Annotated in this window: 57 protein-coding genes, 1 pseudogene and 1 riboswitch (1 of these 59 running past the window's edge); of the genes and pseudogenes, 17 read left to right on the top strand and 41 right to left on the bottom strand. The window is 36.7% G+C overall.

The window, feature by feature from the left end; all coding sequences use genetic code 11:
• From D8M04_RS18050 to D8M04_RS18030, 5 genes are all read right to left on the bottom strand, one after another.
• A protein-coding gene (locus D8M04_RS18050; RefSeq protein WP_121524807.1) for a dicarboxylate/amino acid:cation symporter crosses the window boundary here: on the bottom strand, positions 1-187 show its 5' portion. 1,043 nt of this gene lie to the left of the window's left edge; only the first 187 of its 1,230 coding nucleotides appear in the window; its start codon is at positions 185-187; its stop codon lies off the left edge, out of view.
• Between the two features lie 10 nt (positions 188-197).
• A complete protein-coding gene (locus D8M04_RS18045) occupies positions 198-1,415 on the bottom strand; it encodes a threonine synthase (RefSeq protein ID WP_121524806.1) in 1,218 nt (405 codons plus the stop codon).
• Between the two features lie 277 nt (positions 1,416-1,692).
• Positions 1,693-2,610 carry an aldo/keto reductase gene (locus tag D8M04_RS18040; RefSeq protein ID WP_121524805.1) on the bottom strand — a complete coding sequence of 306 codons (918 nt, stop codon included), beginning with the start codon at positions 2,608-2,610 and terminating at the stop codon, positions 1,693-1,695.
• Positions 2,611-2,822: 212 nt separating this feature from the next.
• On the bottom strand, positions 2,823-3,200 hold the full coding sequence (locus tag D8M04_RS18035) for a VOC family protein (RefSeq protein WP_121524804.1): 378 nt from the start codon (positions 3,198-3,200) through the stop codon (positions 2,823-2,825).
• A gap of 106 nt (positions 3,201-3,306) precedes the next feature.
• Positions 3,307-3,762 carry a hypothetical protein gene (locus tag D8M04_RS18030; protein ID WP_121524803.1) on the bottom strand — a complete coding sequence of 152 codons (456 nt, stop codon included), beginning with the start codon at positions 3,760-3,762 and terminating at the stop codon, positions 3,307-3,309.
• 298 nt (positions 3,763-4,060) lie between these two features.
• Between D8M04_RS18030 and D8M04_RS18025 the strand changes: the two genes are divergently transcribed.
• Both D8M04_RS18025 and D8M04_RS18020 read left to right on the top strand, forming a co-directional pair.
• A complete protein-coding gene (locus D8M04_RS18025) occupies positions 4,061-5,251 on the top strand; it encodes an SEC-C metal-binding domain-containing protein (protein WP_246001339.1) in 1,191 nt (396 codons plus the stop codon).
• 170 nt (positions 5,252-5,421) lie between these two features.
• A complete protein-coding gene (locus D8M04_RS18020; RefSeq protein ID WP_121524802.1) occupies positions 5,422-5,571 on the top strand; it encodes a YfhE family protein in 150 nt (49 codons plus the stop codon).
• A 196-nt stretch (positions 5,572-5,767) separates the two neighbouring features.
• On the opposite strand, the gene D8M04_RS18015 is transcribed toward D8M04_RS18020, so the two are convergent.
• The 4 genes from D8M04_RS18015 to D8M04_RS18000 form a co-directional block, all read right to left on the bottom strand.
• Positions 5,768-6,676, bottom strand: a complete 909-nt coding sequence (locus D8M04_RS18015; protein ID WP_121524801.1) for a fumarylacetoacetate hydrolase family protein — start codon at positions 6,674-6,676, stop codon at positions 5,768-5,770.
• 31 nt (positions 6,677-6,707) lie between these two features.
• The gene (locus tag D8M04_RS18010) at positions 6,708-7,799 is read right to left on the bottom strand and encodes an Ldh family oxidoreductase (RefSeq protein ID WP_121524800.1); all 1,092 of its coding nucleotides are present in this window, start codon (positions 7,797-7,799) and stop codon (positions 6,708-6,710) included.
• Entirely contained in the window at positions 7,799-9,076 is a 1,278-nt protein-coding gene (locus D8M04_RS20070; RefSeq protein ID WP_158595155.1) for an MFS transporter, read from the bottom strand. Before D8M04_RS20070 ends, D8M04_RS18010 begins: the two co-directional genes overlap by 1 nt.
• A 157-nt stretch (positions 9,077-9,233) precedes the next feature.
• Positions 9,234-9,875 (bottom strand): GntR family transcriptional regulator, encoded by a 642-nt coding sequence (locus D8M04_RS18000; RefSeq protein ID WP_121524799.1) that lies wholly within the window; start codon positions 9,873-9,875, stop codon positions 9,234-9,236.
• Between the two features lie 444 nt (positions 9,876-10,319).
• Positions 10,320-10,405: riboswitch (cyclic di-GMP riboswitch) on the top strand.
• 168 nt (positions 10,406-10,573) lie between these two features.
• Between D8M04_RS18000 and D8M04_RS17995 the strand changes: the two genes are divergently transcribed.
• From D8M04_RS17995 to D8M04_RS17980, 4 genes are all read left to right on the top strand, one after another.
• Positions 10,574-12,265 carry a methyl-accepting chemotaxis protein gene (locus D8M04_RS17995; protein WP_121524798.1) on the top strand — a complete coding sequence of 564 codons (1,692 nt, stop codon included), beginning with the start codon at positions 10,574-10,576 and terminating at the stop codon, positions 12,263-12,265.
• Between the two features lie 551 nt (positions 12,266-12,816).
• Positions 12,817-13,653 (top strand): glucose PTS transporter transcription antiterminator GlcT, encoded by an 837-nt coding sequence (gene glcT / locus D8M04_RS17990; protein WP_121524797.1) that lies wholly within the window; start codon positions 12,817-12,819, stop codon positions 13,651-13,653.
• Positions 13,654-13,896: 243 nt separating this feature from the next.
• Positions 13,897-15,906: a glucose-specific PTS transporter subunit IIBC gene (ptsG, locus tag D8M04_RS17985; protein WP_121524796.1), complete on the top strand. Its 2,010-nt coding sequence runs from the start codon at positions 13,897-13,899 to the stop codon at positions 15,904-15,906.
• Positions 15,907-15,978: 72 nt separating this feature from the next.
• On the top strand, positions 15,979-16,245 hold the full coding sequence (locus D8M04_RS17980; RefSeq protein WP_121524795.1) for a phosphocarrier protein HPr: 267 nt from the start codon (positions 15,979-15,981) through the stop codon (positions 16,243-16,245).
• A gap of 202 nt (positions 16,246-16,447) precedes the next feature.
• On the opposite strand, the gene nagB is transcribed toward D8M04_RS17980, so the two are convergent.
• The 10 genes from nagB to D8M04_RS17930 all read right to left on the bottom strand — a co-directional run bounded on the left by nagB (position 16,448) and on the right by D8M04_RS17930 (position 23,530).
• Positions 16,448-17,182, bottom strand: a complete 735-nt coding sequence (gene nagB / locus D8M04_RS17975) for a glucosamine-6-phosphate deaminase (RefSeq protein ID WP_187695466.1) — start codon at positions 17,180-17,182, stop codon at positions 16,448-16,450.
• Positions 17,183-17,339: 157 nt separating this feature from the next.
• Positions 17,340-17,990, bottom strand: a complete 651-nt coding sequence (locus tag D8M04_RS17970; RefSeq protein ID WP_121524832.1) for an HAD family hydrolase — start codon at positions 17,988-17,990, stop codon at positions 17,340-17,342.
• A gap of 249 nt (positions 17,991-18,239) precedes the next feature.
• Positions 18,240-18,419, bottom strand: a complete 180-nt coding sequence (locus D8M04_RS20750; protein WP_121524793.1) for a putative PEP-binding protein — start codon at positions 18,417-18,419, stop codon at positions 18,240-18,242.
• Between the two features lie 35 nt (positions 18,420-18,454).
• On the bottom strand, positions 18,455-19,135 hold the full coding sequence (locus D8M04_RS17960; RefSeq protein ID WP_121524792.1) for a transaldolase family protein: 681 nt from the start codon (positions 19,133-19,135) through the stop codon (positions 18,455-18,457).
• Positions 19,136-19,238: 103 nt separating this feature from the next.
• Positions 19,239-20,039 carry an SDR family oxidoreductase gene (locus D8M04_RS17955; RefSeq protein WP_121524791.1) on the bottom strand — a complete coding sequence of 267 codons (801 nt, stop codon included), beginning with the start codon at positions 20,037-20,039 and terminating at the stop codon, positions 19,239-19,241.
• Between the two features lie 88 nt (positions 20,040-20,127).
• On the bottom strand, positions 20,128-20,493 hold the full coding sequence (locus D8M04_RS17950; protein WP_121524790.1) for a PTS glucitol/sorbitol transporter subunit IIA: 366 nt from the start codon (positions 20,491-20,493) through the stop codon (positions 20,128-20,130).
• 19 nt (positions 20,494-20,512) lie between these two features.
• Positions 20,513-21,535 carry a PTS glucitol/sorbitol transporter subunit IIB gene (srlE, locus tag D8M04_RS17945; protein WP_121524789.1) on the bottom strand — a complete coding sequence of 341 codons (1,023 nt, stop codon included), beginning with the start codon at positions 21,533-21,535 and terminating at the stop codon, positions 20,513-20,515.
• A 1-nt stretch (position 21,536) separates the two neighbouring features.
• Positions 21,537-22,097, bottom strand: a complete 561-nt coding sequence (srlA, locus tag D8M04_RS17940; protein WP_121524788.1) for a PTS glucitol/sorbitol transporter subunit IIC — start codon at positions 22,095-22,097, stop codon at positions 21,537-21,539.
• Positions 22,098-22,118: 21 nt separating this feature from the next.
• Positions 22,119-22,550: a transcriptional regulator GutM gene (locus tag D8M04_RS17935; protein ID WP_121524787.1), complete on the bottom strand. Its 432-nt coding sequence runs from the start codon at positions 22,548-22,550 to the stop codon at positions 22,119-22,121.
• A 23-nt stretch (positions 22,551-22,573) separates the two neighbouring features.
• Positions 22,574-23,530: a sugar-binding transcriptional regulator gene (locus D8M04_RS17930; protein WP_121524786.1), complete on the bottom strand. Its 957-nt coding sequence runs from the start codon at positions 23,528-23,530 to the stop codon at positions 22,574-22,576.
• 631 nt (positions 23,531-24,161) lie between these two features.
• On the opposite strand from D8M04_RS17930, the gene D8M04_RS17925 reads away from it, so the two are divergent.
• Positions 24,162-25,328 carry a DcrB/PsbP domain-containing protein gene (locus D8M04_RS17925; RefSeq protein ID WP_121524785.1) on the top strand — a complete coding sequence of 389 codons (1,167 nt, stop codon included), beginning with the start codon at positions 24,162-24,164 and terminating at the stop codon, positions 25,326-25,328.
• A gap of 272 nt (positions 25,329-25,600) precedes the next feature.
• On the opposite strand, the gene D8M04_RS17920 is transcribed toward D8M04_RS17925, so the two are convergent.
• From D8M04_RS17920 to D8M04_RS17905, 4 genes are all read right to left on the bottom strand, one after another.
• Positions 25,601-26,464, bottom strand: a complete 864-nt coding sequence (locus tag D8M04_RS17920; RefSeq protein WP_121524784.1) for a glycerophosphodiester phosphodiesterase — start codon at positions 26,462-26,464, stop codon at positions 25,601-25,603.
• A 226-nt stretch (positions 26,465-26,690) separates the two neighbouring features.
• Positions 26,691-27,188 carry a hypothetical protein gene (locus tag D8M04_RS17915; RefSeq protein WP_121524783.1) on the bottom strand — a complete coding sequence of 166 codons (498 nt, stop codon included), beginning with the start codon at positions 27,186-27,188 and terminating at the stop codon, positions 26,691-26,693.
• Between the two features lie 353 nt (positions 27,189-27,541).
• Positions 27,542-28,486 (bottom strand): metallophosphoesterase, encoded by a 945-nt coding sequence (locus tag D8M04_RS17910; protein ID WP_121524782.1) that lies wholly within the window; start codon positions 28,484-28,486, stop codon positions 27,542-27,544.
• Positions 28,487-28,814: 328 nt separating this feature from the next.
• A complete protein-coding gene (locus D8M04_RS17905) occupies positions 28,815-29,759 on the bottom strand; it encodes a metallophosphoesterase (RefSeq protein ID WP_121524781.1) in 945 nt (314 codons plus the stop codon).
• Between the two features lie 400 nt (positions 29,760-30,159).
• On the opposite strand from D8M04_RS17905, the gene D8M04_RS17900 reads away from it, so the two are divergent.
• Together D8M04_RS17900 and nagE are read left to right on the top strand one after the other, a co-directional pair.
• Positions 30,160-30,888: an SIS domain-containing protein gene (locus D8M04_RS17900; RefSeq protein WP_121524780.1), complete on the top strand. Its 729-nt coding sequence runs from the start codon at positions 30,160-30,162 to the stop codon at positions 30,886-30,888.
• A gap of 182 nt (positions 30,889-31,070) precedes the next feature.
• Positions 31,071-32,528: an N-acetylglucosamine-specific PTS transporter subunit IIBC gene (nagE, locus tag D8M04_RS17895; protein ID WP_121524779.1), complete on the top strand. Its 1,458-nt coding sequence runs from the start codon at positions 31,071-31,073 to the stop codon at positions 32,526-32,528.
• A 62-nt stretch (positions 32,529-32,590) separates the two neighbouring features.
• On the opposite strand, the gene D8M04_RS17890 is transcribed toward nagE, so the two are convergent.
• Positions 32,591-33,325 (bottom strand): GntR family transcriptional regulator, encoded by a 735-nt coding sequence (locus tag D8M04_RS17890; protein ID WP_121524778.1) that lies wholly within the window; start codon positions 33,323-33,325, stop codon positions 32,591-32,593.
• Positions 33,326-33,459: 134 nt separating this feature from the next.
• Here D8M04_RS17890 and nagA point away from each other — a divergent pair, with 134 nt between their 5' ends.
• The 3 genes from nagA to D8M04_RS17875 all read left to right on the top strand — a co-directional run bounded on the left by nagA (position 33,460) and on the right by D8M04_RS17875 (position 36,979).
• Positions 33,460-34,632 carry an N-acetylglucosamine-6-phosphate deacetylase gene (gene nagA / locus D8M04_RS17885; RefSeq protein WP_121524777.1) on the top strand — a complete coding sequence of 391 codons (1,173 nt, stop codon included), beginning with the start codon at positions 33,460-33,462 and terminating at the stop codon, positions 34,630-34,632.
• Between the two features lie 443 nt (positions 34,633-35,075).
• Positions 35,076-36,596, top strand: a complete 1,521-nt coding sequence (gene exaC / locus D8M04_RS17880; RefSeq protein ID WP_121524776.1) for an acetaldehyde dehydrogenase ExaC — start codon at positions 35,076-35,078, stop codon at positions 36,594-36,596.
• Between the two features lie 20 nt (positions 36,597-36,616).
• Entirely contained in the window at positions 36,617-36,979 is a 363-nt protein-coding gene (locus D8M04_RS17875) for a DUF779 domain-containing protein (RefSeq protein ID WP_121524775.1), read from the top strand.
• Between the two features lie 429 nt (positions 36,980-37,408).
• Here the strand turns inward: D8M04_RS17875 and D8M04_RS20290 are convergent, their stop codons facing one another.
• From D8M04_RS20290 to D8M04_RS17835, 9 genes are all read right to left on the bottom strand, one after another.
• Positions 37,409-37,513: a putative holin-like toxin gene (locus tag D8M04_RS20290; RefSeq protein WP_222928601.1), complete on the bottom strand. Its 105-nt coding sequence runs from the start codon at positions 37,511-37,513 to the stop codon at positions 37,409-37,411.
• A 546-nt stretch (positions 37,514-38,059) separates the two neighbouring features.
• A complete protein-coding gene (locus D8M04_RS17870; protein ID WP_121524774.1) occupies positions 38,060-38,926 on the bottom strand; it encodes a sulfurtransferase in 867 nt (288 codons plus the stop codon).
• Positions 38,927-39,374: 448 nt separating this feature from the next.
• Positions 39,375-40,103 (bottom strand): CoA-transferase subunit beta, encoded by a 729-nt coding sequence (locus D8M04_RS17865; RefSeq protein WP_246001338.1) that lies wholly within the window; start codon positions 40,101-40,103, stop codon positions 39,375-39,377.
• Positions 40,097-40,876: a CoA transferase subunit A gene (locus D8M04_RS17860; RefSeq protein WP_121524773.1), complete on the bottom strand. Its 780-nt coding sequence runs from the start codon at positions 40,874-40,876 to the stop codon at positions 40,097-40,099. The genes D8M04_RS17865 and D8M04_RS17860 overlap by 7 nt, the downstream gene beginning before the upstream one ends.
• Before the next feature lie 700 nt (positions 40,877-41,576).
• Positions 41,577-42,281: an ABC transporter ATP-binding protein gene (locus tag D8M04_RS17855; protein ID WP_121524772.1), complete on the bottom strand. Its 705-nt coding sequence runs from the start codon at positions 42,279-42,281 to the stop codon at positions 41,577-41,579.
• Positions 42,274-43,062 (bottom strand): ABC transporter ATP-binding protein, encoded by a 789-nt coding sequence (locus tag D8M04_RS17850; protein WP_121524771.1) that lies wholly within the window; start codon positions 43,060-43,062, stop codon positions 42,274-42,276. The genes D8M04_RS17855 and D8M04_RS17850 overlap by 8 nt, the downstream gene beginning before the upstream one ends.
• Positions 43,052-44,011 (bottom strand): branched-chain amino acid ABC transporter permease, encoded by a 960-nt coding sequence (locus D8M04_RS17845; RefSeq protein ID WP_121524770.1) that lies wholly within the window; start codon positions 44,009-44,011, stop codon positions 43,052-43,054. The genes D8M04_RS17850 and D8M04_RS17845 overlap by 11 nt, the downstream gene beginning before the upstream one ends.
• A gap of 8 nt (positions 44,012-44,019) precedes the next feature.
• Positions 44,020-44,895 (bottom strand): branched-chain amino acid ABC transporter permease, encoded by an 876-nt coding sequence (locus D8M04_RS17840; protein ID WP_121524769.1) that lies wholly within the window; start codon positions 44,893-44,895, stop codon positions 44,020-44,022.
• Positions 44,896-45,022: 127 nt separating this feature from the next.
• Positions 45,023-46,204, bottom strand: coding sequence for an ABC transporter substrate-binding protein (locus tag D8M04_RS17835; protein ID WP_121524768.1), 1,182 nt, complete (start codon positions 46,202-46,204; stop codon positions 45,023-45,025).
• Between the two features lie 253 nt (positions 46,205-46,457).
• Between D8M04_RS17835 and D8M04_RS17830 the strand changes: the two genes are divergently transcribed.
• The 4 genes and pseudogenes from D8M04_RS17830 (at position 46,458) to D8M04_RS17815 (ending at position 49,266) form a co-directional block, all read left to right on the top strand.
• Positions 46,458-46,625: a hypothetical protein gene (locus D8M04_RS17830; protein ID WP_246001337.1), complete on the top strand. Its 168-nt coding sequence runs from the start codon at positions 46,458-46,460 to the stop codon at positions 46,623-46,625.
• Between the two features lie 86 nt (positions 46,626-46,711).
• Positions 46,712-47,083, top strand: a pseudogene (locus D8M04_RS17825) (EAL domain-containing protein); the annotation flags it as partial.
• Between the two features lie 408 nt (positions 47,084-47,491).
• The gene (locus tag D8M04_RS17820; RefSeq protein WP_121524767.1) at positions 47,492-48,304 is read left to right on the top strand and encodes an alpha/beta fold hydrolase; all 813 of its coding nucleotides are present in this window, start codon (positions 47,492-47,494) and stop codon (positions 48,302-48,304) included.
• Positions 48,305-48,336: 32 nt separating this feature from the next.
• Positions 48,337-49,266, top strand: coding sequence for a 3-hydroxyacyl-CoA dehydrogenase family protein (locus tag D8M04_RS17815; protein ID WP_121524766.1), 930 nt, complete (start codon positions 48,337-48,339; stop codon positions 49,264-49,266).
• A gap of 475 nt (positions 49,267-49,741) precedes the next feature.
• Here D8M04_RS17815 and D8M04_RS17810 read toward each other — a convergent pair whose 3' ends face one another.
• From D8M04_RS17810 to D8M04_RS17785, 6 genes are all read right to left on the bottom strand, one after another.
• A complete protein-coding gene (locus tag D8M04_RS17810; protein WP_158595153.1) occupies positions 49,742-50,335 on the bottom strand; it encodes a hypothetical protein in 594 nt (197 codons plus the stop codon).
• Positions 50,336-50,361: 26 nt separating this feature from the next.
• Positions 50,362-50,607 (bottom strand): helix-turn-helix domain-containing protein, encoded by a 246-nt coding sequence (locus D8M04_RS17805; RefSeq protein ID WP_158595152.1) that lies wholly within the window; start codon positions 50,605-50,607, stop codon positions 50,362-50,364.
• A gap of 161 nt (positions 50,608-50,768) precedes the next feature.
• Positions 50,769-51,101, bottom strand: a complete 333-nt coding sequence (locus D8M04_RS17800; RefSeq protein WP_121524763.1) for a hypothetical protein — start codon at positions 51,099-51,101, stop codon at positions 50,769-50,771.
• Between the two features lie 125 nt (positions 51,102-51,226).
• Positions 51,227-51,448, bottom strand: a complete 222-nt coding sequence (locus D8M04_RS17795; RefSeq protein ID WP_158595151.1) for a hypothetical protein — start codon at positions 51,446-51,448, stop codon at positions 51,227-51,229.
• 375 nt (positions 51,449-51,823) lie between these two features.
• Positions 51,824-52,591, bottom strand: coding sequence for a hypothetical protein (locus tag D8M04_RS17790; RefSeq protein ID WP_121524761.1), 768 nt, complete (start codon positions 52,589-52,591; stop codon positions 51,824-51,826).
• A gap of 104 nt (positions 52,592-52,695) precedes the next feature.
• A complete protein-coding gene (locus D8M04_RS17785) occupies positions 52,696-53,532 on the bottom strand; it encodes a hypothetical protein (protein WP_121524760.1) in 837 nt (278 codons plus the stop codon).
• Between the two features lie 279 nt (positions 53,533-53,811).
• Here D8M04_RS17785 and D8M04_RS17780 point away from each other — a divergent pair, with 279 nt between their 5' ends.
• On the top strand, positions 53,812-54,174 hold the full coding sequence (locus tag D8M04_RS17780; protein WP_121524759.1) for a hypothetical protein: 363 nt from the start codon (positions 53,812-53,814) through the stop codon (positions 54,172-54,174).
• Positions 54,175-54,576: 402 nt separating this feature from the next.
• Here the strand turns inward: D8M04_RS17780 and D8M04_RS17775 are convergent, their stop codons facing one another.
• Complete coding sequence (locus tag D8M04_RS17775; RefSeq protein ID WP_121524758.1) at positions 54,577-55,365, bottom strand: alpha/beta fold hydrolase; 789 nt, start codon at positions 55,363-55,365, stop codon at positions 54,577-54,579.
• 768 nt (positions 55,366-56,133) lie between these two features.
• Complete coding sequence (locus D8M04_RS17770; protein WP_121524757.1) at positions 56,134-57,429, bottom strand: IS110 family RNA-guided transposase; 1,296 nt, start codon at positions 57,427-57,429, stop codon at positions 56,134-56,136.
• Between the last annotated feature and the right edge of the window lie 242 nt (positions 57,430-57,671).

Below are 57,671 nucleotides of genomic sequence, written 5' to 3'. Positions count from 1 at the left end.
TGTTCAGACTCGTAATCCCAGTAATAAGTGAAGCCAATACTAAAGGTACAACGATAAACTGAATCAAACGTAAGAATAAATCACCTAGTGGCTGAACAATCTCCATTCTGGGCCCAAAGATAATCCCAAAAATGATAGCAAGAACGAAAGCTATAAATATTTGAGAAAGCATGTTCATCTTTTTCATGTATTCTCTCCTATCCGTTGATTGGCTGATTGGGCTGCAATAACGGGATGTTTTCGAGTGAAACACTGTCCGGATACTTTATGCCTTGCCCTGTATTTAAACAGATCACTTTATCACTTTCTTTAATCCAATTCTGTTGCCGCAGCATTTGTGCTGCGGCAACCGTAGCAGCTCCTTCTGGACAAATGAAATTGCCTTCTGTCATTGCAACTTCTTTTTGTACCTGTAAAAGGTCCTCATCTGAAACAGCAACACCACATCCATTTGTCTCATAGATCGCTTCCAAGACAAGAAAGTCGCCGATTGCCTTAGGTACATTAATTCCAAATGCAGCCGTTTCCGAGTTCTCCCAGAATTCTGACTCTCTCTTCCCTTCCTGCCATGCCTTAACGATAGGCGCACAGCCCTCAGCTTGTACGGCAACAAGTCTAGGCAGCTTATCTGCGGAAATCCAGCCTAACTCTTTTAATTCCAGCAAGGCTTTATAAATACCAATCAATCCGACCCCACCACCAGTCGGATATAGAATAACGTCAGGAACCTCCCAATTTAATTGTTCGACAATTTCATAGCCCATCGTCTTCTTACCTTCAATGCGATATGGCTCCTTTAACGTGGAAGCATCATAAATGCCTTCCTTTTCAATGAGCCCGCCAACAATTTTTCCAGCATCACTAATTAACCCGTCTACCAGATAAAGTTCAGCTCCCGCAACCGCTACTTCTTTTCTAGTAATCTTAGGTGCATCCTTTGGCATCACAATGGTAGCTTTAATGTCTGCTTTCGCTGAATAAAGGGCCCATGCCGATCCTGCATTTCCATTTGTAGGCATTGCCAATTGTTTTACGCCAATTTCCTTTGCCTTTGAAACTCCTACACTAGCACCTCTTGTTTTAAAAGTGCCGGTTGGAATCACGCCCTCATCCTTCAGATAAAGCTGAGGCACATCGATTTTCTTGCCCAGTTTTTCTAATGGGACAAGAGGTGTCATTCCTTCCCCTAAGGACACGATATTAGCTTGATCCTTCACTGGAAGCACTTCATGATATCTCCATAAACTATTTTCACGGCTTGCAATGTCTTCCTTTTGTACATTCGCTTTTACATCATGGAGACGATAACGAACCAGTAATGGCGATCCGCATTTACATAACTGATTTATTTCATTTTCGGAATACGTTTCATGACATTTCGGACATTCCAGATGAGAGATATAACTAAATTCCATAATAAAACCTCCGTAACGTTTGTATGTATGATTAAAATCAGAAAGGCATCGTATTACTAGATTTATTGAAACTACACTTGCAGCATGGAGTGATATTTTTCAATAGAAGGGTTGAAAAATATGCATTATTTTTATAGACCATTAAATTTAGTTATATATTAATTCCTTAATTCCTACCTGTCAACTAGTTTTTATGCAATTAACATAAATTTTAGAAAACCTTAATCGTTCACAAAGAAAGCCTGCATATAAGCAGGCTTAACTAATGGATATGGTATTAAGGCAGCTCATTACCCGCTGCTTTATAAATCTCATACCATTCTTCTCTCGTTAATTCAATTTCGGAAGCTTTTGCAATTCCTGCGAGACGTTCCGGATTCATGGTCCCTACAATGGTTTGAATTTTCGCGGGGTGACGTAAAATCCAAGCCACAGCGGCAGCTGATTTATTCACATTATATTTATCACCAATTTCTTGCAGCTTTGCGTTCACTTCAGGGAACTTCTCATTATCGATAAATACTCCTTCAAAGTTTCCGTGCTGGAACGGTGACCATGCTTGGATCGTCATATCATTCAAACGGGAGTATTCTAGAATACTGCCATCACGATTGATAGCACCCTCATGCTTCGTATTTACCTGTACTCCGGCATTAATCATTCCCGTATGCATGACACTGAATTGCAACTGATTGACAAGCAAATCCTGCTCCACATATTTTTTCAAAAGTTCTATCTGCAACGGACTTTGGTTACTAACACCAAAGTGACGTACTTTACCACTTTTCTTCAATTCCGTAAATGCTTCTGCCACTTCCTCTGGCTCCATCAGTGCATCCGGACGATGGAGAAGCAAGACATCAATGTATTCCGTTTTTAATCGATTAAGGCTGTCATCGACCGACTGGAGGATATGCTCTTTAGAAAAATCATAATACCCTTTTCGAATACCAGTTTTTGTTTGGATAACCATCTTCTCTCTAATCGTCGGATTCATCTCGATTGCTTCTGCAAAGATTTCCTCCGATTTTCCACCAGCATAAATATCGGCATGATCAAAGAAATCGACACCAAGCTCCATCGCATTATGTATCACGTCTGCTGCTTCGCTTTTTGATAATTTCCCCAACCGCATGCATCCTAGGGATATATTTGAAACTTCTAAGTCGCTTTTGCCTAGTTTGATCTTTTTCATGAAACCACCTCTTGTAATTGATACGTATATTGTACCATTATTTGAATTTTCTTTACAGGAAGTGTATTTTGAGTCATTTTCTAAATATGTAGCATATAAAAGTCAAGAGAGACCAGCAAGCTATATAAATAGAATTAAAAACAATTATAAATAAAGGGCGATACCTTTAATAAAAGTACCGCCCTAATTGTTCATTATACCTAATTAAATATTTACTTCTTTTCCATAACCGCAAAGTAATTATCTTCACTGTCTGCAAAATTAAAAACCCTGCCTGTAGGCATTTCGACCATTTCCCCAACTGTAACGTTTTTCATTTTTAACTCACTATACAATTGCTCCAATTTATCGGAGAAAAACATTAGAGAAGGTGTACCAAGATTTAATTCAGGCGACATTTTAGCTACGAATTCTTTATTGTGCAAAATAATACTCGTCTCCGAATTCTTAGTGGGGGCAATTTCAATCCATCTCATACCTTGACCATTTTCTTCTGCAATGACACTAAATCCTACTTTCTCTGTCCAGAACTTAACCGCTTCATCTTGGTTATTTACATATAGCATGATTTGACCTACTTTATTGATCAAAAGTTTCACCCCTGGTTATAATTTTTTAAATTATATCATTTATATTGCTATCCACCAAAGTTTCTTAAAATATTCTTTCCTTTCACTAATATGAAAAGAGCCGTACTCAGTTCCAAAATGTAATTTCTAATAACTCACGGTCTTCCAGAACTAGGTCATATGGATTTTTTATATCCAGCCAGTTAATACTCCTTTTTCTTGAAAGTGGTAAGTCTTCTTGACCATTCACAGAGGTAAAATACTCGACGATGTTACTGTTTTGGATAGCTTCTTCAATGTAGTTATAGAGAAGGGTTAAGCATTTTTCTTCCTCTTGAGTTTTTCTTAATACATTCTTTAAAGGAATTTGATTGGAATATGCTCCCACTTGATGTTTATATGAAAAATGTTGACTATAATTAAACCTTTGTTTTAACTCACGATCGTAATTATTCTCGAAATATAAATGTATAAAGTCCAATTCATTTCTAAACACATTTGGTTGTTCAGGAGATATGGGATTAAAGCCGAAAGAACCCTCTGGTAATCTCATCGGTGAAGCAATATAAATATACTGGGTCATTCATATTCTCCCCTTTAAATTTTATATACGGTATCCATTTCAGAATGTTTACAAGTAAGACTTAAAACAAGCACTTGCATAATATTACCTTATATGTAAGTTGCTTGTCATTTTTTATAGTAGGATTCGTAATCTCGTTATCACTTTCACTTGAAAACTTAGTACACTTACTACCAGTTTCTCCCCATGGTAAATACTTCTAATGGACTATGAAAAGATTTTTATAAATCTATTTGTTATACTAGATTAAGTGATTGGATCGGAATTCCAATAAATGTAAGATAAAGTGGTGAATGTTATGAATGAAAAAATCAACAAAGATTTAGAAAAAACGATGAGTAACGCGTTTAAAGCGTTATCGGAGAATAAAGAGAAGAAAGAAAAGCAGCAGAAAAAGTACTGGAGCGAAATAAAAATTCCTTTCACACTGCAGGAAGGACTAAGTAACTATACCAAAAGCGAGTTAGATGGTATAAGGAAAAGCTTAAAAGTTAAAAATGCAAGTCAGTTAAAAAAGGCTGATTTAATCGCATTGCTACATGATAAAATTTCCAATCATTTCGATATAGCTTTCTGGGATAACGAACGTTTCAAACTACTGATACATATCGCTGAAAGTGGTGGCCAAATTCCAGCACCGAATTTAGAAGATAAACAGATTGTCTATTTTCGTTCCAGCGGGTTGATATATACAGGGACTTTTGAAGGAAAACACATCTTGGCAGTACCTGATGATCTAATTCAACAAATTCTATCCTTGAAAAATAACCTTAATGCAAGAGCAATTATCAATAGAAACACAGAGTGGATCAATCTGACACAAGGCATATTATACTATTACGGAGCATTAAGCAGCACTCAATTGGCAGACATGCTGAAAAAACACACGAAAGATCATATTGATTCAGCAGATTTGGAAGCAGTGATGCAAGATGCCAGTGCCTATCGCAATCGAATAAGTATAAACGATGATTTCTACTCGAATATACGAGTATTGGATTCAAAAAAGGTGATACAAGAGCATCAGCGCAGAGAAAATGTAGCCTTTTATCCTTTTACCAAACAGCAGATCATCAATGCTGGAGAACCAGGTTTTGTGGATAGGAATCCAAGCTACCAGCAATTAATCGACTTTCTAACACAAAATTTCAATATGAATAAGTCGGAAGCCGATGAAATAGCAGAAGAATGCGTCATTGCCATCAAGAATGGGGATAGTGCCAATGACGTTCTTGCTTATTTATCCAATCTGCTAGAATTTGGTACGATGGAGATTATTCAGGCGTTAATGAGTAAGATAGTTGATTTGATGAGTCATACGAGAGGTTGGACCCTGAAAGGCTATACCTCTGCACAATTATCCGGAGAAACCAATAAGCAGATCCAGCCGATGCCAACTTCTACTACTAAAAAGAAAGTGAAAATAGGCAGAAATGAACCATGTCCTTGTGGAAGTGGGAAAAAGTATAAGAAGTGCTGCGGCAGGTAAGTTGGAGCGTGATTTGAACCACTAGAAGAGTTCTCATAGTTAATGAGAGCTCTTCTTTTATTTACATATAAATGTAACCCCCCTACAATTTCATCGTTGTTTAACCTTCCTAGCACAAGGGTATATAAGTATTATAACTATCTTTTATAGAATAGAAAGGATGGCTTTCATTGAGAGGAAATCAACAATATCAACCAACAAAAAATTTACAGCTTTCAGATGCACAGGAAGTACACTACACCAAGGAATTTAAAAAAGCTGATATTGCTGGAGGGTATCGTAAGTCCAAAGCAAGAGAGGCCAATAACCGAGATTCTTAATCTATTAAAATCTTATTACCCCTTTTAAAGAATGAGGAAAGGCATCTCAACTCTAATAATAGAGTTGAGGTGCCTTTCTTGCACTTAGCAACATTAAGTTAGTAAATCTAACGCTAGCTATAACTCAGTTCGAAATCTTTTCATTGTGGAGGTAACATCCAGTTAACCTGAGATAAATTCTAATATAAATAGTTTATTATTTTTCCAAAGCAACTTTATGTTTTGATCTCACTAGTTTATTAGACAAAGTCCCAATATTTTCAATGGTAACCACAATCTCATCCTCTGGAGTTAACCAATCCTGTTTTTCTTCAGGATAACCTAAAATCACACCATCAGGAGTCCCTGAAAAGATTACATCTCCAGGTTTAAGGGTTACATATTTCGATAGATAACTAATAATAGTGTAACAGTTAAATATCATATCTTTTGTGTTTGCTTTTTGTCTTGTTTCGCCGTTTACATGACACTCAATGTTTAAATTGTGTGGATCTTTAATGACTGATGATGGGACTACATACGGTCCTACAGGAGCAAAATCATTCAAAGTTTTTCCTATCAACCATTGCCCACTTTTGAATTGAAGATCTCTTGCTGAGAGGTCATTTCCTACCGTGTAACCAAAGATATATCTGTGTGCCTCATCTTCTGGTATATTACTTCCTTCTTTGCCGATGATGATTACTAGTTCTGCTTCATAATCATATTTTGTAGCGATTTCAGGTAGTGCTACGGCTTGATTATGAGCTGCAAGGGAATTGTTAAACTTACTAAAAACGATTGGTTCTTTAGGAATATCCATTTTGGATTCTTCCGCATGATCGATATAATTTAGACCGATACAAATAATTTTTTCCGGATCATTCACACTAGGTCCGTACTCTATTTGTTCTTCGGGGGTAAATAATTCAGGATTATTTTTACTTGCTCTCTCTATAATGTCTTCAATGGTTTCTAAACCATCTTCTTGGGAAATTAGTTGTTTTAATGTATATGGTACTTGCACTTGATAAGCCTGTCCTGTTTCTACTATGTCGAGAACCCCATTATTTGTTGATACTGCTAACCTTATTTTTCCTTCTTTCAAAATGTGCAATAGTTTCATTTATCATTTCTCTCCCTTATATTTTCTAGTATTACTTAACTAATTCATCTTGAGGCTTTGTATATTCTTCAATTAATGATTGCTCTAATCCAAACTCTTTCGCTAGATCAATCAATTCAGCGATCAGATTATCAGGTACAGTTATACCTCTTTCTTGGTTTGAAAGATAATTTAGGTGCTCAATTTCTCCAGGTAAATAAATCTCTTTAGTGTTTTGGGCAAGTGGCGTGAGCTTGATATAATCAATGTATTGATCAACTAAAGTTTTAAATTTCGCAATTTCCATAAATGCTTCAATTTTAATACCTAGGAAGAAGTGACTGATATTATTATGCTTATCAATTTCTTGGTACATGGAATGTATTTCTTCTCCTACCGCTCCATTACTTAGTAAGGCAGATAATACATCAATCACAATTGATAAACCATACCCTTTCGGTCCTCCAACTGGAAATAATGAGCCTCCATTTACAACTTCATTTGGATCTGTCGTTGGATTACCATTTGAATTAACTGCCCAGCCTTCTGGTATACTTTCATTTTTACTTTGTGCATTTAGGATTTTCCCTAATGGAACAACGCTTGTTGCCATATCTAACACAATTGGTGGTTTTTCTCCTGCAGGAATCGTAAAGGAAATAGGATTATTCCCAACTCTTGCAGCCGCTCCTCCTGGAGGTGGCATCAAGGGCTCAACGTTACTAACTGAAAGTCCAATCATATTTTCATTAGCAAGTTGTGATGACCAATAAGCTGCTGCGCCATAATGATTACTATTTCTTACCGTAACAGCTGCGATATTCGAGTTAGATGCCTTTTCAATTAATTCATTAACAGCCTTTTGAGAAACAACCTGACCAAGGCCATGATCACCATCTAAAACTAGAGTAGCATTGGTTTCCTTTATGTGTCTTATCTCTGGATTGAATTTAATTTTACCGTTCTTTATTCGTTTTACATAAATCGGTAATCTTAAAATCCCATGGCTATTTACTCCTCTTAAGTCTGCTGCAATAAGTGAGTTGGAAACCGTCCGCACATCCTCTTCCGATAAACCGTTACTTTTCAAAATATATTGGACTATTTTATTGATTTGCTTATGATTATATTTCTTTACTGTCATCAAATCACTCCCGTATTGTTTTTATAAGTTGTAGTACTACGGTCTTTCAATATAAAGAAATAAACAAGAGCTGCAATTCCACCAATAACTCCTGAAATGACAAGTGCAGAAACAAAACTACCCATCGTAGATACAAGAAAACCTGTAAGTATCGGCGCTATCCAACCAGCTATGTTCCCTACAAAGTTCTGTAATCCAGCAAGTGTCCCTACCGTTCCTTTTGGAGCAATATCGGCTAATATAGCCCAAGTTCCACTATTAGCAAACATCATTCCACCTAAAGATATTGAAATAAAAGTAATAGCAAGATTAATATTTGTTACAAAAGCACCTGGAATAATAGCCAAGGATAAAAGCATGCCTATGGTCATAATAATTTTTCTAGATTCAATTGCTTTCCATCCTCTTCTAATTAATCTATCAGAAAGCAAACCACCAACAATTGCTCCAATTGAAGCAAATATCCACGGTAAAATAGAATTGAACCCCGCATTTAATAGTGTCATGTTACGCTCTACTACCAAATAAGTAGGCAACCAGGTTAACATCATGTAAAGCAGATAGTTTTGTGCAAAAAGTCCGTACATACAACACCAAATGTTTTTCTCTTTTAAAAGTTCATACCATTTCACATTGCTTTTATTGGCATCGGTTACAGTTTCTTCATTTGACCTAATATATTCCAATTCTTGAGAATCCATTTTACTTTCTGCAGGATCGTCCTTAAAAAATATTAGCCAAATGGGTATCCAGATTAACCCGATTGCACCCGTAATAATAAATGCAGCTTGCCAACCAAGGTTTTCAACTATTAAAGCGATTAATGGGGTAGTGAGCCCCGCTCCCACTGCAATACCCATTGTGAAAATTCCATTCGCTATTCCACGTTCCTTTGAAGGTAGCCAATCTTGAATAACCCGTGTATTTGTAGGAAATGCTGGTGATTCCCCTATTCCCATTAATGCACGAATACCGACTAGAAACCCGATTGAACGACCTGTTGCTGTTAATATTGTACAAATCGACCACCACGCTACAGCAACTCCATAGGTTACTTTCGGACCAACTTTGTCTACAATTCTACCTACAGGAATTTGCATAAGTGCATAGGTCCAGAAAAACGCAGACCCTAACAATCCAAATTGAACTTCAGATAAATTTAAATCTTTCATCATACTTGGGCCAGATACACCTAATACAGCCCGATCCATATAATTAATGGAAGTAGCTAAAAATAGTAACATAACCACTAGCCATCTTAGATTTGTTTTTTTCATTTTAGCTCGTCCTCTCTAACATTGAATACGCTTGCATTTTAAGCTGTAACTAGAGGATTTAATTTATGAAAATAGTTATTTATGGTATGATATATTTAAGTATGTTTCTTTAGCTAAATGTAACTGGTGTCACAGTTACTTTAGCTTTTTTTATTTTTTATTTCATATTTTCGTAAACACTTATAAATGTTTTCTTTGTCTTTTCCAAATGGGTAATAATTTCCTTGTCTCCTGTACCATTTTCTAAGCCTTTAACAATATCATTATGTTCTTTAATGACTTCTAGTCTACGCTCCTTTTTATACAAAACATTAACACCAATTCTCAACATCATGTCTGAAACCTGGTTATAAACAGAAATTAGCCTTTTGTTATTAGTAAGTTCATATAACTTGTAGTGGAATGCTTGGTCTTCTTGCATAAACTCATAATCCGAGAAATCCTCCATCCGGTCTTCCATGTTTTTCATAACCAGCTTTAATTCGTCGATAGAGATTTTCCTCTCTTGTAAGAATCTCACAATCGATGATTCTATAATTGACCGCATTTCAAATACCTCGTCAATATCCGTCATTGTAATTGGCTTTACGTAGGTCCCTGTATAAGGAACAGTATAAACCCACCCCTGTGCCTCGAGTAATTGAATAGCTTCTCGAAAAGGAGTTCTGCTGATGCCAAATTTCTCCTTGACCAGTTTCTCCGTAATCATTTCATCATTTTTTAATACTCCCTGTATTATTGCATTTCTAATAGATTCAACAGCTTGAGACTTTAATGGTTTAGGCATAACGTTGAGCAAATTTTTCACCTCCTTATGAGAAGATTAATATACGCATACATTAAATTGACTGAAAGTTCTGTCGCATATATTATATATAATATCCTATCATGGATAATTTAGAATTACAACAGCTAGTTTAATTTTAATATTGAGATTAGAGATTGAGAGTTAGTACAGTTGCTACTTTTTTTCATTTTAGTTTTCTTCTATTTTTCTTGCATCTACATCATTATTGAATAAACAAACCCACTTGAAAAGTGCAATATCCCAAAGAGCGTATTAAATATAGTTATTAAGAATGAACTATTAAACTTTTAATAGTCAATTTCTAACAAAACAGTAACAAATTCGTTAGACATAATGATTGCATTAAACCCCCAAAAGGAATAATATGTAACTTGTGGCTTTAATAGGTAAAAATACTTAGGTATAAAGACATCCCACTCATTAAATATTTATAATCTAAGAAAAAAGGATAATACCTGAAATGGCGGGAAACAAAGCTATAGGGTCTAAGTTTTATAAACTACGATAGCCTGGTTGCCAAGATATATTTGCTTGGAGCTTTTCCCCTATCATCGAGTAGCTTTTTTATGTTGGATTCACGACAAAGTACATATCATCGTTCGATTAATAGAGTGAAACTTCACTCAGTGGGAGCTTTAGTCAGTTAGCCTGCGATAAATGGAACAATCCAGAAGAGGAGCAGATAAATCATGAGAAAACTATTCAACTTCAAGAGTGTGAAAACCAAAATCCTACTTGGGTTTTCAATCGTAATCCTTTTTGTTGTTTTATTAAGTGCAATTAATATTTATTCAACCAATAAAATCACTAATAATTTAAAAGATCTAAAGGAACAACAATCGTTGCTTATTGTCGGTGAGGAACTGGCTTTAGATATGTCGGAAAAAACGAGCCTATTGCGCGGTTATTTAGTAGAAAGAGATGCCAGTTATCGGGATGAATATTTCGAGGCTTCAGAGGCAAGTATTGCATTAAAAGATGAGATTTTAAAAATAGATAATTCGAAGCAAATAAATGAATTAATCGATAAAAGAGTGGAATATGGTGAATTAGCAAACCAGGTAGTAGAAGAGATCGAAAATGGGAATGAAGAAAAAGCAATGGATTTGCTGGAAGACCAAGTTAAACCACTTAACGAAGAGTTAATCGAGGAATTTACTAACCTAGCTAATGAACGGGAAACAGCTATTCAGAAGTTAACCCAAGAGATATTTGAGAGTGGACAATCCATGAACTTTACAGGAATGGTCGCAGCTATCATTGCCATTGTTTTAGGGATTATTTTAGCTATTTTTACTTCTGAATCTATTACAAGACCTATTCGCAATGTTATGAACCAAATGAAAGCAATAGCTAACGGAGAATTAAACAGCCCCCCACTACAAACAAACTCTCGTGATGAAGTTGCTCAGCTTGTTACTTCAACAAATAAAATGAAGGAAAACATTCGCAATCTCATGATGAAAATCCATGATGTATCCAATACCGTAACAATATATAGTGAAGAATTGTCTCAATCAGCTAGGGAGGCCAAAACAGGTTCAGAACAGATCTCCGTTACAATGGATGAATTAGCGACGGGATCAGCAACGCAAGCTAGCAGTACAACGGAATTATCGTCTATGATGGTAGGCTTCACGCAACAAATAGAAGAAGTAAGTGAAAACGGTGACCAGATGCAAACAGAATCTGTTCGAGTATTAGAAATGACAAATGAAGGTAGACAATTAATGAATACTTCCATGAATCAAATGGAAAATATTGATTCTATTGTCCAAGAATCAGTAAATAAAGTACAAGGTTTGGAAGTACATTCACAGGAGATTTCTAAATTGGTATTTGTCATTCGGGATGTAGCAGAACAAACCAATCTATTAGCATTAAATGCTGCCATTGAAGCAGCTAGAGCAGGAGAACATGGCCGAGGCTTTGCTGTTGTTGCTGACGAGGTAAGGAAACTAGCAGAACAAGTAGCTACTTCTGTAACTGATATTACACATATCGTTAATTCTATTCAAAATGAAGTAAAGGTCGTCACTGAGTCCTTACAAAGTGGATATCAGGAAGTTGAAAAAGGAACGGATCAGATAAAACTGACTGGTACAACGTTTAATGGGATTAATGAGTCTATGAAAAAGATGGCAGATAATATCAACTTTATCACTGGTAATCTCTCTAACTTTACGGCAAGCAGTCAGGAGATGAATAGTTCTATTCAAGAGATTGCAGCTATATCTGAAGAATCTGCAGCAGGGATTGAACAAACTTCTGCATCCTCACAGCAGTCTAGCATTTCAATGGAAGAAATAGCCGGAAGTGCGGAAGAATTGGCTGGTTTAGCAGAGGAACTGAATGGGTTGATAGGGCAGTTTAAGTTATAAGTGAACTAATACGATAGCTTACTCACTTCATAAAACCAATAATCGATATAATACACAATAAAAGTAACCTATCCTTACACTGCCGTGTGTAGGAAGGTTACTTTTTCTCTTCTATTTTTCAATCATAGAATATCAGTTAAATTCTATCCCTATTGTCAAAGGATCCCTTTCTTAATTCAAGGAAATCGTATAATCATTCACAGAATCCATTCCTAGCAACCCTCGGTCGTCCGGCAGATAAATGTTTTCCACTATAATATCAGTTGGAATACCGTATACATCATGCACAGAGGTATAATAGGTACAAGGGATCGGGTCTTTCTTCCAATAAGAGACCAAATGATAAATACAAAGTCCATCATTCCTATCAAAATATGCTATGATAATAGATATCAGAGAATATATAATGGTGTATTAGAAAATTTGGCCTGGCTTATCTCCATTTGCTACCATAGATGCACCTGCTTATTTGACGGAACGGTATAATATTGTTATATTTTGTTGTCAAAAGTAGAACTTCAACTTCTTTAAGTATTAAGGAGATAGATAGTATGTTTTGTGTGAAAAAGGTTTTAAATAATAATGTACTGATTGCAGAGGATGGTCTTGAAGAAGAAGTTATTTTAATAGGTAAAGGGATAGGGTTTAACCGGAAAAAAGGGGAATCTATCTCCAATGATTTGGTAGAAAAGTTATTCGTCCTTCGTAATGAAAAAGAGCGTCAGAATTATATAAAGTTGCTCCCTCAAATGGATGAAACGTTATTGAAAACCATCATTGATGCCATTGCCATCATTCGAAATAGATCCAACGCCATCTTGAATGAACAAGTACATGTTGCTTTAACGGATCATATTCTTTTTGCTGTAACAAGGTTAATGAAAGGGCTGGAAATAAAGAATCCTTTTTTAATAGAAACGAAAGCGCTTTACCCTGTTGAATATGAAATAGGGGAAGATGTGGTAGAATTTATTAACCAGTCACTAGATATTCAATTGCCGGAAGGAGAAATTGGATTTATTGCCCTTCACGTTCACAGTGCGATTTCTGATAAATCCATTTCTGATATCAATAAGTATTCCACGTTAATATCTAAATTAATCGAGGTCATTGAAGATCAACTCCAGATTAAAATCTCTCAAGAAAGCATCAATTATATTCGTTTAATTAGACATTTACGTTATACAATTGACCGCGTCTTAAATGGGGAATATGTCGAAGAACCAGTAAAAATAAGAAATCTGTTGAAAATGGAATATCCAACGTGTTATAATCTTTCTTGGAAGCTAATTAAAATAATGCAACAAACACTAAAAAAAGAAGTATATGAGGCGGAAGCAGTGTATTTAACCATGCATCTGCAGCGTCTAAACAATAAATTTGAATAATACATTTTCATACGTGTTACTGATTCGATCAGGCATGAGTAGAGAAAATAACATGAAATAGATATTTTGGGTTTAATTACCCTTACTATGTCTTTTCATGTCCTCTGCTCATGTCTTTTTTGGTAGATAAAAATGTATATACTTTTTTTATCTGCATAAGTGCAACTAAGACATTCGCCCAAAGGCTTCTCGAATGTCAAGTTTTCTAATGTTTTGTTGCTAATAATTGGAAAGGGGATTTATATGTTTAAACAAGCTTTTGGTGTACTTCAAAAGATTGGAAAGGCTTTAATGCTGCCGGTAGCATTGTTGCCAGCAGCTGGTCTATTACTGGGAATAGGTAATGCCGCCCAGCAGGAAACCATGTTAAATTATCTGCCATTTTTAAATGCTGATTGGATTCAATTAGCTGCGACGGTAATGGAAGATGCTGGGGGTATTGTATTTAGCAACTTGGCACTTATCTTTGCCGTTGGGGTAGCAATCGGTTTAGCTGGTGATGGTGCAGCAGCTCTTGCAGCACTTGTAGGTTACCTTGTTTTAAATCAGGTAATGGGATCATGGATCGGCGTTAGTTCAGAAATGATCCAAAATGACCCAGGTTTTGCAAACGTTTTAGGGATTCCGACGTTACAAACTGGTGTATTTGGCGGGATTATTGTTGGTTTAATCGCTGCATTTTGTTATAACCGCTACCATGCTATTGAAATGCCATCATTCTTAGGATTCTTCGCTGGGAAGCGTTTTGTACCAATTATGACTGCAGCAGTATCCTTTATTGCTGGTCTTGTATTGTTAATTATTTGGCCACCTATTCAAGATGCGATGAATTCAGCATCATATTGGTTAATCGAGGAAGGAACATATTTAGCAGTATTTTTCTTTGGCTTTATTAAGCGTTTACTTATTCCGTTTGGACTGCATCATATTTTCCATGCACCGTTTTGGTATGAATTTGGATCTTATACAACAGCGGCTGGCGAAATTGTTCGTGGGGATATGACCATTTTCTTTGCCCAATTAAAAGACGGTGTCGAAATTACAGCTGGTAACTTTATGGCTGGGGAATTTCCGATTATGATGTTTGGTTTACCAGCAGCTGCACTTGCGATGTATCACGCTGCAAGACCAGAAAGAAAAAAACTAGTTGCCGGGTTACTTGCCTCTGGAGCCTTAACTTCATTCTTAACAGGTATTACGGAACCACTTGAGTTTTCATTTATGTTCGTTTCACCATTGTTATTCTTCTTGCATGCAGTACTGGATGGTTTATCCTTTATGTTGATGACTTTCTTAAGTGTGAATATCGGATATACTTTCTCAGGTGGAGCAATAGACTTTGCACTATTTGGCATCCTGCCTGGACAGGAACCATGGTGGTTAGTAATTCCTGTGGGACTCGTCTTTGCAGTTATTTATTATGTATTGTTCCGATTCTTCATTAAGAAATTTGATTTAATGACACCTGGTCGCGAAGAAAGTAAAGAGGGAGAAAACCATGAAGCAACAAACAGTGATGATCTTCCTTATAATGTGCTTCAAGCAATGGGTGGTCAAGAAAACATTGCACACTTAGATGCATGTATTACTCGACTTCGTGTTTCTGTCAATGATATTGATAGTGTAGATAAAGAGGAATTGAAGAACCTTGGGGCGGCAGGAGTTCTTGAAGTGGGTGACAATATCCAAGCGATATTTGGACCTCGTTCAGACACCATTAAAAGCCAAATGCAGGATATTATTTCTGGTAAGAAACCTCGCACTAATGAAACAGAGCCGAAAAAAGAAGAAGGACAAGTTTCTGTGAAAAAGGACGAAGACATCGTAGCACCAATGAACGGAGAGATTATTCCCATCACCGAAGTACCGGATGAAGTATTTGCAGGTAAAATGATGGGCGATGGTTTCGCTATCAAGCCATCTGATGGTGTAGTTGTCGCACCTGTCAACGGGAAAATTATCAACATATTCCCGACTAAACATGCCATTGGTATCATGTCAGAAGGCGGAAAAGAAATTTTGATTCACGTTGGTCTCGATACAGTAAATCTAAAAGGTGAAGGGTTTGAAATGTTAATAGAGGAAGGCGCTATAGTAGAAGCTGGGCAGCCCCTATTAAAAGCTGATTTGGACTACATTGAGAAACATGCTAAATCAACCGTTACACCAGTAGTATTTACAAACTTAACAGATGGTCAAGAAATCTCATTGAAAAAGAATGGCCAAGTAGAAATTGGCGATAAAATTATGTAAAACATCACCAGCAATAATTTACTGCTGGGAAATTATTTTTAACAAAAATTCATGAAAAAAGAGGTTAGAAAAATGGTAGAAAAACAATTTACAATTACGGATCAAGCTGGAATTCATGCACGTCCAGCAACAGGTTTGGTACAGGCTGTATCTGATGTTGAATCTGAAGTAAATATAGAATACAACGGAAAATCAGTTAACTTGAAGTCCATCATGGGGGTTATGTCACTTGGAATTACACAAGGAGCTGTGATTAAAATTACTGCATCTGGTTCCGATGAAAACGAAGCAATTGAAAAAATTACAGAAACCATGAAAAATACAGGGCTAGGAGAGTAACTCGGATTCTGTAGGGCAATAAATTATGGACGCATACTGAGAGTACGCTTAGGAGGAGATCATTCTTGTAGTAGAATGATCTCCTTTTTTTATTAGATAATAAATCAAAGCATCAAAATTGGTATTCTTTATGAAGATATCCCCAATATAAAATAAAACAAGCGCACAGGACAATCCCCGTACGCTTAAATTCGTTATTTATTTATTTTCCACTCGCAACAGACAATGCTGCTTCATCCGCAATAATGGTTACATTTGGATGGTTCTGTAGCACAGATGCTGGCAGCTCTTCTGTTACTTCGCCATTGATTAATTTATTTAGTGCGTCAGCTTTGTTTTCACCTGAAACAAGTAAAAGGATTTCCTTACTGCTCATAATGGTGTCAATTCCCATTGAAATGGCTTGAGTTGGCACCTCTTCAATGGAGTTAAAGAATCGAGAGTTCGCTTGAATAGTCGATTCCTCTAAATCAACAACCTGAGTTTTGCTTGTAAATGGAGTTCCAGGCTCATTAAAACCAATATGTCCATTTCCACCGATTCCAAGCAGCTGAACATCGATGCCACCAGCAGCTTTGATTGCTTCGTCGTGTGCTTCACATTCTTGGTTCAAATCAGGTGCAACCCCATTTGGTACGCGGACATTTTCAAGGGAGATGTCCACATGATCAAATAGCTTGTCTTTCATAAAAAAGTAATAACTGTTTGGATCATCTTTCTCTAAACCAACATATTCGTCTAAATTAAATGATTTAACTTGTTTGAATGATACTTCCTTATTATTATACTTTTCTATCAATCGTTTATATAGACCTTCAGGAGTAGAGCCTGTTGCTAGTCCTAATACAGGATTTTCAAGACGATTGATTCTTTCTGCTAAAAATTCACATGCTTTTTCGCTCATTGCATCGTAATCTTTTACTTTGATGATTTCCATCACTATTCTCCTTCGTATAAATATGCGCCACAACAAATAGTTTAGATTTATTTGTTATGCTCGTCAACGACTAAAATACCGTTTGTATGGTATTTTAGTCGTTACAGTATCTATGTAATTCATTGTCTAACAATGAATTAACTAACTTAATAATACATTAAAGTGTTTCTAAAAGCTTTTGTAAACTCATATCCTTCATAGAGTTAATTTTCAAGTGATAGTTTTCAAAGGGAAGTTTTTCCGTTACTTGGTTTGGTACAATAATTGTTCTCAAATCCGCCTTTTGAGCTGCAATTAATCCATTCAGCGAATCTTCAAATACAATTGCTTCACTTGGGTCTACTTTTAGAACATCGATAGCTTTTAAGAATAAATCTGAGGATGGCTTTACATTTTCTACATCATCTTGAGTAATAAGATGGTCGAAATACGAGATAAAATTAAGTTTTGTTAAATGGCTTGTTACCCACTCTTTGGTAGAACTTGAGGCCAATACAATTTTAAGCCCTAGTTCAGTAGCTTCCTTTAAGTAGTCCTCTACGCCATCTCGTGCATTGATTTCCTTTATTTTCTCAGAATGAATGGCTTTCGCTTTTAAGCTAATATCATTTAAATCAACGTCATTCTCTAGTTGTTCTTTTAGATAATTGAACAATATTGTATCACTCGAACCAACACATTTGACGAAATCTTCAAGAAGCAAATCATATTTGTAATTTGTCCTTAACACTTCTTTATATGCTTCATACCAGGGTGTCTCCGTATCTAAAATAAGACCGTCAAAGTCAAATATCACTGCTTTAATCATTCTTTTTCCTTTCAATAAAAATTATATTATTTCTATTTAGTTACCCACCTTAAAAAATATTCCCTGAAGAAGAGAAAGTGAAACTAAGTAACCTTATATAACAAATACCTATGTTTCAACAGAGATCTAAGCTATTTTCTCATGGATTCTTTTCAGTTTTTTTGTTTAAACTGCAATACCTTATCAGTAGTACCCATGGAAAACGCTTCTCTTAATTGATGTTAATTTTTCTTTAAGCAAACCAGTTATCTATGTGCGGGCTGTCAGGATAGATCTTGCAATCTTGCTACACTCATCAAACTTAGGTAGGCCAAATAAGATAAGAATCGCGATTGAGTCTCCAGCCCTTTCTCTACAAATACCAACCCATTCCCCTTCACATGATACAGCTTTAATTACGTTATTTACAAGGTTCAATATCTTGTTCATCAGGATTATCAGCCTCTATCTCCTCAGACCTCAATTCAGGTGTTAGTTAAGTTCGTCCTATTCTCACCGAAGGCGTTTACCCATTGTCTTTTAAAATCTACGACATCTGACGCAGTTGATGGAAATGCAACCATACTTTCAATGATATCAGGAGCTACAGTAACAGCTTCAGCGCCCGCTAGGCAAACATCATGCACTTGTTGTAGATTTTTGAAGCTAGCTGCTAAAATTTCACATGATAAACCATACGCAGTGAAAAGCTCCGAGATTTCTTTTACAACCAGGCCACCATTTCCCGATAAATTATCAATGCGATTGACATATGGTGCAACATATTTCGCACCAGACTTCGCTGCAATTAATGCTTGAAACGCCGTATAAACTGTAGTTGCTAGGGAAGGTATATTTTCTGCAGTTAGTAGTTTAATAGCTTTAATTCCTTCTTCGGTTACAGGAACTTTTACAATCAAATTTCCAGAAAGTTCATTTGTTATAAATCGAGCTTCATCTAAAATTTCTTCCGCTTTATCGCCTAATGCTTGAACAAATAATTCTTTATCATTTCCAATGATAGAGCGAATTTCTTTTAACACTTCTAAGTAAGGTTTTTCTTCTTTAACTAGTATGGAAGGGTTCGTTGTTACTCCAGCAATAGGGTAATATTCATTTAACCAGCTAATGCTTTCTATGTTTGCTGAATCTATATATAGCTTCATATTGCTGCCACCTTTCAGGCTGTTGTTTTAATAGTAAATAAATAGCGGAATCCAAGTGTCGCCATATTAAGAAACATTTGGGAACCTTTATTGAATATTTAAATTAACCTCTTGATTTACCACCTGAAATGTTTATGGTTGTTCCTGTAATGTAAGTGGAGTGGTCAGATACTAAATAAGTTACTAAGTCAGCAATTTCATCTAGCTTTCCAACACGACCTAAAGGTATGGAACTAGTATAATTGCTCTCTAAGTCTTCTACTTTAACATTTCTTGTGTAAGCTAATGCCTCATTGTAAGCGTCAGTTGTTAAACCAGTTTTTTCGTTAATTCCTGGTGCAACCCCTACCACGCGGATATTGTGTTTGCCAAGCTCTTTCGCCCATGATCTTGTAAACCCATTTAAAGCGCCCTTTGTTGCAGAGTAAACACTTTGTCCAGCAGAACCTTCCATACCAGCTTCCGAAGTTACATTGACGATGACACCACCATTTTGTTTTACAAATTGTCTTGTAACAGCCTGTGCACATAAAAATGGCCCTTTTTGGTTCACATTTACCATAAAGTCAAATGCCTTCTCATCAATTTCATATTCTGGTTTTTCACCTTTGACATCAACCAAAAGACGGGGGAGGTTCACCCCAGCATTATTAACGAGTGCATCAACGTGGCCATACTTTTCTACAGTTAGGCGAACCATGTTTTCAACACTTGCTTTATTGGTTACATCAGTTTGTACAGTATATAGATTCGCTGCTTTCTCTTCTGTTCCAACGTTTAAATCGGCAACTACTACATTAGCACCATTTTGTTGAAGTGTTTCGGTAATATGACTGCCAATTCCAGAATCTCCTCCGGTTACGATTACTACTTTACCTTCTAAATCCGTCCATGATTTACTCAATGTTATTACCCCAATCTTTTAATTTATTTGCAGTTCAATTAACATGCATGATTGAATTTTTATAAAGAAGTCGTGATTCACGACTTCCTTATCTCTCAATTTTGATAACATCTCCAACATTGATTTGCTTAATTTCTTTATTTTCCAGTGATAACGTTCCTGGAAGGTCCGCCACATCAGCTCCGTCAAAACGTAAGGTTATATGTCCTAGAGATGATAGATTTTTGTTTACCGCGTCGCCAACAGCAGTGATTTTGTACGTTGCTTCTCCAATGGTTAATACATCTCCCGATTGAATTTCTTTGTGTAAATTATTTTCTGAATGTAGAATACAAAATTCTGCTAGTTCTGCTGGTGCATTATCTTTAAATGTAATTAACATACCTTGTTCTAAAAATTCGTTTACTGATTCACCTAATTTTGTTACAACCGTTGTATAAATTGTTTCTGCCATTTTCCTTCGCTCCTTTAGATTAAGATTGATACATACCAAAGCTTGCTAACCAAGCAATAAATACGGTTGGCGCACCTGTTAAGAACCGGCCATAAAGGACAGCTGGAACACCTACTTCTACAGTTTCAGGTTTCGCTTCTGCCAAACCAAGTCCAACAGGCACAAAGTCAGCTGCAGCTTGAGAGTTAATTGCAAATAATGCTGGTAACGCGAATTGCGGAGGAATATTACCTCGTCCAATTTCAACCCCGATCAATGTTCCAATAACTTGTGCTATAACTGCCCCAGGACCTAAGAATGGCGAGAAAAGTGGGAATGATACGATTGCTGATAAGAGCAGCAGTCCCCATATACTTCCACCTAGTGGAGTTAACACGTTTGCAACTAGATCACCAATACCAGATTCAAGGATTACGCCAATTAGCATAGCCACGAAAGCCATAAATGGTAATATTGTTTTTATTACTGTATCTATTGCATCTCGACCAGCTTGATAAAGAATGGACATAAAGCCACCCATTACTTGACCAACTTTAGCAATTAATCCTCCATTGCGTTGTTCACTAATTTTCTTCGAGCTATCATATGTGTTTGATTTTTCATTGTTTGTTTTTGGAGTTTCTTCGATTTTTTCTGCCGCAGATGCTGCTTCTGCTTCTACTTCACTTTTCTCTGCTACTGTAATATTTTCAGGTTTTACAGCTGATACGTAAATATCTTCTGTAATGAAGTCTCTCATTGGACCACTTTTTCCTGTAGCCATGATATTCATAGTTGGGATACGTTTTTTCGGATATAAACCTGCGCGTAATGTACCACCACAGTCAATAACTACTGCAGCCATTTCATCTTCTGGTACACTTGTTTTGAAGCCATCCACTAGCTCAGCTCCACTTAATTCTGCAAACTTTTCAGCAACAGGTGAAATGGTTCCACCAGTAATATTTACGATTTTATTCTTTTTCTCATTCACTTCAATGGTTAATGGTCCACCGAATCCCCCAGGACCAGCTTTAACTTTTAATGATTTATACTCAGCCATTTTATGCTACACCCTTTCCTGTATCTAACTTAGTAGCCAATTTGACACCTTGCTTTTTCTCCATGTAGGTTACACAGAGATCTGTAACCCATCCTCTTAACATGTTGGTTACGATACCAACCAATAGGTAACGTAATGCTAAATCACCAGTTGAAAGACCTAATTGAGTAATCCCAGCAGCAACCCCTAGAAATACGAATAATTCACCAGGATTAACGTGCGGGAATAAACCATTCATCGAGTGACAAGAATAACTTGATGCTGCGTAATATCCAGGTTTGTATTTTTCTGGTAAAAAACGTCCTAAGGACAGTGTCATCGGATTTAGCAGGAAGAATGTCCCTACAAATGGTAATACTAGATATCGTAAAAAGATATTTTTAGATGAAGCCATTGCTAATTTATTTACTTTGTCTTCCCCTACTAACCGAACGATTGCATTCATTGCAACCATCAGAACAATAATTAAGGGAATAATACCTGTAACAAAACCTACAAATGTTTCTGCACCGCGTTCAAATAATCCAATAAATCCTTCCGCCATACTAACTAAGAAATCCATGTGTTTCCCTCCTATTTATGTTTATTTACTAAAGCTTGAAATTAATTTCCCAAAAGGACTTTTTTGTTGAGGAATTTCTTCACCTTTCGCAACTGTCTTATAAACTTCAACAGCATCGTCAAATGCTTTTTTAGTAAAACGGTCCATTTTGTTATAAATCTCTGAATCTATATTTAACAAATCTTGTCCTTCTAATAGTTTGAAGTCTCTAAACTTAGCGAAAATGGTAAGCCCTTGCATTTTTCTCGCCGTATGAATTCTACGTCTTTTATCAATCCCCATTAAAAGAACAACACCGGTTCGGAATATCCCTTTTGATCTACCAATTGATACCCGACCTACTTTTCTTAGATCATTATAATGTTGATTGAAGTTCTTGATTTGGCCAGTTCCTAGTATCGTTTGAAGTATCCAAGCAGCCATTATACCAACCATGATTATTAAAATTTCCATAACCGATATTCCTCCATTATTGATTATTGACTTTCTATCATTCTACTAATTTCAATTGCCGTCTCTTCACTGGTTACTAGTGTGTTAATAAATTTACCCTTCATTGCACCGATAATAGACTCAACCTTATCCTTTGAATAGGCAATACCTATGGAATAACGCAAATCTCTTAAAGCCTCTAGTTTAATGGCAATCGTTCTTTCATCAAGGGAAGAATGAATAGCTTCACCATCCTTCGTATAAAAACGAGAACAAATATCACCAATACCATGATGCTCTTTTAGTTCGTCCTGTTCAGCATCTCCAAGAAACCCAGACCAAACCATGTTTGAAGAACTAATCTGTGCACCTATACCTACAATTGCTACAGTTGTTCTCTCCCAAAGCTCAACAATTTCTCTCATAAAACTTGAGTCGAGAATTTCTTGTGTCGTTTCCTTAGACTTGTAAACAGCAGCAGCATTAATGAAATGCGATTTCCCTTGAAAGGCATTTGCCATTCTTAATGCGATAGCGTTTACGTGAAAATCTGTACTCATTCCACCAGGACCACCAACTAATGGTACGCATTCTACCTTCTTGGGGTTTAAATCATGAAGTTCATGTACTGTTTTCCCTAATGTCGTGCCCCACGCGACTCCGATTATATCTTCATCTAGAATGATACGATTAAATAACTCGCTACAGGCTTTTCCTATACTCTTTAAGACAGCCTGATTATTTTCTTCTATAAAAGAAGGAACAATAATTACTTCTTTTAGTCCAAAATGTCTTTTAACCTTATCTTCTAAATCAAAAAGTTCCTTTGAGTTACTTTGAACTTGTATCTTTACAACGCCCTTATCTCTAGCTTTCTTTAACATTCTGCTAATTGTAGTTCGATAGATACCCAGCTCTTTCGAAATCTCCCCTTGCGTGTAATTCTCATCATAATAAAGCTTTGCAATTCGATATAATAATCTTTCCTCTTCCCAGTTCAAATACAACCCCCTCTCCTAAGATTGCACAAATGTGCAGAACATTATCAATAGTGCATATGTAATTGCTTTCATTGTATTCTCTCTGTCGAAGTTTGTCAACATTAAAAATTTAGAATATAAAATTAAACAGAAAGATAGGAGATCGACTAAAGTAAATATGTGTGGAGGCGGGAGAGTTTCATTTCTGGAGTTAGAAGTTCTCTATTTATGATATGAAAAAAATTGTATGATTTTTTATGCTACTATCTGAAATGAGTGGGAGTAGGATTTTTTTGAATGGTGAACTGAAGGGAGTGTAGAGGAATTAGGAAAAGGTAATATATGGGGATAGCAGAGAAGAAAAAGGACTCTTCCTAATTGGTAAATTGTAGATATGTCAATAAAGCGAGTAATATTTAGTAGAATATTACTCGCTTTATTTGTCTGGGGCTAAGCCAAGAATCTATTAGAGATTCATTTCAACCTTGTCTTATATTCCCTTTTTATTAATACACAGAAACTTCATCCCAGATATTATCTGCTATAGCTTTAAGGAAGCAAAAAGAACCGTCCCTATGCTTCCCAATGAAACCTTTTCATCATTTATCCGTATGTATAGATAGCATCAGAGTTTATGAAAGGGGATGAAATGTTGAGGAAAGTTAAATTTTATTTTGTGGGTATTTTATTTTTACTAGTAATCGGACTTGCCGCATGTGGCAATGAGGATCCGAATGAGGTTAGTGAGGATGCATCTGCCGAGGAGTCAGGGCAGAAGGAGAAAACGGAAGTTGATGAAGCTGCGGGATATGAAGAGGTGGAATCCTTTGATTTAGAAGGACCAGTGACAGTCATGAACTTTTCTCTCGATGAAGATGGAGACACATTGCTTTGGGGAGAAAATGATGGTGGTTTTGGTGATGCCTTAAGACGGAATGTATGGGTTGATGGAGAAGTGAAGGAACTGGACATCGAGGTTTATGGTCAGTTTTCCTATTTGACTGGTCCAGGTCATATTATCACGTCACATACCGACTGGGATGCACCCGAAACAGAGAGGTATTCCATCATCGAATATGACCCGAGTACGGGTGAAACAGAAGAATTCGTGGCCAAAAATGACCGTGACGATATATTGCTTCCTAATTTTGGTACCTATATTCAAGACCCAAGAACGTACATTCACACCGTTACCAATATAGATCGTGAAGATGTGGATACATATATTTGGAAAGTGGACAACAATGAATTCATCGATTTAAACTTTATCAAAGATATAAAGGCGCAAGCTGGGGAAGAATTACCGAACTACCCAAATTATTTCCTTAATAAAGATGCATCAGTAGTATATGCGGCTGTATTGAATGAAGGGCTTTACTCATATGATATTGCAACTGGAGAAACAGAAAAACTGTTTGAATCAGACAATCTTTTTATGAACCATTACATGACGACAATGCTGACCTCTGATGAAAAGTATCTCGTATATGGAATTAATGATCCCACTGCGGAAGGTCTGCATATTACATACCATGCTCTTGATTTGGAAACGAAAGAATCAATCGAACTTGGTGTAGGAGAGAAAGTCTATACGCTGACAGATGGGAATGTTGCACTCATCGAGGAAAATGAAGTGAAGCTGTTTGACTTTGAGACGGAAGAACTAGAAACCGTCCATACCATCGAACTCGGAGAAAACCAGGAACTTGATCAGGCAACTATTAGTTTAGACGGAAATACGATTGCCTATGGCTACTCAACAGAGGGTGAAGAGGATGAAGAGGACACTTCCCATATGAGCATTTTGAGTAATCAATAAGGTTTTATTGAGGTTTATGTGGAATACAGTAATGGACGAAGGGTAAGGCCCATTGGCTAATGAACCGTGGGCCTGCCCTTTGGTCCTTTTTTTAATTTCATTTTCTCTTGCACAAAAACACCATGAATCTCTGTCGAATCCACCAATCAATTCTCTACTATTTCCCAGGAAATGTCGTATTAAATAAAAACATATCCCACGTTCATTAACTTCATCCTAACTAATTGCAAAAAGTACTGCTATACCTAAATAGAGACTCCCTTAACGAACCCCTATTTATTCTTCACCGGATGATAATAAACATGCTCAGGGAAATCTGATACAATTCCATCTACATTTAATTGAAACAAACGGTCCGCTTGTTCTTGTGTTCTTGAAGTGTACGCGAAGATTTTCATTCCTGCTTCGTGAACATTACTAACTAGTTCATGCGTCACTATGTTCATATTTGGATTGAAATAATCAGCATAAGTAGCAAATTCAGCTAACTGTTCTTCCGTTACATCTGCCCAGCTCATTCCGGCAAGAACGCCATGAGGGATACTTGGTAAAAGTTCTTTTGATATTTTCATAGATTCATGGTTAAATGACTGGATAATAATTTTATCATTATTTGGGCGCTCCATATTTCTCTCAGTCAAAGCATCCGCTACTTTCTCTTCTATTCCTGGATAAAGTTCTGGTGCCTTCAGCTCTATTAAAATACCAACTTTACCACGAAATGTATCTAATATCTCCTCAAAAGTAGGAACCTTTTCACCTGCATACCCTTCACCAAACCAGCTGCCTGCATCCAATTCTCTAATCTCTTCAAACGTTAAATCTCCTACATCGCCCGTTCCATTTGTAGTACGATCCACAGTAGTGTCATGAATGACAACAAGCTCTCCATCCTTTGTCATTTGAACATCAATTTCAATATAGTCCGCCTTCATTTCAACTCCCTTATGAAAAGCCGACATCGTGTTCTCTGGTGCATGTCCAGATGCTCCGCGGTGCGCTACATTTACCACTTCTTGTTGCTCCTGTTTCGAGATGACGCTCCCTAATTCACTTTGTTCAGCAGCCAGTGCAGGTCCAGCAAAGGCAGTCATTGCGATACATAAGCCTACTAAAATAGTCATTATTCGTTTCATATAACCACTCCTTATCCTTTGTTAATTCTATTATAAGAAGTGAATATCAAGCAGGTATTAATAGACTATTAAAAAGACGTGAGGAATTGTACGAGTATTTTCCTAACTTAAAATAGTGTCGATTGCAATCTTTCATATTCCATATCCGCTTCACAGCAGCCTTTGTTTAAGATGAATAGCAAAAAGGAGACCATTCTAATGATAGAATGATCTCCTTCCATGGTTTCTAAAGTTCTTTAAACTCGTCTTCTTCGACTAAATAGATCTGTGCTTCATCTAATTTAAGATAAGTATCTGTTCCTGAACTGTACTTTATAAGTGTTGGTTCATTAGAATCGACATCACCCAATGATAATACCATTTCAAAGTTATAATCCTTATCATCTAATATAAAATTGCCAGAAACAAAATATACGTTTTCATAGGCTCTTCCGGTAAAGCCACTTATTATTAGTTGTTCTTGTTCATCATTTTTCTCGATTTGATAGTCTTGACCTTCTTCGGGAAATTGAATTGTAACTTGATTTTCTTGCTCTGCAACAAAATCCTTCACTGTGGAAATAATTGTGTTTCGATTACTTTCTGTTAAACTGCTTTCATTTCCTTTTTCCTCCTTTTCTTGCTCACTGCCTTTATCCTCTTCATTGTTTCCACATGAAGCCAGCAAAGCCATTGATAATACAACAATCAAAATATAAATGGAGATTTTAACGTACTTATTCATTAGACTCTCCTCTCCCCTATTCTCTTATTCTATCAAATTATGTTAGCACAATTATATGACAAACATTTATATCTCCTATACGATTACATTGAAAATATGTTTCACTTTTAAACCTTCTTCTCATTATTCCGCATAGGTTATTTCATACCTTATCTTTGAGAATCTAGAAGAGATCAATGTTCATAAATTTTAGGAATTTTTATTTAATTAAACATCGTGAATCGACCATCAGGGAAAAATGTCGATACTTGGCTCAAATGAAGCGGTAATCTATTATCAAAATAAGACTAAAAGGAGATCATTCTCACATTAGAATGGTCTCCTTCTCACTTCAATTTAGATATTCAACTCAATCAACGAATTTCTAAGACTCGATCTTGTTCTCTACCATATCCATCGATTTCAATTCGGTCGTTGTACACTTTAACAATTGCATATGATGCTGTATCAGGTGTTTCGACCATACCTTTCAGATTCACGTAATGGATGCCATTATGTAATCCATAATTCCCGGCATGATTATGCCCATTAAAGTAAGCAGCTACATTTCTATGAGATTCTAGTGTTTCGCGGACTTCCTTATCATTCCACACGTTATATTCTTTTTCAGGGTAAACAGGATGGTGGGCGAACACAATTACTCTTTCATTCCGCTTTTCTGCTTTTACAAGTACTTCTTCAAGCCATGTTAATTGTTCTTCGCTAATTCCGCCATTCCACGGTTTAGCATTGCTAGCACCTGCTTCTTTTAGAGCTATATACATTTCTTTTGCTTGCTGGTACTTCTCAGAGTCTTCCGGGTTCGCATATAAACTTAAATCATTCGTATCAAGTACAATATAACGCCAATTTTTATATTGAAAGTCATAATATTGGTTTGGCATCCCTAGTATGTCTATTACTTCATCCCTTGTTACGGGAAAATCATGATTCCCCAGTACATGATATTTCGGACCTTTTATCGTATTAAAAACAGGAAGAATCGTAGCAAAGCTAGAAAGGCGCCTATCGATTAAATCACCAGTTTGAATTGTAAAATCAACGTTCTCTTTATTAATGGTTTTTGAAGCTTCTTGAAGCTTTTCTATGGAATTCCGATAGTACCTTGTCCCAAGGGGTTCACAGTCACAATATTGAATATCCGACATAATTCCGAACTCCATCTCTGGCTGCTCTTTTCCTTTTGCAGCTTCAGTAACAGTAGGAATGATGCATGTCACTGCAATCATTAATACAACTAAGAAACGCAAACCAATTTGTTTGCTTAGAATCTTCTTCGTAGGGTCTTGTGATTTCATCTATTTTCCCACTTTCTCTTTTGTAGGAATTATTATTACACTTTTACCATAGATAAATTCAAACAAAAATAGATAATTATACCGAAATTATAGGTGATTTTAGATTTCTTCCTGAGATACTATATATTCTTCAATTCTTAATGATGGTTTTCGAAAATTTGACCTTTAACTTAGTAAATGTAAAGATCCTACTTTTCAAGTATATTCCGGAACTTCTGCTAGTAAGTGTTGTGTCTCTTTTAAATAAAAAAACAGCAAAGGTCAAAAGGAGACCATTCTCATATTAGAATGATCCCCTTCTTACTTAAAATACTGATCTTCAATTTATTTATTGAATCTCTAAAACACGGTCTTGCTCACGACCATATCCATCAATTTCAATACGGTCCTTATAAACTTGTACAATTGCATATGATGTTGTATCAGGTGTTTCGACCATTCCTTTCAGATTCACGTAATGAATGCCATTGTGTAATCCATAATTCCCAACATGATTATGTCCATTAAAGTAAGCAACCACATTATTATGGGATTCTAATGTTTCACGAACTTCCTTATCGTTCCACACATTATGTTCGTTTTCCGGGTAAGCGGGGTGGTGAGCGAACACAATTACTTTTTCATTTCGTTGTTCTGCTTTCGCAAGTACTCCCTGAAGCCATGTTAATTGTTCATCGCTAATTCCACCGTTCCAAGTTTGAGCATTGCTGGCACCTGCTTCTTTTAAAGCTGTATACATTTCTTCCGCTTGCTCATACTTCTCTGAGCCTTCCGGATTAGCATAAAAACTTAGATCATTTGTATCAAGTACGACAAAACGCCAATTTTTGTATTTGAAATCATAATATTGATTTGGCATCCCAAGAATGTCAACTACTTCCTCCGTTGGTACAGAAAAATCATGATTTCCCAGCACGTTGTATTTCGGACCTTTTATCGTATTAAAAATAGGAAGAATCGTAGAAAAACTAGAAAGGTCCCTATCAATTAAGTCACCGGTTTGAACCGTAAAATCAACATTTTCTTCATTAAGGGTTTCCGAAGCTTCTTTAAGCTTTTCTATCGAATTTCGATAGTATCTTGTCCCGTTGGCTTCACAATCGCAATATTGAATATCTGGCAGAATTCCAAACTCAATTTTTGGCTTTCCTATCCCTTCAGCAGCATCAGTGACAGAAGGAATCATAAATGCAACTGCAATTATTAATCCGGCTAGTAAACCCCACCCCATTTGTTTACTAAAAATCTTCTTTCCAGTTTCTTGTACTTTCATTCAGTTCTTTCCCCTTTCTCTTGTACGAATTATTATTACACTCTTATCATAGAAAAAATCAATCGGAAAATGGCTAATTTTACCGATAGTTTAGGAAATATTAAGATATTTAATGAATATTTTGGAATTATTTAGTTCTTAATATTGTTGACTGTGGGGAACCCTGTAAAATTAGGTAGTACTTCCCTTAGTGGTATACATTTGTAAGTGTTTTTTCATTGATATAAACTACTAAAATAGTTACACGGAGATTAAAAATGTTAACTGTCTACTAAAATATCCTAGTCAGAGATTCATGATTTCCCTTTCCTCTATAAAAAATTTCATTATCGCTACGCTATAAACGCATCATTATGCGATAATAATTACAGTAGACACTAAAATAATCGGGGGGATTTACATGCTTCATCAATACTTCAGTAAAGTGAAAGATCTTCTTAGTGACGTGGAAAATAAGGAGACAGATAAGTTATCCCAAGCTAGTGAAAAGATTGTAAAGTCCTTTCAAAATGGTGGTATAGTTCACTTATTTGGGTGCGGCCATTCTCACATGATAGGCGAGGAAGTGTATTATCGGGCTGGTGGTTTAGTACCCATCCATCCTATTTTGCACGAGCCCTTAATGCTTCATGAAGGTGCGACTCGTTCTTCAGAGTTGGAAAAACAACCAGATTATGCAAAGAGCTTTATGGAGGAACAGGATATTCGAAAAGAGGATGTCTTGATTGTTACGTCCACTTCCGGCAGAAATCCCGTTCCTATCGATGCAGCATTAATTGCAAAAGAAAAGGGTGCCTTTGTGATTACCATCTCCTCTTTCATATATGCCGAAAATCAAACTTCCAGACATCCAAGTGGGAAGTTCTTGCATGAAGTGGCTGACGTGGCTATTGATAATCACATACCAGTTGGTGATGCGCTGTTATCTCATGAAAAGGCCAAAGTAAACTTTGCTTCCGGTTCAACAATTATAGGAGTATCCATCATCAATGCTTTGATGGCAGAAGTAATTGCAAGTATGGCTGAAGCAGGACTAGAACCACCCGTTTTAATTAGTGGCAATATAGATGGATCAGAAGAGCATAATCAAGGGTTATTAGAAAAATACAAAACTAGAATCTCCTTCTGACTTTTGCGAATATACCGAATAAGTATAGTGGTATAGACAACTATATTTATGGGTGATATATTTTAAGTGTAATAAAAAGGAAAGATTAGTAGATTTCATTTGAAAACGGATACAACTAATTTTTATCTTTCGTTAATTGAAATGATATTTTTACACTTATTAAAGAAGGAGAGGTTTTTCCTATGATGAATTATTTACAAAACCTCGGTAAGTCGTTAATGCTTCCAGTAGCTGTATTGCCAGCAGCTGCGATCTTAACTGGGATCGGCTATGCCATTGACCCAGAAGGCTGGGGTTCCGGAAATGTTATTGCTGCATTCCTGATTAGTGCCGGTAACTCGATATTAGACTTTATTCCAATACTGTTTGCTGTCGGGGTTGCAATTGGTATGACAAAGGAAAAAGACGGACCTGCAGCGCTAAGTGGTTTAGTCGGTTATCTCGTTATTACGACGGTTCTATCTACTGATAATGTTGCAAACCTGCTTCAAATAGAAGTAGAAAATGTAAATCTGGCCTTTAATGAAATTGAAAATGTGTTTGTTGGTATTATTTCTGGTTTAATTGCAGCAGCCCTATATAATCGCTTTAGTCATGTGAAATTGCCAGATGCATTAGCATTCTTTAGCGGAAAACGATTGGTTCCCATATTAACAGCGGCAGCGATGTTAGCCGTTTCGATGATCATGTTATATGTCTGGCCTTTCGTATATACTGGATTAGTTTCCTTTGGTGAAGCAATCAGCGGTTTAGGAGCGATTGGCGCAGGGCTTTATGGATTCTTTAACCGTATCTTAATTCCGACTGGGCTTCACCATGCATTGAATAACGTATTCTGGTTTGACCTTGCGGGAATTAATGATATTGGCAACTTCTGGTCTGGAGAAGGTGTCAAAGGGGTAACCGGAATGTACCAAGCAGGGTTCTTCCCGGTTATGATGTTTGGTGTTCCTGCAGCAGCACTCGCGATGTACCATACAGCAAAAACCAAACGAAAGAAACAAGCAGCTTCCTTGCTGATGGCGGGTGCAATTGCATCCTTCTTAACTGGTGTGACGGAACCACTTGAATTCTCATTTATGTTCTTAGCACCTGCTCTTTATTTCGTACATGCTGTTTTAACGGGGATTTCCCTTTTCGTTGCAGCTTCGTTTGGGTGGACAGCTGGGTTTAGTTTCAGTGCAGGACTCATTGACTTTATACTAAGCGCACAGCTTCCATTAGCAAATCAGCCTCTTATGCTGATGGTTCAAGGTTTAGTATTCGGTGTGATCTATTACTTCCTATTCCGCTTCTTGATTGTGAAATTTAACTTCAAGACTCCTGGACGTGAAGATGATGATAAAGAAGTTGTAAATGCTGAACCTGTAGCCAATATATCCGGCAAAGATAAATATGCCGTGATGGCAGAGCAGATTTATGATGCACTTGGCGGAGATGAAAATGTCATGTCTGTCGATAATTGTGCAACCCGTCTCCGTCTTGAGGTCAAAGACATGGAAACTGTTGACCAAGAACGCATTAAAGCAACTGGTGTTCCAGGAATCAATGTCGTTGGGACTCACAATATCCAAGTTATTGTTGGAACACAGGTTCAAGCAGTAGCAGATGAAGTGCATAAAATACGTAGAAATAAATAACTAAAAGGCCAGTATTCGCATACTGGCCTTTTGAATAGGTGTACCTGTTTATTAACATAAAGCTAGTCCTGTTCACGTTTCATTTGCATTTTGAACTTGTATTTGTCAGATCGATAGATAGAATTAACATACTCAATCGGGGTTTGTTGTTCATCTTTCAGATAACTGGTCCGTTCCATCACAAGTACAGGTTTACCGCGCGGGATATTCAATTCACGAGCTTCTTCTGTTTTTGCCAGAGCGGCTTCAATTGTTTGCTCCCCGTAGGCGATGGATAGGTTTAAGGTATTCTCAATATAATCGTAAAACGACACATTAAAATGGTCTAAAGATAATTCACCAACCAGCTTTTTCGGTGTGAAAATCGTTTCTAATGCAATAGGTTCCTCATTTGCCAATCTTAGTCGTTTGATTACATATAATTCATCATTCGGCTCGACTTTTAGAATCGATGCCGCTCGTGGATTGTCTGCCATGATTTGAAAGCTGAGTAACTTATTTGAAGGAGTCAACCCGCGATTTCTCATATCTTCACTAAAGCTGGATAATCCTGATAAATCTTGCTCGAACTTTTTTTCAGCTATAAAAGTACCACGGCCTTTTTGCCGATAAATGAGTCCTTCCTTCACTAAATTGTTAATTGCTTGCCGGACAGTCATTCTGCTAATATCGTATTTCTCGGCATATTCACGTTCAGATGGAAGCAAGTCGCCAGGATTCAGTTCTTGTTTGATCAGGGTTCTAATTTCTTCTTCTAATTGATAGTAAATGGGGATTGGGGAGTTCTTATTAATCATCGCAGCGTTCCCTTTCGAGTTCAATATTTACCCTATTTTAACAAAGCAAGACTAACTTGTACACAGTTACAGATGTATAGACAACTATAACTCATTATGATAAATTCTAACTATCCGGAAAGGAATGATAATTCATGAATTCATACTTATTGATTAAAAATGCAAATATCATCTCAGAGGACGGAGAAGAGATAAAAGGCAGTATATTAATAGAAGATGGCATTATAAAAACGATTTATCAAGGGCAGAATCATCCAAACAGCTTGTCAGATACTGCAAGTTTGATTGATGCAGCAAATTTAAAGGCAATCCCTGGGTTCATTGACGGTCATATCCATGGTGCCAATGGTGCAGATACGATGGATGCTACAGAAGAGGCACTCGATAAGATGGCTGCTCTATTACCAAAAGAAGGAACGACAAGTTTTCTAACGACAACAATTACTCAGTCCACAGAAAATATAGAGAAGGCACTAACGAATATAGCAAACTACACCAATAAAGACGCACATGCTGAAATCATTGGAGTTCATTTGGAAGGGCCTTTTGTAGAGAAATCGAAAGCAGGAGCGCAACCACTACAATATATCGTTGAACCAGATCTGGATCAATTTATGAGATGGCAGGAAGTTTCGGGAAATTCCATCCGAACAATTACGATGGCACCAGAACATGATAAAGATGGCGTATTTATTAAATCGCTGAGTGATCATGGTGTAAATGTATCTGCTGGACATACGAATGCTGGATTTGCTGGTATTGAAAGAGCTGTAGAGCAAGGTGTGAAACAGCTTACTCATTTATGCAATGCGATGAATGGAATTCATCATCGTGATATCGGTGCAGTTGGAGCAGCATTCCAGCTTGAGCAATTAAAGGCAGAACTGATCGCTGACGGTGTACACGTCGCCCCACAAATGCTTCAGCTTATCTATCATAATATGGGCAGTGAACGAATCATTCTCATCACAGATGCCATGCGTGCCAAAGGATTGCCAGATGGTGACTACGAACTAGGTGGGCAGCCTGTTAAAGTAAGTAATGGCCGTGCTGTTTTAGAAGAAGGCACATTAGCGGGCAGCATTCTGAAAATGGATGACGGAGCCCGAAGAATGCTGAGATTAGATGGTGTAACTATAAAGGATGTCGTAAAAATGGCCTCCGTTAACCCGGCAAAACAGATTGGTGTTTATGATCGTAAAGGAAGTATTTCTGAAGGCAAGGATGCAGATATTTTACTAGTTGATGATGATTTAAATATTAGGTATACGATTTGTCGTGGGGTGATTTCTTATAGAAGTGAGTAACTTTGTAAATATAGATAAAATTACTCTCCCCTCCCCTTTTGTAACTCATCGGCCTCGGAATACACGAATGCAATTGGCAGAAAAAAGGCGAGTCTATCACTTTTAAGGTTGGCTCGCCTTTTTCATGAATATTAGACACTTAACCATGCCTTTCAGCTTCACTTAATGAACACCATGATGTAATCAATAATTCTAACATAATTATGTCTATTAAAATAAGCAACCACATTATTATCCTAGTATTCTGATCTTATGCGCATCCATATCATTCTACACGTTATATTCTTGCAATAAATGCGAAATTTATAAGACATATCTCTTGAATACAAAATAGTTTAGTAGTAATATAATTAATGTAAACGCTTACTCTAACACCCAAAAATGATATCGATTACATAAGTGTCACAATCTTTCACGAATAATACAAAGGGAGGAATGGCATTATGATTTATGCAAATCCTAACACAGATGGGGCAATTGTTCATTTTAAAGAAAAGTATGATAACTTTATTGGCGGCAAATGGCTAGCCCCAATTAAAGGGGAGTATTTTGATAATAAAACACCAGTTACTGGAGAGGTATTTACAAAGGCTGCTCGTTCTTCCGCAGAGGATATTGAGCTTGCATTGGATGCTGCACATGCTGCGAAAGATGCTTGGGGCAAAACTTCCCCCACAGAACGTGCACGTATTTTGAATAAAATTGCTGACCGCATGGAGGATAACTTAGAATATCTTGCGGTTGCAGAAACTTGGGATAACGGAAAAGCAGTACGTGAAACCTTAAACGCAGATATTCCGTTAGCAATAGACCACTTCCGTTATTTTGCTGGCGTGATTCGTGCTCAAGAAGGCCGAACAACTCAACTAGATAACGATACCGTAGCATATCATTTTCATGAACCACTTGGTGTTGTTGGACAAATTATTCCTTGGAACTTCCCAATTCTTATGGCAACATGGAAAATTGCTCCAGCATTAGCTGCAGGAAACTGTATCGTCTTAAAACCAGCGGAACAAACTCCGGCTTCTATCATGGTACTAGTAGAATTAATTGAAGACTTACTTCCTGCAGGAGTACTTAATATTGTAAATGGTTATGGAGTTGAAGTAGGAAAACCGCTTGCAACGAACCCACGTATTGCAAAAGTGGCATTCACTGGTTCGACTGCAGTGGGCCGACAAATTATGCAATATGCAACCGAGAATATCATTCCTGTGACATTGGAGCTTGGTGGGAAATCACCAAACGTATTCTTTGAAGATGTCTTGGATAAAGACGATGACTTCTTAGACAAAGCGATTGAAGGTTTTGTCATGTTCGCCTTAAACTCCGGCGAAATTTGTACATGCCCTTCTCGCGCATTAGTTCAAGAATCGATTTATGATAAGTTTATAGAAAAAGCAATCGAGAGAGTCAAAGCGATTAAAGTTGGTAACCCTCTTGATACAGAAGTCATGATGGGTGCTCAAAATTCTACACAACAGCAAGATAAAATTCTTTCTTATATCCAACTTGGAAAAGAAGAAGGCGCTGAACTATTAATCGGTGGTGAAGTAAACCAGCTTGGTGGAGAGTTGGATAATGGAAATTACATTCAACCAACGATCTTCAAAGGGGACAATAAAATGCGTATTTTCCAAGAGGAAATCTTTGGACCTGTCCTTGCTGTTACTACTTTCAAAGATTTTGATGAAGCAATCGAAATCGCGAATGACACCTTATATGGCTTAGGTGCTGGTGTATGGTCACGTAACGGAGATATTGCATATCGTGCTGGACGCGCAATTCAAGCTGGTCGTGTCTGGACTAATACGTATCATCAATATCCAGCAGGTGCTGCATTCGGTGGTTACAAGATGTCTGGTATTGGTCGTGAAAACCATGCGATGATGCTTGAACACTATCAACAAACAAAAAACTTACTAGTAAGCTATAATCAAAAGCCTCAAGGATTCTTCTAAATCGAGAGGGTGTAAGCTTTATGGTGAATCGTGTCATTGCGACGGACGAAGCTCTGTATTTCATAGAAACAATGAAAAACAGACATGGGGCTATTATGTTCTATCAATCTGACGGTTGCTGTGATGGTTCTGCACCAATGTGCTATCGCGAAGGAGATTTCCTGTTGGGTGACTCAGACCTCCTTCTTGGTACGATTGGCGGCGTACCATTTTATATGCATAAAGGTCAGTACGAGTACTGGAAGCATACACAGCTCATCATCGATGTTAAGAAAGGCGCAGGCCCAACCTTTTCATTGGATAGTATCGAGGAGAAGCATTTTATTACTCGCTCCCGCGTGTTTACGGAAGAGGAGTATGAGGAAGTGGAGAAAGGAATGTAGTAGGGTGCTCATCGCTTTACTTAATATAGTACTAATGGAGTTTTTGTAATATGAAACGGGATATCGGAGCAACTAGTAAAAATAAGTAAAAATGGTTCCAATCATTTGCTTTGATTGGAACCATTTTAGTAAAGTGGGTTTTTATATCGTTTATTGTTTATGGCGGTGTACTTTCTCAAGTTTACATTCATAAACGCAAAAGAACATTCATTTTCCACTATATCCCTAGTCTGTATTTGTTATCCTATAAAGTTGAATTAGTTTATTAATGTCATGTATAATATATTTAAATATAGCATAAGATTAAAAATAGACAGAGTGCTACCAACACTCTGCCTATAGCAACATACATGCCGCATAAAGTGCGGCTGACCAGGAAATATTTAGTTAAAGTAACCTATCCTAAACTTTTGGTCGAGCGTGGGACGGTTACTTTTTTCTCATTTCTTTGACGATTTGCACAACAAGTGCCAGTCCATTTACTAGAACTAAACCTAATGTCAGTGCAATGATAATTGCTTCATATGTCGTCATTTTTATACCACCTCCCTTCTTCCTTACGGGAGATGGCCAACCGCCCATCCGCTTTATGTAGTTGCTTTTACTATTTTAACAATATTCTTACATAATATCTATGAAAATTAATCCCCTTTTTCTAGCAATCCTCCAGCAACTACAATTATTTGCTCGTTACTCCGGAAAGTTGAACCCTTTTATTATCATCTCACTCCATATGTTCAAAAGTTGACCCATTAACAATCAACTGGATCTGAAACCTAGAGGTGGATTCAGTCATGTTTTAAGCAGATACCTGCCTCCTATATCTGCATTTAATATTGAGCGACTATCACATCGTTTGGATCAACTTTTTAACTACCTGGTCAACTTTGAAGAATAAAGATAAGCCACACTTTAAATAAAAAAAGGAAAGTTCCATGTAGATTTATACATAAAACTTTCCTTCGTACTTTTTTCTATTAATCTTTCCATTCCTTAATAAACAGATATGACCTTAATATCGCAGGAAAAAATTTAGAAACGTTCCTTTTAATCTCTTTCTTTCTCTTAGAAATTAACTTCCTACTTCTCCAACGGTAAAGAAGAATCTGCTGTCCACTCAGACATGGACCCATCATATACCGCAACATTATGCTGACCTAATTTATTCAATAGCAGTGCATTCCACGTTGCTGCGATTCCACCGCCACAATAGGTAATCACTTTTTTATTTGGATCGAGTGCTCCTACTTTTTCAAAAGCTTCTTTTAGCTTTTCATCATTATAAAGTTCTTTTGACTGAGGATTGGAATGATTAACAAAAGGTACATTACAGCTCCCAGGAATTCGTCCACTGTTAAATGCTTCCTCTGTTAAACTATTAATCAGGATGACATTTTCATCATCTAATGCCGCTTTCACATCTTCTTTCGTAACAAATAATTCTGGACGGCGTTCACCAGTAAATGTAGCTTTTGGATAAGAACCAGCCTCAGTGCTAACTTCACGGCCTTCATCAACCCACTTCGCAAATCCGCCATCAAGGACAGCAACATTATCTAATCCTTCATAACGTAATTGCCAAGCAAGGCGTGATGCCCAGTCTGACGCAACATCTGAAGAACCAACTGTTGCGTAAGTTTGGTCATATACAACTACATATGTATCCTGATCCCCTACGCCCAGTTCTGTTATCTTTTCAACAAATTGTTCTCTAGATGGAACAGTAAAGCGGATAGGGGCATCCTTGTCTGATAGTTCATTGAGCAAATCAGCGTAAACCGCACCCGGGATATGACCCTTCTCGTACGTTTCCTTTCCTGATGATAATTCAGCGCCACCATCTTCAGTAGGCTTCAAATAAGTTGTTGCGTCCAATAACCTTAGGTTTGGATCATCTAATTTTCCTGCTAACCACTCGGTTGATACGATCAACGGAATTTTACTCATGCTGTTCTCCTCCATTATTATATATTATTATTCCTATTAATCTACTTGTTTTTATAAATATATCACCTTATTATTCTAAACTCAACTCAGAAAAATAATGTGATAATTTAAAATTCACAATTTTAATGTGCTCGTTTAATTAGTTTAAACTTAATGAAGGTCTATTATTGTAATAGAGCTAAAATATTAAAAAACCACTGTTTTCATTGAAAAATAGAAGTGCCTACCACAAAACTTCCAATTACTTATCACAATCCAAGAAAATGAAAACAATGTAATATTTATTATTGAATCATATTTAAGTAATAGAAATCGATGGTCTAAATCAGTTCGAGAGACTGGTACAGATAATCTATTATAAATGGTTATTGATGTAGCTAAGACACATAATTTGGGATCCCTTGTTCTCCATAAAATATCATGACCCAACTACTCCCTCGACTATCGTTTATGATAAGAATTCTAAGGACCTATAATCTTTCGGGTCAATTTCTTTAAGCTTTTGTAACTGCTGTATGCTCGGTTCATTCGTATATGTAAGCTCATCATATAATAAAGGAAAACCTGTTTGTTTTTCCACTTCCTCAAGAGTTGTATGAGGATGAATCGATTCCAAATGTAATTTTCCATTTTTATATACAAAGACACATAATGGGGTGATAATTTTCCATATGTTTCCTCTAGTCGTAACAAAATCTACTTCATTCACAAACGTTCTCGGATCATGTTTGGTTCTCCATATGATTACCTTTTTCGCCGTTGGGATGAGAACTGCACTTCCTGCTCCCCCCGGTAAGCGCACCTTAGGTTTATGATAGTCCCCTATGACAGATGCATTCACATTCCCATTAATATCAAACTGAACTCCACTTAGAAACGCTGTATCTAGCTTTCCACGCATCGACAAATCAAAAATCTCCTCTAAAGGAAAATAAGCTTCCGCAGCTCCTACTAAATCCGCGCCAGCAGAGGAATAAGAGGCGTTTTTTATCGTGGTAGGATTTACCCCTCCCGGAATATTTAAATGAACAAGGTTAGGGGCATGCATATGTTTTGCCAGTTGCATGGCTACCATAGGCAAATGGGAAGAGACTCCATGGAAAACTGTCTCGCCATCCATTAATAAATCGGCAATCGTACATGTCATTAAATCACTAATCTTATATGACTTTACCAACTTCTCTTCCTCCCTTGCCCACTATAATCCTGAAGATCATAGGATGAAATAAATTGATTGATTTCGGCTTTTTCCTTTAAACCAATAAATGTACGCAATGCCTTGTCATCCAACTCATATTTTTTATAACAAGATGTCGGTAAGGCACCTTTTGGAACGTGCACAACCGCTTCAACTAAAAATCCGGGAATATCAATTCTTTCATTGTTTTGTTTAGTTTTATAACGGGGGACAATTTGCTCCGTTGTTATGATGATACGTTTGGCTGCACGTGACATTAAAACATCTTCAAATTTTGGCCCATAAATAATCGCATTTCCTTGTTCATCACACTCTTGTACATGAATGATAGCCACATCAGGAAAAATTGACTGAACCAGTGTGACCGGTTCTTTTGTAAATGGATCTTCTACCACTACAAAGTAGTCATTATATTTGATGAGATCACCATATTGCATCCCTTGTACCGGCATAAAAGGAACATTGGCTTGGGCACCTCTTAAGGCACTTATAACGGTATAACATGCATGCTCATTTGTTTTAACTTCACCGGATTCAACCGCTTTTCGGTAATGCTTCGGAAGACCATACACGGTTTCATAACTGACAAAACCAGCTGTTACCGTTTTAACCGCACCAACTGCATATAATAAATCGATATCATGGGCACCTGCTGTTTTTACAAGTGAAAGTTTCGACTTTTTCCGTCTTGCTAATTCTCTTATAAAAGCCATAGGTGCACGGTGTAAAACATTCTCGCCTATTGCTAGCATTGTGACGCATGTAATTTATCTATAATTTGAGGCAAGGCCTCGACTGTTTCAAAAGGGGCCTGATGTATGATAAGTTGAACGGTAAACCTGAAAAATTGCTCCATATCTAGGAAAAGTTGAACTTTTCACTCATAAACTTGCTCTACTATGTGGAAAAGTCACTCCATTTCCTGTTAAAGTTACTCCGCCCCACACAAATGTTGCGCCATACTTCTATTAACTCGCTCTATAATACAAATGTTGTTCCAACCTCCTGAACAGAACACCAATTCTATCAAGAAATGGGTTCGTTTAAAACTCATAAATCCTAATTTTGACTACAACTACATAAGTTGGATTTTTTCTACTATTAGAATAAAGGAAATCCTCAATGTCCAAAATCTCGTTAGGAACTTCTTCTTCATTTATGCTGCGTTTCAGATTGACTTTCAACAGATCCGATGGCAAAATGTATATTTATTTTATAGAACAACAAATGGAACGACATGGGAGTCTTTCGGAAGGTTTTCAGGGGAGTTGAATGGACATTCGGAAAGATATCAATCAGGTTAATAACCACTTTCATTGGTAAACATGGTACTTGTCTATCCTTTCTCAAGAAAATATATGTTTCCACCATCAACTTGGGGACATTTATTTTTCTTGCTCCACATCAAGAAAGGAAGCATGAGAAACGTCCCATGCTTCCTCCAAAACTTTCCTATCCGCCAAGATATGCTTGCCTAATTTCTTCACTTGCCTGTAGCTTCTCAGCAGTTCCAGAAGTAATTACCGATCCTGTTTCAATTACATATGCCCTTGTTGCAATGGATAGTGCCATATGCGCATTTTGCTCAACTAAAAGAATAGTCGTTCCATCCCGATTAATTTCCTCAATAATATTAAAAATTGTCTTCACTAACAGTGGTGCTAATCCCATGGATGGTTCGTCAAGGAGAAGTAGTTTCGGCTTTGCCATCAGCGCTCGCCCCATCGCCAGCATTTGCTGCTCACCACCGGAAAGCGTACCAGCCAACTGTTTCTTCCGCTCATATAACCTTGGAAACAATTCAAATACCTTATCAAAATCCTCGCGAATCCCTTTCGAATCCTTTCTCAAATATGCACCAAGCTCTAAATTCTCCTCTACCCTCATATTTGCAAATACACGGCGTCCTTCTGGAACATGAGAGATACCTGCTTTGACGATATCTTGGGCAGGCTTTCCGGCAATCGATTTATTGAAGTATTCGATTTTTCCTTTCTTTGGCTTTAATAAGCCAGATAATGTATTTAATAACGTACTTTTTCCAGCCCCATTTGCACCAATTAATGTCACTATTTCACCTTCATTTACATTTAGGGAAACACCTTTCAGTGCTTTAATATTTCCATAATAGACATTGATTTCCTCAACACTAAGCATGATTACTAATGACCTCCTCACCGAGATACGCTTCGATTACTTTTGGATGATTTCGCACTTCATCTGGTGTCCCCTCTGCGATCAGCAGGCCATGATCGAGTACAGAAATTCGCTCACATATTCCCATTACTAACTTCATATCATGCTCGATTAAGAGGATGGTCAAATTAAATTGTTCACGTATAAAGGAAATTAATTCCATCAAATCATTTGTTTCCTGTGGATTCATACCTGCTGCTGGTTCGTCGAGTAAGAGCAATTCCGGACCTGCTGCAAGTGCCCTAGCGATCTCTAATCTCCTCTGCCCGCCATATGGTAAGTTCTTTGCCTTTTCATCCTTTACTTTATCCAATTGGAAGATTTTGAGAAGATCAATTGCCTTTGCTTCCATCTCCTGTTCCCCGATAAAATGATTACGCAAACGGAAAATAGAACTTATAATAGAATGTCTTGCTAAAGAATGATAAGCTACCTTTACATTATCTAATACGGACTGCTCATTAAAGAGACGGACATTTTGAAAGGTACGGCTAATCCCTTTTCGTGTAACCTTGAAAGGCGCTAGACCATTAATTCGTTCACCATTAAGCATTATTTCGCCCTCTGTTGGCGTGTACACCCCTGTTAGCAGATTAAAGACTGTCGTTTTTCCCGCGCCATTAGGTCCAATTAGTCCAATTAGTTCCCCAGGATAGAGCTTCAGATTAAAGCCATCCACAGCCTTCAATCCCCCGAAGTTAATCCCAACCTGACTGACGTGAAGAATCGGTTTATCCTCCATACTGGTTTCCTCCCTTTATCCGCTTCCATTTCCACTTTCCGAAGTAATCCGTTATTTCACGTGTTCCCATTAACCCTTGAGGACGATAGAGCATGACCATAACGAGTACTAAGCTATAAATAATCATCCGTGTCTCCGGAAGCTCTTGAAGAAATGTGGATACAACCGTTAATAAAATTGCGGAAATAACCGCCCCAGATAAACTTCCCAGTCCACCTAATACAACAAAGATCAAAATATCAAATGATTTCAAAAAGCCAAAGTTCACAGGCTGAATGATATAGAAATTATGCGCATATAATCCACCCGCAATCCCGGCAAAAAAGGAACCGATTACAAATGCTGTTACTTTATAATAAGTCGTATTAATTCCCATTGCATCAGCAGCAATTTCATTTTCACGAATGGAAATACATGCACGACCATGTCTAGAGTTTGTAAAGTTAACAATCACAACAATCGTAAGAAGTAGACAGAGAAAGGAAGTCGTCCATGTCGTAGCATGGGTAACCTGCATTCCCGCAGCACCGCCAACATAATCAATGTTCAGAAAAATAATACGAATGATTTCAGCAAAACCAAGTGTGGCAATTGCTAAATAATCTCCGCGAAGACGTAAACTAGGAATCCCAACAACCAACCCTGCTAAAGCTGCAACAATCCCCCCTGCAACTAGTGCGAGAGAAAAGGGCATGCCTAGCTCCATCGTCATTATAGCCGAAATATATGCACCAAGCGCTAGAAAACCGGCATGACCAATGGAGAATTGGCCTGTAATCCCAATTACTAAATGCAGACTCACAGCAAGAATAATATTAATGCAAATAAAGATAAGTGTATTCGAATAAAATGGATTTATAATTGCGGTCGAGATCAGTAGCTGAATAACCCCATAGAATACAAACGCAAGAATGATAGCTAACCAAAATGTATTCACCTTTTTCAACATGATAGCACCTACACTTTCTCCTTCGAATTTTTCCCAAAGATGCCAGAAGGTCTAAAAATGAGGATTAAAATTAGAATAATAAATGCTGCTGCATCTCTCCATAAGGAAAATCCAAACGCACTTACAACCGTTTCTACAATTCCTAAAACAAATCCACCAACAACTGCTCCAGGAATAATACCAATCCCTCCTAAAACTGCGGCAATAAAAGCCTTTAATCCTGGAATGATTCCCATCAAAGGATCAATCTTTGTATAGTAGACACCAAAGATTACACCTGCAGCCCCTGCGAGTGCAGAACCAATCGCAAAGGTAGCGGAGATCGTATTATTTACATTAATCCCCATTAGTTTTGCTGCATCTGGATCAAATGAAACGGCACGCATTGCCTTGCCAATCTTCGTTCGATGGACAATAAATTGCAGAATAATCATAAGTACGACAGAAACTAAAAGAATAAGGAGTGATTGACTACTTATTTGTATACCAAAAATATCAAGTGTTCGATTTGGCAATACATTCGGATATGCCTCTGGTTGTGCACCCCGAATATAGATAACGACATATTGAATAAATAAGGAAACCCCAATTGCTGTGATTAAAGCTGCAATTCTTGTGGAGTTTCGTAGCCGTTTATAAGCAACACGTTCAATTACTACACCGAACACTGCACAAACCGTCATCGATAAGACAAGTGAAGGAAAAAAACCAAGTCCCCAAAATGCAATCGCGTAAAATCCTGTAAACGAGCCAATCATAAATACTTCCCCATGGACGAAATTAATTAGCTTAATAATTCCATATACCATGGTATAACCTAGGGCAATTAATGCATAAATACTGCCGAGTGATATGCCATTAAAGAGCTGCTGTAGCCATTCCATCGATTCCCACCCCTATAAATTATGAGTTTAGAAATGGGAGAACACCCTTCTCCCATTTACAAATTGTCTATATAGATAAGAGCAAATGCCTGTAAGTTATCATTACTACAGGCATTTTTTACAGGTATTACGGATTAATTTTTGTTTTAAACACTTGTTTTCCATCGACATATTCTAAGATTGTTGCTGATTTAATTGGATTATGATCCTCATCAATCGTAACAACTCCTGAAACGAGCTTTATCTCCTTCGTTTCTTCTAGTGCGTCTTTTATTGCTGTAGATTCCGTACTTCCTGCACGCTCGATTGCATCGGCTAATAAGTAGACAGAATCATAGCCAAGTGCATGAAAGGCGTTAGGTGATGCTCCATCATATTTTTCTTTAAATTTCGTTACAAAGTTTTGAATTGTTTCATCTGGATCTTCCGATGAATAGTGGTTTGTAATAAATGTATTATTCAATGCTTCAGCACCAGCTAACTCTACGAGGGTAGGGGAATCCCAACCATCCGCACCCATGAGTGGTACGTCGATCCCCATTTCTCGGGCTTGTTTTATAATTAATCCTACCTCTTCATAATATCCAGGAATAAAAATGAATTCTGGATTAGCGGACTGAATACGAGTTAACGTCGAACGAAAGTCGGTATCCTTCGCAACATAAGCCTCTTCCGATACAACCGTTCCACCTGCAGCTTCAAACGTTTCCTTGAAAGCGGAACCTAGCCCTTTCGCATAATCACTCGCATTATCTGCTAAAATGGCAGCATTTTTAATCCCCAAGTCATCGATTGCAAAATTTGCTGCTACGGTTCCTTGAAACGGATCAATATAGGATGTGCGGAAAACAAATTCATTCAATGTCCCATCATCTGTGATCGTAACATTCGGACTCGTCCCTGAAGGAGAGAGTAGCACTGTTTCCGTATCATTTGCAATTTGCGCTTGGGCTACTGTGTTTCCACTCGTAGCAGCTCCAATAATCGCGGTAACCTTATCTTGACTCGTTAATTTAATTGCCGCATTCGTTGCCTCCGCTGCATCGGATTTATTATCAACCTTCGTCACCTTTACTTGTTTCCCATCGATACCACCAGCTTCGTTGATTTCCTCAACAGCTAGCTCAATCCCTTCCGTATCTGATTGGCCATAGGATGCAACCGCTCCAGACAGCTCCATGTTCACACCAATATGAATCGTATCCCCACCACCATCACTAGTAGCTCCTGAATCTCCCGAACCACAAGCAGCAAGTACCATTCCAAGTAAACTTGCGGTGAAAAGAATCTTAATGACGCTTTTCCTCATGACTAAATTCCCCCTCTTTCATTATCTTTTTCAGATAATTTATATCATGCTGCTTCGTTATTTATGTATTATTCTGATTAGTTATCTGAAAATAAGACATATACTAATTATTTTATTTATTTATAATATTATAAATCCTAATAGATACATAGTCCAGCTATTTTTTTCATTTAGTACATTTTGCATAGTGTGCGTCATTACCGTAGATAAATACAAAGTTAAGTTGCGTATTTGCAGAAAACCAGGGGAAATAATGGAGTTCGATTGGGCGGGTTCCACAGCCTTCGTCATTGATCGAGACACAGGAGAAAAGCTAAAAGCATGTATTTTTGTCCCAACATTACCTTGTAGCCAACTCTCATATGCAGAAGCTACTACATCTATGAATTTACCTTCTTGGATTACAGTTCACCATCAATGAACTGACAATTATACTTAGTGGGGGCTGACACCGGATTCTTTCAAATCACTTTATTTTAAAGCAATAGGGAACACACCAGCGTTCTTCAGCACCAGCTTATACACATTCGTTCATTAGGTGTAAAGGTCTCTATGGATAATTTCGGGACAGGTTACTCCTCGATTGGGCTGCTTGATTTAATTCCCCTAGATGCACTAAAATTAGATCGATTATTTACCAATGATTTGGAAAAGCCGAGTAAACGTGCGATCATTCATGCCATAATTGTCATGGCAGAAAGTCTTGGACTGGAGGTCATTGCCGAGGGGGTAGAGAGTCAAGACGAAGTTAGGTCATTAAGCGAACTTGGCTGCCAAGTCATGCAGGGGTATTTTTACAGCAAGCCGATGAAGCCAGATGTGGTTGGTGAATGGATACTTAACCACGATAAAAATTATTCTTTCCTTTCTAAAGTATGAATACACACTCACTCAACCTATTTTTTCGTTTCGAGTGAGTGTTTTTATTGTGCACTTTGAAACAGCCACCTTACTTGGCTGCAGGGTAGCTAGTTCTTTAAATTTAAATAGACGGAATAAAGGCAATCCGCTATTCGAAGTCCTTTTCATAATACCTCTGAGATTCGGCTGAGAAACAGATTGTCCCAATCCTATTAGTGAATAAAGATTCTATTCCATCCAGTACGAAATCGTTATTATAAAACTATCAATTTAACGTTTTCTTCGTTGTAATAAATGCTGTTTCACCTCTTGTGAAAAAAGAGGGAAAAGGAAACGTCCCTAACGCTCCCCCCTCTCGCTCCCTATCACTTCTCATACTATTTTATTATTGATAGAATAATAGTAAAATATAAAGGAGGAATAATGATGGCATTTTTCGAGACTAGTGATGGTGTGAAATTATACTACCAGGAAAAAGGAGAAGGAAACCCAATCGTATTCATTCATGGATGGGGAATGGATCATACCAGTTTTGAGCCAACGTTTGAAGCATTAAGTGAGAGTTATCGTGTCGTTTCCTATGATTTAAGAGGATTTGGCAGCTCTGAAAAGGCCCAAGTTGGATATACATTGAATAGATTTGCCCAGGACCTGGAAGAATTAATGGGATTCCTGGATTTGAATAACGTGACATTAGCCGGTCATTCGATGGGGACTTCCATTATATTTGATTATGTAAGAACCTTTGGCAATTCCAGATTGAAATCGGTAACACTTTTAGATATGACTCCGAAATTAGTTAATGATGAAAGCTGGAACCTTGGGCTTTTCCATGGAAAATATCAATTAGAAGACGCCCATCATGATCTGACTAGAATCTTTAACAATATGGAAGAGTTTTGCGGTTCGTTCATGAGAATTTCGATACCTTATATCACAGAAGAGATGTTTGAAGAGTTAATGGAAGGAATGAAACTTAACTCTCCATTCGTTCTTGCTGGAATGTGGCATGCGATGGCTGTAAACGATTACCGAGATGTTCTAGAGAAAATTACCGTTCCTGCCCAAATAATATATGGTGAAAAAAGTACCCTCTACTCCAAAGAAACTGCAGAATATTTACACCAACACATAGCTAATTCCGAAGTCATTCCATTTGAAAATTGCACACATATGTTAGTTTCAGAAAATCCAGCTAAATTAACAGAGGTGATGAATGAGATAGCAAGTTTATCTTAATTTTACCTATTTAGAAAGGAGTATGAAAACCGATGCAAAAAATAACCGTTTTAGGTGCAGGAACCATGGGACATGGTATTGCTCAAAATTATGCACTGGCAGGATTTTCTGTAGCTTTATATGATTTAAAAACAGAGTACCTTTCCAAAGCACTATCACTCATTAATACGAATCTTACTCTCCTAGTTCAGGAAGAAAGGATAGATTCAGCACGTAAGGAAGAAGCATTGAACCGTATTACGGTGACAACAGACCTTAAGGAAGCTGTCGGTGATACAGATTTCATCACGGAAACAATCATCGAAGTATTAGATGCTAAACATCAACTATATCGCCAATTGGATGAACTTGTTCCGGAAGAGGTCATTATTGCTTCCAATACGTCTACCTTTTCTCTTGAGCAATTAACTAAGAGTATGAAAAATAGTAAGCGTTTTATTATTACCCATTTCTTCAATCCGGCACAGCTCGTTCCTTTAGTAGAAATCGTAAAAAGGGATGAGACACCTGAAAAAGTCGTCGACCAAACAGTAGCATTAATGAAAAAAATTGGTAAGGAGCCCGTTGTGTTGCAAAGGGATATTCCTGGATTTATTGCCAACCGTCTGCAAGCAGCGCTTGTCCGTGAGGCGTTTCATTTGCTCGAAGAAGGAGTGGCAGATGCGAAAAGTATAGATTTGGCTTTAACGGCTGGTCCAGGGTTCCGTTGGGCTTTCATCGGGCCACTTGAAACGGCGGATTATGGAGGTCTTGATATTTGGAAGAGTGTGGTGGAAAACTTGGCACCAGAGTTATCCCAGGCTGAAAAAGTGCCTTCCTTTATTAATGAAAAAATAAGTCAGGGAAAATTAGGAACGAAAGCTGGCGAGGGCATTTACAACTACTCTGAAACACTTGTAGAAAAGGCACTCGAAAAAAGGGATCGTAATTTTATTAGACTAGGGGAAATTAAAGGGAAATAGAAGCGTGGGGACGGTTCTGGTGCTTCCTATGACCGCATAGAGTATGATCAGAATGCGGATGGTGCCATTCGTCCCTGTTTTCCGTGGTTCGGAGACAAGTTCTTATGAACGATATGTTCCTCATATGCATTTGATTTTCACGCCTAAAGGACATATAGTAGCAGTTTAACATGGATGAAAAGCTTTTATTGATTGCTTCTGCTTTTAAAAGCTCTTCATAACATGGATGAACTGTTTTTATTGGTTGCTTTTGCTTTTAAAAGCCCTTCATAACATGGATGAACTGCTTTTATTGATTGCTTTTACTTTAAAAAGCCCTTCATAGCATGGATGAACTGCTTTTATTGGTTGCTATCACTTTTAAAAGCTCTTGATAGCATGATGAAGAGTAATCATCTCCCCTACACCTAGCCCTATTTACATTATGGATGTTTTCAATCAATTGTTTACTCTTCTAAATAATTGTCAAGAACTTCTAAGACCAGTTCAGGATGGTTAACTTCTTATTATCTGCAATAGATTTTAATTTCTGCTTTTGTTTTGTTGAAGGAAAGATAGTAATCCTCTCGATTCCACTATCTAATAGAATACCATTATGTCTCTGAGTAATCTCTCCACTAACCAGATGCTCTTCTAATAAAGAATAATATTCTCCCTTTTCTTTTATTAAGAATGGCTTCACATAAACATTTATGTATCCATCCGCTTCTGTTATCTTCATATTCTTATGGCCAAGAGAACGATAAAACGATTCAATTACTTCATATATGAAAGAATGTAGAGAAGCTGGCTGCTCGAAGCGGAATTGAACATATCCTGGCTTATTAATTATATTCTGTGTCTTAAAATGTTCTAGTGGGATGAATCCTCTTTGCTTCAATTCACTCAAAGGTATCCTTTCCCCACTATCCGTAAGCACAACGCCTTCTTCTTTTGAAAGTTCTACTATTCTAGCTTTTTCTTTCGTTTGTTCGTTTAGAAAAGATTGAAAGTGGTAATATTTCCATTTAGGATGATAGAAAAAGCTTTTCACCTTATGTTCCGTAGCATAGGATTGTTCTAGCTCCATTAACGTTTCTTCTTGAACAAAGTACGTCATTCTACCGCGATAACTTGGTGTACACCTAATTTCTTCGCAACCTCGGAAGTTGTATAACCAGTTGGACGTTGATTTTCTAACTTCTCTACGTCTGATTCATAAAACAGCATCGTTTCATCAACAGTCCAGTCCTCATAAACCGGTACTAGCTTTTTATTCTTTACATATTGATAGATCGTTGTAACCGTTAATCCCAATCTTTCCGCTACTTCTTTTGTACTTAGCAACTCCTGTTGTTCCAATGTTTCTCCTCCTATAACTACTAACTGAATATAAATCAATAATATATTATCTTCGTGTAAAAAGTAATTCATTAGCAATTTACGCTTACTTATGATTGCACAGTTATCTTAAGTGTTGTTCCAACTCTTTTACGAATCTTTACTGTACCCTTTTATTTCTACTAATCTCCCATGATTACAATATTTTCGATCCCCCAGAAACCCAGTTCATACTGAATTTTCGCTCCCTCTTCTAGACTTAACCAAATATCTTTTGAAACGCTGTAATCTTCGTCATCTACAAAGATGATATATTCGTCTAAAGTGGAGTTTGTTGTGACAACTGGTTTTCCGCCCGTAGATAGCCCAACCCCTGTTGAAACTGTGCCTTTTTGGAAATATTTTCCTTGTATAATACCTTCATATATAATTGGTTCTTCAAGTGAAGAATCACTACAACCCATTAATAACAGAAATAAAAATAAACCAAGAACTTTATGTAGTTTTTTAACCATACAAACCCTTTCACCTATACTGTTTTTATTACCTATCTTAAAACGTTTGATATCATTTATTTGTTAATATGGGAAGAAATAGAATAAATCGAAATGGAAATGCCAACCTATCTTCTCCTGCTGCATTAGACTGAATAAATTAACGATAAATCGTCTTCATGCAAGTAGGCATACGATTGGCCATTAAAAAATTCAACTTCAAAAATCGACTTATTTCCAATTCCGTAATAAACAGCGATGACTTTTCCCATTTTTCCTGATAAAGAATGTAAATAGCGAAATTCTTTAAATGAAATTTCCTCAAGTAATAACAAGCTTGGCTTAACCACCCTAACTGTTGCACCCATTAACACTTCTTCTCTTTTCATTGCTCAGATCATACAAATCGCTCCTTTACTTAGATTAAGTTTGAATTCTTTAGAATACCAACTTTTTCAATATTAACATCACCTATAACAGATGTATAGTTACTCAACATAACTATGATATACAATGTTATATTATTGTTTCTGCGTAGTTTAAAAAGTAAAATTCATATTGATTCCCTAGATAACAAAAACCGTTATTTTGAACAAAATTGCTCAAAGTAACGGTTTTTTGTCTTTTCATTGTAAATTTTGGTAACTTCATATTATCAAAAAGTAATAATCAGATGTTAAACGGATATTCATCATCATTGTTTAAGGTTGAGAATCTATTACGGAGAATTAATTCCTATTATTCTATGGAGTTTGCTCAAAAGTATATTCTGTTGGTTCAATGTACTTGCTAAGTTCCTTATACAGAAGGTAAAATTTAAATAAATTTTTTCCGAATTCTGGTGTTGCTATTTTGTATCTTTCTGGAAGTTTTCTTGCTGTTATTAATCCGGCAACTGTTCTGAATAAAAAACAATTGTTAATTTCCTCAAGTATTACTATTAAGTCATGGTCAATGTTAATTATTACAGGTATTTGGAAGATACTATTAATCGTACCTTGAATCCCTGAACGATATTCTTCTAATAACATTAATTCGGTATAATCTCCAGTACCAAAAGGAACTTTTCGACCAGTTGATTTTTCAATATATTGATAACTAAAATTCATTTTATTATTAGGATCTATCCTATTTATTTTCTCTACCTGCTCCTTTAATAGTTCATCGTTAGATTCAGTAATACTATTTTTGTGAAAATAATAATAGATTATTACTCCCATGTCACCAAGGATATTATCTATTCTATTTTCGATGATTGCCATTGCGCGTTTGCGTTTATTTTGTTCTGGTAAATAGACAACTATAAAGTAAAAAATACAACTCACTATGTAGCTAATGCTAAGTCCAAAAATTGTCTCTCCTAACTCATACCCGTAATGAAACCATGATAAATAACCTATCTGGGAAGTATGTATGTCCTTTAAAGGTGAAAATTTAATTACTATTATTAAAATACAACTCAATATTAAAAAAAACCAAAATAAGAAACGAATATTTAATTTCCTTAACAAATTAATCCCCCCTAATTTCCCCGTATCACTCAATTTTCGTAATACTATTTACCATTATAGTTACTGTTTCACTAAAATTTCCTAAGTTCTCACAAAACAAGGCCCTATTTTGAGATTGCCCCTCCTGAAAAGCCAACCATTTGAATGGCTTCAGGTATACTTGTAAAGTCTGTTTGCCCACCTTCATAAAAAGCATCTAGAGCGTCAACGAAATAGTCTTTAGTAGTGTAAACAGAGTAACCTTGATTCATTAAAGTTTGTAATTCCCTTGAAACAATGTTGTATTTTTCGCTTGCTGATAAGGAATTCCATTGAGAATTTACACTATCTGTTGAAGATTTTTTCTCTTCTGTATCAGTTTCCTTTATATATGCAGCAAAGCCTATTCGTTCATATTCTCCTTCTTTAAGTACTGTACCTGATTTATTAATGACAAATTCTTCCCCAGCAATTTTCCCGAAAATTTGATTATCCAGATTATCTACATTATCCGTTGTTAATACCGGTGCCTCGTTTTCCAAACTAATAATGTAATTATCCCCATCATCCCCAAATGTTAAAGTTAAAGTCTTGTATTCTATTTCACTAATAGCTATATTACCTAGATAGAAACCATTACCTTGGAAATCGAAAATTTCTTGTGCCAATTCTTCTAAGAGCCGGTATTGTTCAAGATGTTCTAAAGCAAGATATGAATCATTAATAGGAACATCAATATCAGTATTTATTTTTCCGCTATAATTCTCATCTTTAAACTGAATAGTTCCATCAATGTAATTATAAAGTTCAGTCTGATTAATTATGGTTTCAATCTCTTTATGTTTAGATTGTACAGCATGTAAAGATCGTTGTAGATCAGCTTCCTTTTTTTCTTCTTCACTTGTACATCCAGTTAGGATAATAAATAAAGCCATAAAGCAAAATATTACTGTTTTTCTCACCTTTCAATTCCTCCAATCTAATAATGCTATTTTACTGTATTGATTCGGAGATGAATAGTTCTTTTGCTTCATATGACTTTTTGCACTTAATTAGTTAAATGCCCCGCTTGCTGAATACAAGTTAAAAATGATAAGAAAATAAGTGAGCAGAATAATAGACGATTAATTTAAATTCAATTAAACTAAAGTCAAAGATAGTCAAAGTCAAAAACGTGAAATACCGTTAGCAAGAGACAAGAATATCGAGACAAATATTACTATTAACAAGGAGGAATTTACATGGCAAATCGCACTATCCAGGAATTAATAGCAGGCGAACAAAATATTGTAAATTATTATATAGAAGCAAATGGGCTTTGGGAAGACATTTGGAGAAATGAACAAAGTGAAACCGTTGAGGGTCTCTCTAGATTATTATTCGAGGAGCAGATGACATTTGAGAGCCAATGTGGAGGCAGATTTTTAGGTCAGGAGATTATGGCTTGGTCCGGATTTGCTCATTTATATGATATCCATACTGGTTTTGAGGGTATTAATCAGGAAAGAGTCAATAGATTAAGAGAAGCTTTCAAAATGAGTTCTTGTAGCTTAGAAGTAATAGCCCATGCTGATAAGGCTGCTGAATCATACCATTTGGAATAAAAATGTAAATTGAAATTTGCCGAAGTTAAGGCGTATCTTATTAGATACGCCTTTTTGCATTAGTTATGAAGGTTCTTCTAGTTTAAAAATCCCCTTCTTGTTCAATTATTCTGCTCCGTTTTTTTCGTAACTCCATTTCGGCTTCGTCAATTAATTCCGTAATTTTATTCTCATAGTAACGTATTTCTTCTATAGTTAATGTGAAGAAAACATTAAATAACAGCTTAAATTTCGTATCAAAGGCCGTAATATCAGAGCACTAAGTTACACACAAAAACGTTTAGACTAAATCCAAGCGTTTTCTTATTGTTTATTTTTTAACTTCTTTAACTCTTGCACCCTTTAGTACAATAACTTCAAGAAAAATAAGCGTTGCTCTTTCTTTAAATAACACATCCTAAGTTAAGAGAATACCTTTTGAAGAAATTCATGTGTAATTGTATTAAAAACTGTGGGTTGGCAAAGATTGCTCGGGTCAAAAGAGTCTTCAATTACTACCAATTCTCCGTCCGTCAAATTACTTACTTGTTCCATCATTTTTATACCTAATTTAGTATTATCTCCGACTAAGCATAGAACAGGAACATCTAAAGTTGATAAATCATTGTTAAGTTTTATATTGTTAATTGTTTTTCTTTGAAGAATTGTTTCACGTTTTCTCATATTCACTATGACTTTCTTCATTTCAGAACCTGCTAAAGGCCAATTTTTATAGGATGATGTTGTAAGTTTCGCTAACCATTTATTAGGAAGCCTTAAAATCCAAGTTTGTTTTGCCCCAAACATTGCCAACGCTTTTTGTAAGGAGTCTGTGGAAGTATCACAAAAACTATCTGATATGATTAAAGAATTGACAACATTAGGGTAAGTAATTGCAAACTTTTGTATAAAAACACCACCATATGAAACACCAACAAAAGAAGATTGTTCTATTTCTAAATGGTCCAAAATTTGTATGACATCTTTTATTTGCGTGTCTAATACCTCATCTTTGAGACATTCTAATTTTCCTGATTTTCCATTGCCTCTCAAATCTATAATCACTACTTTAAATTCTTTTTTAAAATATTCAACTTGAGGTTTATACATCTCAGACGAAGCTCCTAAACCATGTATAAATACTAACGGTTCCCCATTTCCAATACATTCATAATATATATCGATGCCATCGTCAGTGATATAATATGGCATAACTATTCTCCTCTCGCTACTATAACTTGACCAAAATAAATTTCCTTGTTGAGCTTAACTGCCCTAATAGCATAAATTCAACAAAATAAGGTTATTCCTTATTAAAAAATCGCACCCGTTACCTGAATAAGTTATATAACGCCAACCCTATTTGATGACCTAATAAAAATAAAATTGCTATTGCTGATACGTTCACACAGGCAAATATAAATGGTCTTTTCTTTCCGAGGGCTTTATAAAATATATGTATTTTCTGTAAAGCAGTCAATTTAGAACCCCTTTCTAATCAAAATCAATATATTACTATTCTACTGTAATATCAAAATCCTTGTTAAACTAAACTCTCTCAATATAGAAAGTGAAATCTACCGATTTCTTTTATTTTCTTAGATTTTCATACCAGTTTAAATTTAGTAATTTATGATTTAGTGGTTAATATTATCTGATAAGGTAAATTCTGGTTCATTAGAGAAAAAAGACTTATATTCAACTAGACCAACCTTAGGAAAAAAGTGGTAACTGAGTTAAAATATGATCGCACAAGTGGATCTCCACACGTCTCATGGAGGTCAACCCTCTCATGTCTCACAGAGTCAATGCTCTCAAATTCCTTCGTCCAACCTTACCATGAGGTGGATGTCAGTCATGCTGCCCCACAGGGTCCATGCCCGAAGTTTAGTTGCTTTGCTGACTAATCCGTGCTTCAGTTTTTTAAATTTCTAAACATAAATGATAAAAATTAAACTATAATAATCTAATTAATTGACCTTATGCAGCTTCTTTCACAATCTGTACATTTTGCATATGAGGAATATCCTTTAACATTCTTTCTTCACTAAATTCAAATTGCTTCTTTCCAATGGAAAAAAGTATACGAATTAATTTATTACACAAGGCAATAAGTGACTGCATCTTCTTCAAGGGATTATCAGGACGTTGCGTGTAATACGCATGCAAAGCTTTAAATGCAGAGTTCTTTGCGACAAGTATCATACACACTCTAAACAAAAGAGCTCGCAATTTTTTTCTGCCTCTTTTAGTAATGGTAGTTTTCCCTTTATGTTTTCCTGAAGTGTTTTCTTTCAGGCTTAATCCAGCTAACTTAATTAGCTGTCTTGGATGAGAATACTCACTTAGATCTCCAACTTCGGCGAAAAATCCAGCGACTGTATCTCTTCCAACACCCTTTATAGCCAACATTTGTTGTACACCAGGTATTCGATCGATTAATGAATCAATTTTAGAATCCAATCCTTCGAATTTGATTTGAATTAATTCATACTTATCAATTAATGTCCTTAGCTCTAATTTAGCCATACTAGCACCTTGTCTAAGTCCGATGGACTTACTGGCTGCTTGTTTTAACTCTTGGATTTTACTAAGACCAACACTACGTTTTACAGCTTTTCTTAAATGAATTAATAGTTCTTGATCAGAGAACTTTACTAATTCATGTGGTAGCGCATAGAGCTTTAAAAACTGTAATGCAGCCTTTCCCTCCCACTTCTTAAAGACAGTAAGGAACTCAGGAAAATAACGATCAATCCAGTTGTGAACTTGCCCTTGAACAGTTTGTAGATCCTCAGTTAAGAGATCACGGATTTTTTTAGCTACTCGGAGTTCTGCATAAACACCTTGCGGAATTGTAGGTTCAGCGTATCTCCCATCTTTAACTAACTGTGCAATAACTTTGGCATCCTTCACATCATTTTTAGTTGGAGAATTATCGTCCAATTCCTTAGATTTCTTTACGTGGAGTGGGTTTACAGCTACAAACTTAATATCATTTTCTTTAAGAATGTGAGCTAAATTCAGCCAGTAATGACCAGTTGGTTCCATACCGACTATCACTTTATTCATGTCCTGTTCCTGCATTAAAAAAGAAATCCAACGAATAAAATCTTGGAAACCATTTTTCGAGTTTTCAAAGTAACAAGGCGCTCCAAACTCAATTCCTCTAAAATCTTGCGCTCTGGCAACATGCTTAAACTTAGCAATATCAACACCTATAATTAGTGTTTGAGAAGTGATTTGAGCAATCTTTTTGTTTTGGTTATAATTCATTTTATTAGCCTCCTGATTAATAAGTCAGTCCTTTATGCCGGCAAGCTTTTGGACTCTCTTATTCTATCAGGGGGTTATTTTTTTGCACAACCTTCATTTTCATTGATTACAGGAATGCTGCCCCGTTAGCATTCCTGTAGAACGTTAAATTTCAGGTTTGAAAAAAATAGAGCCCCTCGATAAGATGAATTTACACACACAAGCAAATCAATCTTAGGAGGAAGCTCTACATGAAGTATAAA

The organism is Oceanobacillus piezotolerans (assembly GCF_003665065.1).
Lineage (GTDB): Bacteria > Bacillota > Bacilli > Bacillales > Amphibacillaceae > Oceanobacillus > Oceanobacillus piezotolerans.
Note: the sequence above shows the minus strand (reverse complement) of the source record. Positions and strands in the feature narration are given on the sequence as shown.

Excerpts from the sequence above, each read along its gene's own strand:
- D8M04_RS18045 (WP_121524806.1), bottom strand. The coding sequence starts at position 1,415 with ATGGAATTTAGTTATATCTCTCATCTGGAATGTCCGAAATGTCATGAA.
- D8M04_RS18040 (WP_121524805.1), bottom strand. The coding sequence starts at position 2,610 with ATGAAAAAGATCAAACTAGGCAAAAGCGACTTAGAAGTTTCAAATATA.
- D8M04_RS18030 (WP_121524803.1), bottom strand. The coding sequence starts at position 3,762 with ATGACCCAGTATATTTATATTGCTTCACCGATGAGATTACCAGAGGGT.
- D8M04_RS18025 (WP_246001339.1), top strand. The coding sequence starts at position 4,061 with ATGAATGAAAAAATCAACAAAGATTTAGAAAAAACGATGAGTAACGCG.
- D8M04_RS18015 (WP_121524801.1), bottom strand. The coding sequence starts at position 6,676 with ATGAAACTATTGCACATTTTGAAAGAAGGAAAAATAAGGTTAGCAGTA.
- D8M04_RS18010 (WP_121524800.1), bottom strand. The coding sequence starts at position 7,799 with ATGACAGTAAAGAAATATAATCATAAGCAAATCAATAAAATAGTCCAA.
- D8M04_RS20070 (WP_158595155.1), bottom strand. The coding sequence starts at position 9,076 with ATGAAAAAAACAAATCTAAGATGGCTAGTGGTTATGTTACTATTTTTA.
- D8M04_RS17995 (WP_121524798.1), top strand. The coding sequence starts at position 10,574 with ATGAGAAAACTATTCAACTTCAAGAGTGTGAAAACCAAAATCCTACTT.
- glcT (WP_121524797.1), top strand. The coding sequence starts at position 12,817 with ATGTTTTGTGTGAAAAAGGTTTTAAATAATAATGTACTGATTGCAGAG.
- ptsG (WP_121524796.1), top strand. The coding sequence starts at position 13,897 with ATGTTTAAACAAGCTTTTGGTGTACTTCAAAAGATTGGAAAGGCTTTA.
- D8M04_RS17980 (WP_121524795.1), top strand. The coding sequence starts at position 15,979 with ATGGTAGAAAAACAATTTACAATTACGGATCAAGCTGGAATTCATGCA.
- nagB (WP_187695466.1), bottom strand. The coding sequence starts at position 17,182 with ATGGAAATCATCAAAGTAAAAGATTACGATGCAATGAGCGAAAAAGCA.
- D8M04_RS17970 (WP_121524832.1), bottom strand. The coding sequence starts at position 17,990 with ATGATTAAAGCAGTGATATTTGACTTTGACGGTCTTATTTTAGATACG.
- D8M04_RS20750 (WP_121524793.1), bottom strand. The coding sequence starts at position 18,419 with ATGAACAAGATATTGAACCTTGTAAATAACGTAATTAAAGCTGTATCA.
- D8M04_RS17960 (WP_121524792.1), bottom strand. The coding sequence starts at position 19,135 with ATGAAGCTATATATAGATTCAGCAAACATAGAAAGCATTAGCTGGTTA.
- D8M04_RS17950 (WP_121524790.1), bottom strand. The coding sequence starts at position 20,493 with ATGGCAGAAACAATTTATACAACGGTTGTAACAAAATTAGGTGAATCA.
- srlE (WP_121524789.1), bottom strand. The coding sequence starts at position 21,535 with ATGGCTGAGTATAAATCATTAAAAGTTAAAGCTGGTCCTGGGGGATTC.
- srlA (WP_121524788.1), bottom strand. The coding sequence starts at position 22,097 with ATGGATTTCTTAGTTAGTATGGCGGAAGGATTTATTGGATTATTTGAA.
- D8M04_RS17935 (WP_121524787.1), bottom strand. The coding sequence starts at position 22,550 with ATGGAAATTTTAATAATCATGGTTGGTATAATGGCTGCTTGGATACTT.
- D8M04_RS17920 (WP_121524784.1), bottom strand. The coding sequence starts at position 26,464 with ATGAAACGAATAATGACTATTTTAGTAGGCTTATGTATCGCAATGACT.
- D8M04_RS17915 (WP_121524783.1), bottom strand. The coding sequence starts at position 27,188 with ATGAATAAGTACGTTAAAATCTCCATTTATATTTTGATTGTTGTATTA.
- D8M04_RS17910 (WP_121524782.1), bottom strand. The coding sequence starts at position 28,486 with ATGAAATCACAAGACCCTACGAAGAAGATTCTAAGCAAACAAATTGGT.
- D8M04_RS17905 (WP_121524781.1), bottom strand. The coding sequence starts at position 29,759 with ATGAAAGTACAAGAAACTGGAAAGAAGATTTTTAGTAAACAAATGGGG.
- D8M04_RS17900 (WP_121524780.1), top strand. The coding sequence starts at position 30,160 with ATGCTTCATCAATACTTCAGTAAAGTGAAAGATCTTCTTAGTGACGTG.
- nagE (WP_121524779.1), top strand. The coding sequence starts at position 31,071 with ATGATGAATTATTTACAAAACCTCGGTAAGTCGTTAATGCTTCCAGTA.
- D8M04_RS17890 (WP_121524778.1), bottom strand. The coding sequence starts at position 33,325 with ATGATTAATAAGAACTCCCCAATCCCCATTTACTATCAATTAGAAGAA.
- nagA (WP_121524777.1), top strand. The coding sequence starts at position 33,460 with ATGAATTCATACTTATTGATTAAAAATGCAAATATCATCTCAGAGGAC.
- exaC (WP_121524776.1), top strand. The coding sequence starts at position 35,076 with ATGATTTATGCAAATCCTAACACAGATGGGGCAATTGTTCATTTTAAA.
- D8M04_RS17875 (WP_121524775.1), top strand. The coding sequence starts at position 36,617 with ATGGTGAATCGTGTCATTGCGACGGACGAAGCTCTGTATTTCATAGAA.
- D8M04_RS20290 (WP_222928601.1), bottom strand. The coding sequence starts at position 37,513 with ATGACGACATATGAAGCAATTATCATTGCACTGACATTAGGTTTAGTT.
- D8M04_RS17870 (WP_121524774.1), bottom strand. The coding sequence starts at position 38,926 with ATGAGTAAAATTCCGTTGATCGTATCAACCGAGTGGTTAGCAGGAAAA.
- D8M04_RS17860 (WP_121524773.1), bottom strand. The coding sequence starts at position 40,876 with ATGCTAGCAATAGGCGAGAATGTTTTACACCGTGCACCTATGGCTTTT.
- D8M04_RS17855 (WP_121524772.1), bottom strand. The coding sequence starts at position 42,281 with ATGCTTAGTGTTGAGGAAATCAATGTCTATTATGGAAATATTAAAGCA.
- D8M04_RS17850 (WP_121524771.1), bottom strand. The coding sequence starts at position 43,062 with ATGGAGGATAAACCGATTCTTCACGTCAGTCAGGTTGGGATTAACTTC.
- D8M04_RS17845 (WP_121524770.1), bottom strand. The coding sequence starts at position 44,011 with ATGTTGAAAAAGGTGAATACATTTTGGTTAGCTATCATTCTTGCGTTT.
- D8M04_RS17840 (WP_121524769.1), bottom strand. The coding sequence starts at position 44,895 with ATGGAATGGCTACAGCAGCTCTTTAATGGCATATCACTCGGCAGTATT.
- D8M04_RS17835 (WP_121524768.1), bottom strand. The coding sequence starts at position 46,204 with ATGAGGAAAAGCGTCATTAAGATTCTTTTCACCGCAAGTTTACTTGGA.
- D8M04_RS17830 (WP_246001337.1), top strand. The coding sequence starts at position 46,458 with ATGGAGTTCGATTGGGCGGGTTCCACAGCCTTCGTCATTGATCGAGAC.
- D8M04_RS17820 (WP_121524767.1), top strand. The coding sequence starts at position 47,492 with ATGGCATTTTTCGAGACTAGTGATGGTGTGAAATTATACTACCAGGAA.
- D8M04_RS17815 (WP_121524766.1), top strand. The coding sequence starts at position 48,337 with ATGCAAAAAATAACCGTTTTAGGTGCAGGAACCATGGGACATGGTATT.
- D8M04_RS17810 (WP_158595153.1), bottom strand. The coding sequence starts at position 50,335 with ATGGAGCTAGAACAATCCTATGCTACGGAACATAAGGTGAAAAGCTTT.
- D8M04_RS17800 (WP_121524763.1), bottom strand. The coding sequence starts at position 51,101 with ATGGTTAAAAAACTACATAAAGTTCTTGGTTTATTTTTATTTCTGTTA.
- D8M04_RS17795 (WP_158595151.1), bottom strand. The coding sequence starts at position 51,448 with ATGGGTGCAACAGTTAGGGTGGTTAAGCCAAGCTTGTTATTACTTGAG.
- D8M04_RS17780 (WP_121524759.1), top strand. The coding sequence starts at position 53,812 with ATGGCAAATCGCACTATCCAGGAATTAATAGCAGGCGAACAAAATATT.
- D8M04_RS17775 (WP_121524758.1), bottom strand. The coding sequence starts at position 55,365 with ATGCCATATTATATCACTGACGATGGCATCGATATATATTATGAATGT.
- D8M04_RS17770 (WP_121524757.1), bottom strand. The coding sequence starts at position 57,429 with ATGAATTATAACCAAAACAAAAAGATTGCTCAAATCACTTCTCAAACA.